Annotated in this window: 76 protein-coding genes and 1 pseudogene (1 of these 77 running past the window's edge); 69 read left to right on the top strand and 8 right to left on the bottom strand. The window is 34.4% G+C overall.

The window, feature by feature from the left end; all coding sequences use genetic code 11:
* The 35 genes and pseudogenes from IC621_RS02450 to IC621_RS02285 all read left to right on the top strand — a co-directional run.
* Positions 1-472 carry the 3' portion of a hypothetical protein gene (locus tag IC621_RS02450; RefSeq protein ID WP_191155375.1) on the top strand. It extends 143 nt beyond the left edge of the window, so the window shows 472 of its 615 coding nt (coding positions 144-615); its start codon lies off the left edge, out of view; its stop codon occupies positions 470-472.
* A gap of 111 nt (positions 473-583) precedes the next feature.
* On the top strand, positions 584-910 hold the full coding sequence (locus IC621_RS02445) for a hypothetical protein (protein ID WP_191155374.1): 327 nt from the start codon (positions 584-586) through the stop codon (positions 908-910).
* Between the two features lie 58 nt (positions 911-968).
* Entirely contained in the window at positions 969-1,916 is a 948-nt protein-coding gene (locus IC621_RS02440; protein WP_191155373.1) for a DNA cytosine methyltransferase, read from the top strand.
* 218 nt (positions 1,917-2,134) lie between these two features.
* On the top strand, positions 2,135-2,443 hold the full coding sequence (locus IC621_RS02435; protein ID WP_191155372.1) for a helix-turn-helix domain-containing protein: 309 nt from the start codon (positions 2,135-2,137) through the stop codon (positions 2,441-2,443).
* Between the two features lie 32 nt (positions 2,444-2,475).
* Positions 2,476-2,787, top strand: coding sequence for a hypothetical protein (locus tag IC621_RS02430; RefSeq protein ID WP_191155371.1), 312 nt, complete (start codon positions 2,476-2,478; stop codon positions 2,785-2,787).
* 272 nt (positions 2,788-3,059) lie between these two features.
* Positions 3,060-3,266 carry a hypothetical protein gene (locus tag IC621_RS02425; RefSeq protein WP_191155370.1) on the top strand — a complete coding sequence of 69 codons (207 nt, stop codon included), beginning with the start codon at positions 3,060-3,062 and terminating at the stop codon, positions 3,264-3,266.
* 114 nt (positions 3,267-3,380) lie between these two features.
* Positions 3,381-3,506, top strand: a complete 126-nt coding sequence (locus IC621_RS26810) for a hypothetical protein (RefSeq protein ID WP_263575977.1) — start codon at positions 3,381-3,383, stop codon at positions 3,504-3,506.
* Positions 3,506-3,709 (top strand): hypothetical protein, encoded by a 204-nt coding sequence (locus IC621_RS02420; protein ID WP_191155369.1) that lies wholly within the window; start codon positions 3,506-3,508, stop codon positions 3,707-3,709. The genes IC621_RS26810 and IC621_RS02420 overlap by 1 nt, the downstream gene beginning before the upstream one ends.
* The gene (locus tag IC621_RS02415) at positions 3,706-4,002 is read left to right on the top strand and encodes a hypothetical protein (RefSeq protein ID WP_191155368.1); all 297 of its coding nucleotides are present in this window, start codon (positions 3,706-3,708) and stop codon (positions 4,000-4,002) included. The genes IC621_RS02420 and IC621_RS02415 overlap by 4 nt, the downstream gene beginning before the upstream one ends.
* A 5-nt stretch (positions 4,003-4,007) precedes the next feature.
* The gene (locus tag IC621_RS02410; RefSeq protein WP_191155367.1) at positions 4,008-4,151 is read left to right on the top strand and encodes a hypothetical protein; all 144 of its coding nucleotides are present in this window, start codon (positions 4,008-4,010) and stop codon (positions 4,149-4,151) included.
* A gap of 128 nt (positions 4,152-4,279) precedes the next feature.
* Entirely contained in the window at positions 4,280-4,474 is a 195-nt protein-coding gene (locus IC621_RS02405) for a hypothetical protein (protein WP_191155365.1), read from the top strand.
* A gap of 529 nt (positions 4,475-5,003) precedes the next feature.
* Positions 5,004-5,345 (top strand): hypothetical protein, encoded by a 342-nt coding sequence (locus IC621_RS02400; RefSeq protein WP_191155363.1) that lies wholly within the window; start codon positions 5,004-5,006, stop codon positions 5,343-5,345.
* A gap of 62 nt (positions 5,346-5,407) precedes the next feature.
* The gene (locus tag IC621_RS02395; RefSeq protein ID WP_191155361.1) at positions 5,408-7,699 is read left to right on the top strand and encodes a ribonucleoside-diphosphate reductase subunit alpha; all 2,292 of its coding nucleotides are present in this window, start codon (positions 5,408-5,410) and stop codon (positions 7,697-7,699) included.
* Positions 7,690-8,154, top strand: coding sequence for a flavodoxin family protein (locus IC621_RS02390; protein ID WP_191155359.1), 465 nt, complete (start codon positions 7,690-7,692; stop codon positions 8,152-8,154). The genes IC621_RS02395 and IC621_RS02390 overlap by 10 nt, the downstream gene beginning before the upstream one ends.
* A complete protein-coding gene (locus tag IC621_RS02385) occupies positions 8,148-9,197 on the top strand; it encodes a ribonucleotide-diphosphate reductase subunit beta (RefSeq protein WP_191155358.1) in 1,050 nt (349 codons plus the stop codon). The genes IC621_RS02390 and IC621_RS02385 overlap by 7 nt, the downstream gene beginning before the upstream one ends.
* A 44-nt stretch (positions 9,198-9,241) precedes the next feature.
* Positions 9,242-9,484, top strand: a complete 243-nt coding sequence (locus IC621_RS02380; protein WP_191155356.1) for a TlpA family protein disulfide reductase — start codon at positions 9,242-9,244, stop codon at positions 9,482-9,484.
* A 67-nt stretch (positions 9,485-9,551) separates the two neighbouring features.
* Positions 9,552-10,169, top strand: coding sequence for a hypothetical protein (locus IC621_RS02375; RefSeq protein ID WP_191155354.1), 618 nt, complete (start codon positions 9,552-9,554; stop codon positions 10,167-10,169).
* 71 nt (positions 10,170-10,240) lie between these two features.
* Positions 10,241-10,528: a hypothetical protein gene (locus IC621_RS02370; protein ID WP_191155352.1), complete on the top strand. Its 288-nt coding sequence runs from the start codon at positions 10,241-10,243 to the stop codon at positions 10,526-10,528.
* A 75-nt stretch (positions 10,529-10,603) separates the two neighbouring features.
* Positions 10,604-10,774 (top strand): hypothetical protein, encoded by a 171-nt coding sequence (locus IC621_RS02365; protein ID WP_191155350.1) that lies wholly within the window; start codon positions 10,604-10,606, stop codon positions 10,772-10,774.
* A gap of 49 nt (positions 10,775-10,823) precedes the next feature.
* Entirely contained in the window at positions 10,824-11,513 is a 690-nt protein-coding gene (locus IC621_RS02360; protein WP_191155348.1) for a hypothetical protein, read from the top strand.
* Between the two features lies 1 nt (position 11,514).
* On the top strand, positions 11,515-11,760 hold the full coding sequence (locus IC621_RS02355; protein WP_191155346.1) for a hypothetical protein: 246 nt from the start codon (positions 11,515-11,517) through the stop codon (positions 11,758-11,760).
* A 65-nt stretch (positions 11,761-11,825) separates the two neighbouring features.
* Positions 11,826-12,635, top strand: a complete 810-nt coding sequence (locus tag IC621_RS02350; RefSeq protein WP_191155344.1) for an FAD-dependent thymidylate synthase — start codon at positions 11,826-11,828, stop codon at positions 12,633-12,635.
* Positions 12,636-12,787: 152 nt separating this feature from the next.
* A complete protein-coding gene (locus IC621_RS02345) occupies positions 12,788-12,967 on the top strand; it encodes a hypothetical protein (protein ID WP_191155334.1) in 180 nt (59 codons plus the stop codon).
* A 42-nt stretch (positions 12,968-13,009) separates the two neighbouring features.
* Complete coding sequence (locus tag IC621_RS02340; protein WP_191155332.1) at positions 13,010-13,198, top strand: hypothetical protein; 189 nt, start codon at positions 13,010-13,012, stop codon at positions 13,196-13,198.
* Positions 13,199-13,310: 112 nt separating this feature from the next.
* Positions 13,311-13,472, top strand: a complete 162-nt coding sequence (locus tag IC621_RS02335; protein ID WP_191155330.1) for a hypothetical protein — start codon at positions 13,311-13,313, stop codon at positions 13,470-13,472.
* Between the two features lie 63 nt (positions 13,473-13,535).
* The gene (locus tag IC621_RS02330; RefSeq protein WP_191155328.1) at positions 13,536-14,144 is read left to right on the top strand and encodes a hypothetical protein; all 609 of its coding nucleotides are present in this window, start codon (positions 13,536-13,538) and stop codon (positions 14,142-14,144) included.
* 252 nt (positions 14,145-14,396) lie between these two features.
* Positions 14,397-14,633: a hypothetical protein gene (locus tag IC621_RS02325; RefSeq protein ID WP_191155326.1), complete on the top strand. Its 237-nt coding sequence runs from the start codon at positions 14,397-14,399 to the stop codon at positions 14,631-14,633.
* A gap of 30 nt (positions 14,634-14,663) precedes the next feature.
* Positions 14,664-15,323 carry a hypothetical protein gene (locus IC621_RS02320; protein WP_191155324.1) on the top strand — a complete coding sequence of 220 codons (660 nt, stop codon included), beginning with the start codon at positions 14,664-14,666 and terminating at the stop codon, positions 15,321-15,323.
* Positions 15,324-15,357: 34 nt separating this feature from the next.
* Positions 15,358-15,675 carry a hypothetical protein gene (locus tag IC621_RS02315; protein ID WP_191155322.1) on the top strand — a complete coding sequence of 106 codons (318 nt, stop codon included), beginning with the start codon at positions 15,358-15,360 and terminating at the stop codon, positions 15,673-15,675.
* A gap of 5 nt (positions 15,676-15,680) precedes the next feature.
* A complete protein-coding gene (locus IC621_RS02310; RefSeq protein WP_191155320.1) occupies positions 15,681-16,088 on the top strand; it encodes a hypothetical protein in 408 nt (135 codons plus the stop codon).
* An 82-nt stretch (positions 16,089-16,170) separates the two neighbouring features.
* The gene (locus IC621_RS02305; protein WP_191155318.1) at positions 16,171-16,806 is read left to right on the top strand and encodes a RusA family crossover junction endodeoxyribonuclease; all 636 of its coding nucleotides are present in this window, start codon (positions 16,171-16,173) and stop codon (positions 16,804-16,806) included.
* Between the two features lie 194 nt (positions 16,807-17,000).
* Positions 17,001-17,429, top strand: a pseudogene (locus tag IC621_RS02300) (lysine 2,3-aminomutase); the annotation flags it as partial.
* Positions 17,416-17,691: a YokU family protein gene (locus IC621_RS02295; protein ID WP_191155316.1), complete on the top strand. Its 276-nt coding sequence runs from the start codon at positions 17,416-17,418 to the stop codon at positions 17,689-17,691. The pseudogene IC621_RS02300 and the gene IC621_RS02295, both read left to right, overlap by 14 nt.
* A gap of 164 nt (positions 17,692-17,855) precedes the next feature.
* Positions 17,856-18,071, top strand: coding sequence for a YozE family protein (locus tag IC621_RS02290; protein ID WP_191155314.1), 216 nt, complete (start codon positions 17,856-17,858; stop codon positions 18,069-18,071).
* Between the two features lie 277 nt (positions 18,072-18,348).
* Entirely contained in the window at positions 18,349-19,020 is a 672-nt protein-coding gene (locus tag IC621_RS02285) for a hypothetical protein (protein ID WP_191155312.1), read from the top strand.
* Here IC621_RS02285 and IC621_RS02280 read toward each other — a convergent pair.
* Positions 19,017-19,157 (bottom strand): hypothetical protein, encoded by a 141-nt coding sequence (locus IC621_RS02280; RefSeq protein ID WP_191155309.1) that lies wholly within the window; start codon positions 19,155-19,157, stop codon positions 19,017-19,019. The genes IC621_RS02285 and IC621_RS02280 overlap by 4 nt on opposite strands.
* Before the next feature lie 139 nt (positions 19,158-19,296).
* Here IC621_RS02280 and IC621_RS02275 point away from each other — a divergent pair, with 139 nt between their 5' ends.
* The 5 genes from IC621_RS02275 (at position 19,297) to IC621_RS02255 (ending at position 22,694) form a co-directional block, all read left to right on the top strand.
* Positions 19,297-19,479 (top strand): YozD family protein, encoded by a 183-nt coding sequence (locus tag IC621_RS02275; protein ID WP_191155307.1) that lies wholly within the window; start codon positions 19,297-19,299, stop codon positions 19,477-19,479.
* Positions 19,480-19,849: 370 nt separating this feature from the next.
* Entirely contained in the window at positions 19,850-20,647 is a 798-nt protein-coding gene (locus IC621_RS02270) for a protein kinase family protein (protein ID WP_191155305.1), read from the top strand.
* Between the two features lie 82 nt (positions 20,648-20,729).
* The gene (locus IC621_RS02265; protein WP_191155303.1) at positions 20,730-21,614 is read left to right on the top strand and encodes a sulfite exporter TauE/SafE family protein; all 885 of its coding nucleotides are present in this window, start codon (positions 20,730-20,732) and stop codon (positions 21,612-21,614) included.
* Between the two features lie 101 nt (positions 21,615-21,715).
* On the top strand, positions 21,716-22,333 hold the full coding sequence (locus IC621_RS02260; protein ID WP_191155301.1) for a phosphatase PAP2 family protein: 618 nt from the start codon (positions 21,716-21,718) through the stop codon (positions 22,331-22,333).
* Between the two features lie 52 nt (positions 22,334-22,385).
* Positions 22,386-22,694, top strand: coding sequence for a YodL domain-containing protein (locus IC621_RS02255; protein WP_191155299.1), 309 nt, complete (start codon positions 22,386-22,388; stop codon positions 22,692-22,694).
* A 136-nt stretch (positions 22,695-22,830) separates the two neighbouring features.
* Here the strand turns inward: IC621_RS02255 and IC621_RS02250 are convergent, their stop codons facing one another.
* Positions 22,831-22,974, bottom strand: coding sequence for a hypothetical protein (locus tag IC621_RS02250; RefSeq protein ID WP_191155298.1), 144 nt, complete (start codon positions 22,972-22,974; stop codon positions 22,831-22,833).
* Between the two features lie 529 nt (positions 22,975-23,503).
* Here IC621_RS02250 and deoD point away from each other — a divergent pair.
* The 3 genes from deoD (at position 23,504) to IC621_RS02235 (ending at position 26,009) form a co-directional block, all read left to right on the top strand.
* Positions 23,504-24,208: a purine-nucleoside phosphorylase gene (deoD, locus tag IC621_RS02245; protein WP_191155297.1), complete on the top strand. Its 705-nt coding sequence runs from the start codon at positions 23,504-23,506 to the stop codon at positions 24,206-24,208.
* 470 nt (positions 24,209-24,678) lie between these two features.
* Positions 24,679-25,503 (top strand): M15 family metallopeptidase, encoded by an 825-nt coding sequence (locus IC621_RS02240; RefSeq protein ID WP_191155296.1) that lies wholly within the window; start codon positions 24,679-24,681, stop codon positions 25,501-25,503.
* Positions 25,503-26,009, top strand: a complete 507-nt coding sequence (locus IC621_RS02235) for a mismatch-specific DNA-glycosylase (RefSeq protein WP_191155295.1) — start codon at positions 25,503-25,505, stop codon at positions 26,007-26,009. The genes IC621_RS02240 and IC621_RS02235 overlap by 1 nt, the downstream gene beginning before the upstream one ends.
* 377 nt (positions 26,010-26,386) lie before the next feature.
* On the opposite strand, the gene IC621_RS02230 is transcribed toward IC621_RS02235, so the two are convergent.
* The 3 genes from IC621_RS02230 to IC621_RS02220 form a co-directional block, all read right to left on the bottom strand.
* Positions 26,387-26,644 carry a hypothetical protein gene (locus tag IC621_RS02230; RefSeq protein ID WP_191155294.1) on the bottom strand — a complete coding sequence of 86 codons (258 nt, stop codon included), beginning with the start codon at positions 26,642-26,644 and terminating at the stop codon, positions 26,387-26,389.
* 96 nt (positions 26,645-26,740) lie between these two features.
* Positions 26,741-27,442 carry a class I SAM-dependent methyltransferase gene (locus IC621_RS02225; protein ID WP_191155293.1) on the bottom strand — a complete coding sequence of 234 codons (702 nt, stop codon included), beginning with the start codon at positions 27,440-27,442 and terminating at the stop codon, positions 26,741-26,743.
* 63 nt (positions 27,443-27,505) lie between these two features.
* Positions 27,506-27,778 carry a hypothetical protein gene (locus IC621_RS02220; RefSeq protein ID WP_191155292.1) on the bottom strand — a complete coding sequence of 91 codons (273 nt, stop codon included), beginning with the start codon at positions 27,776-27,778 and terminating at the stop codon, positions 27,506-27,508.
* Positions 27,779-28,300: 522 nt separating this feature from the next.
* Here IC621_RS02220 and IC621_RS02215 point away from each other — a divergent pair.
* The 6 genes from IC621_RS02215 (at position 28,301) to IC621_RS02190 (ending at position 32,891) form a co-directional block, all read left to right on the top strand.
* Positions 28,301-29,683 (top strand): S41 family peptidase, encoded by a 1,383-nt coding sequence (locus IC621_RS02215; RefSeq protein WP_191155291.1) that lies wholly within the window; start codon positions 28,301-28,303, stop codon positions 29,681-29,683.
* A 343-nt stretch (positions 29,684-30,026) separates the two neighbouring features.
* The gene (locus tag IC621_RS02210) at positions 30,027-30,626 is read left to right on the top strand and encodes an alpha/beta hydrolase (RefSeq protein ID WP_191155289.1); all 600 of its coding nucleotides are present in this window, start codon (positions 30,027-30,029) and stop codon (positions 30,624-30,626) included.
* A 253-nt stretch (positions 30,627-30,879) separates the two neighbouring features.
* On the top strand, positions 30,880-31,203 hold the full coding sequence (locus IC621_RS02205) for a winged helix-turn-helix transcriptional regulator (RefSeq protein ID WP_191155287.1): 324 nt from the start codon (positions 30,880-30,882) through the stop codon (positions 31,201-31,203).
* Entirely contained in the window at positions 31,196-31,936 is a 741-nt protein-coding gene (locus tag IC621_RS02200; RefSeq protein WP_191155285.1) for an SDR family oxidoreductase, read from the top strand. The genes IC621_RS02205 and IC621_RS02200 overlap by 8 nt, the downstream gene beginning before the upstream one ends.
* A 64-nt stretch (positions 31,937-32,000) precedes the next feature.
* On the top strand, positions 32,001-32,372 hold the full coding sequence (locus IC621_RS02195; protein WP_191155283.1) for a DUF2188 domain-containing protein: 372 nt from the start codon (positions 32,001-32,003) through the stop codon (positions 32,370-32,372).
* Between the two features lie 276 nt (positions 32,373-32,648).
* The gene (locus tag IC621_RS02190; protein ID WP_191155714.1) at positions 32,649-32,891 is read left to right on the top strand and encodes a hypothetical protein; all 243 of its coding nucleotides are present in this window, start codon (positions 32,649-32,651) and stop codon (positions 32,889-32,891) included.
* A 191-nt stretch (positions 32,892-33,082) separates the two neighbouring features.
* On the opposite strand, the gene IC621_RS02185 is transcribed toward IC621_RS02190, so the two are convergent.
* Complete coding sequence (locus IC621_RS02185; RefSeq protein WP_191155281.1) at positions 33,083-33,547, bottom strand: spore gernimation protein GerT; 465 nt, start codon at positions 33,545-33,547, stop codon at positions 33,083-33,085.
* Between the two features lie 252 nt (positions 33,548-33,799).
* Between IC621_RS02185 and rarD the strand changes: the two genes are divergently transcribed.
* From rarD to bshB2, 4 genes are all read left to right on the top strand, one after another.
* On the top strand, positions 33,800-34,735 hold the full coding sequence (gene rarD / locus IC621_RS02180) for an EamA family transporter RarD (RefSeq protein ID WP_191155279.1): 936 nt from the start codon (positions 33,800-33,802) through the stop codon (positions 34,733-34,735).
* 85 nt (positions 34,736-34,820) lie between these two features.
* Positions 34,821-35,087 (top strand): hypothetical protein, encoded by a 267-nt coding sequence (locus IC621_RS02175; RefSeq protein ID WP_191155277.1) that lies wholly within the window; start codon positions 34,821-34,823, stop codon positions 35,085-35,087.
* 17 nt (positions 35,088-35,104) lie between these two features.
* Positions 35,105-35,455, top strand: coding sequence for a YojF family protein (locus IC621_RS02170; RefSeq protein ID WP_191155275.1), 351 nt, complete (start codon positions 35,105-35,107; stop codon positions 35,453-35,455).
* 317 nt (positions 35,456-35,772) lie between these two features.
* Positions 35,773-36,438 carry a bacillithiol biosynthesis deacetylase BshB2 gene (gene bshB2 / locus IC621_RS02165; protein WP_191155273.1) on the top strand — a complete coding sequence of 222 codons (666 nt, stop codon included), beginning with the start codon at positions 35,773-35,775 and terminating at the stop codon, positions 36,436-36,438.
* 295 nt (positions 36,439-36,733) lie between these two features.
* On the opposite strand, the gene IC621_RS02160 is transcribed toward bshB2, so the two are convergent.
* Positions 36,734-38,098, bottom strand: coding sequence for an MATE family efflux transporter (locus tag IC621_RS02160; protein ID WP_191155271.1), 1,365 nt, complete (start codon positions 38,096-38,098; stop codon positions 36,734-36,736).
* A gap of 304 nt (positions 38,099-38,402) precedes the next feature.
* Between IC621_RS02160 and cdaS the strand changes: the two genes are divergently transcribed.
* The 4 genes from cdaS (at position 38,403) to IC621_RS02140 (ending at position 43,956) form a co-directional block, all read left to right on the top strand.
* Positions 38,403-39,026, top strand: coding sequence for a sporulation-specific diadenylate cyclase CdaS (cdaS, locus tag IC621_RS02155; RefSeq protein WP_191155269.1), 624 nt, complete (start codon positions 38,403-38,405; stop codon positions 39,024-39,026).
* 684 nt (positions 39,027-39,710) lie between these two features.
* Entirely contained in the window at positions 39,711-41,339 is a 1,629-nt protein-coding gene (locus IC621_RS02150) for a family 14 glycosylhydrolase (protein WP_191155267.1), read from the top strand.
* 890 nt (positions 41,340-42,229) lie between these two features.
* The gene (locus tag IC621_RS02145; protein WP_191155264.1) at positions 42,230-43,282 is read left to right on the top strand and encodes a C40 family peptidase; all 1,053 of its coding nucleotides are present in this window, start codon (positions 42,230-42,232) and stop codon (positions 43,280-43,282) included.
* Between the two features lie 71 nt (positions 43,283-43,353).
* Positions 43,354-43,956 (top strand): DUF3298 and DUF4163 domain-containing protein, encoded by a 603-nt coding sequence (locus IC621_RS02140; protein WP_191155262.1) that lies wholly within the window; start codon positions 43,354-43,356, stop codon positions 43,954-43,956.
* Positions 43,957-44,592: 636 nt separating this feature from the next.
* Here the strand turns inward: IC621_RS02140 and IC621_RS27130 are convergent.
* Positions 44,593-44,691, bottom strand: coding sequence for a hypothetical protein (locus tag IC621_RS27130; protein ID WP_396652963.1), 99 nt, complete (start codon positions 44,689-44,691; stop codon positions 44,593-44,595).
* Positions 44,692-45,120: 429 nt separating this feature from the next.
* On the opposite strand from IC621_RS27130, the gene IC621_RS02130 reads away from it, so the two are divergent.
* From IC621_RS02130 to IC621_RS02075, 12 genes are all read left to right on the top strand, one after another.
* The gene (locus tag IC621_RS02130) at positions 45,121-45,849 is read left to right on the top strand and encodes a hypothetical protein (protein ID WP_191155260.1); all 729 of its coding nucleotides are present in this window, start codon (positions 45,121-45,123) and stop codon (positions 45,847-45,849) included.
* Between the two features lie 90 nt (positions 45,850-45,939).
* The gene (locus IC621_RS02125; RefSeq protein WP_191155258.1) at positions 45,940-46,488 is read left to right on the top strand and encodes a tetratricopeptide repeat protein; all 549 of its coding nucleotides are present in this window, start codon (positions 45,940-45,942) and stop codon (positions 46,486-46,488) included.
* A 1,042-nt stretch (positions 46,489-47,530) separates the two neighbouring features.
* Positions 47,531-48,532 (top strand): ATP-binding cassette domain-containing protein, encoded by a 1,002-nt coding sequence (locus tag IC621_RS02120; protein ID WP_191155256.1) that lies wholly within the window; start codon positions 47,531-47,533, stop codon positions 48,530-48,532.
* A gap of 41 nt (positions 48,533-48,573) precedes the next feature.
* The gene (locus IC621_RS02115; protein ID WP_396652962.1) at positions 48,574-49,368 is read left to right on the top strand and encodes an ABC transporter permease; all 795 of its coding nucleotides are present in this window, start codon (positions 48,574-48,576) and stop codon (positions 49,366-49,368) included.
* A 349-nt stretch (positions 49,369-49,717) separates the two neighbouring features.
* Positions 49,718-50,506, top strand: coding sequence for an SRPBCC domain-containing protein (locus IC621_RS02110; RefSeq protein WP_191155252.1), 789 nt, complete (start codon positions 49,718-49,720; stop codon positions 50,504-50,506).
* 132 nt (positions 50,507-50,638) lie between these two features.
* Complete coding sequence (locus tag IC621_RS02105; RefSeq protein ID WP_191155250.1) at positions 50,639-51,076, top strand: SRPBCC family protein; 438 nt, start codon at positions 50,639-50,641, stop codon at positions 51,074-51,076.
* A 266-nt stretch (positions 51,077-51,342) separates the two neighbouring features.
* Complete coding sequence (locus tag IC621_RS02100; protein ID WP_191155712.1) at positions 51,343-51,675, top strand: PadR family transcriptional regulator; 333 nt, start codon at positions 51,343-51,345, stop codon at positions 51,673-51,675.
* The gene (locus tag IC621_RS02095; protein WP_191155248.1) at positions 51,662-52,285 is read left to right on the top strand and encodes a hypothetical protein; all 624 of its coding nucleotides are present in this window, start codon (positions 51,662-51,664) and stop codon (positions 52,283-52,285) included. The genes IC621_RS02100 and IC621_RS02095 overlap by 14 nt, the downstream gene beginning before the upstream one ends.
* 47 nt (positions 52,286-52,332) lie before the next feature.
* Positions 52,333-52,770 (top strand): hypothetical protein, encoded by a 438-nt coding sequence (locus IC621_RS02090; RefSeq protein ID WP_191155246.1) that lies wholly within the window; start codon positions 52,333-52,335, stop codon positions 52,768-52,770.
* Between the two features lie 83 nt (positions 52,771-52,853).
* Positions 52,854-53,432: a superoxide dismutase family protein gene (locus IC621_RS02085; protein WP_224752270.1), complete on the top strand. Its 579-nt coding sequence runs from the start codon at positions 52,854-52,856 to the stop codon at positions 53,430-53,432.
* 137 nt (positions 53,433-53,569) lie between these two features.
* Entirely contained in the window at positions 53,570-54,457 is an 888-nt protein-coding gene (locus IC621_RS02080) for an ATP-binding protein (protein WP_191155244.1), read from the top strand.
* Between the two features lie 10 nt (positions 54,458-54,467).
* On the top strand, positions 54,468-56,387 hold the full coding sequence (locus IC621_RS02075; RefSeq protein ID WP_191155242.1) for a vWA domain-containing protein: 1,920 nt from the start codon (positions 54,468-54,470) through the stop codon (positions 56,385-56,387).
* Positions 56,388-56,529 lie beyond the last annotated feature (142 nt).

Here is a 56,529-nt window from a genome sequence, read left to right as displayed (position 1 = left end):
AAACTGGAAAATGGATATTCATTTTGAAAATGATAAGACAGAAGGCTATACATATGGGAAATGGTTATTTTATCTATGGGAATATAATGGAGAAGAGCCGAATGATGAGTATGACTTTTTTAATTGTGCATACGATCAAAAATCACCAGATTATTATTATGAAATTAAGCTAACAAGAGATCAGCGACTTTGGGGATTTTGCCAATGCATTCCAGATATGGAACTCTATAATGAAAAACATGAATGTTGTGGAAATGGTTGTGATTGGACAGCACCCTCATTCATTCTTAGTAAGGTTGAAGAAAAATACGGTAAATTCAAAGGTAAAGAACGCGATATATGGGAATTAGAAGAAAAGTGGAGCGAATATCTTGAGTCTTATGATAATAAGGTTAAGGAAAGTAAATTGAAAAGTATTGATGAGCAGATTAAAAGACTAGAAGAAGAGAAGAATAAGTTCATTAACAAATAAATTATAAATAAAACAACTACATATAGTGTATAACTTAAATAAAAACCACTATATGTAGTATCTAAATTTAAATAAAATATGTGTTTTATTTAAATGAAAAGGAGAATGGAAATGGGATTTAAGTTACCTGAAAAATATAGGCAAAAACAACAAGAAATTTATGATTTAAAATATGTAATTTTTGGTGAAAAAGAAATTCATATCAGTGAATTAGAAGATAAGACAGTCACTCCTGAGATGCAAAGTCAAATGAGAATGAACTCATACGCTCAAGAAGATTTACCACCTAAACTTACAGATGAAGCATTATTAAAAATGACTAAGCGTTTTCTAGGTCAGTGTTCGCAGCCAAGATTTCCTTGTACGACATATAATGAGGCTTTAATACATACGATTGTTCCAGAATTAGTCAAGAGATTAGAAGAAAATTTTAAATGAAATCAAATTTTTATTTAAAGTTATATAGATAAAATAAACGTAATATAGGAGTGGTTCAATGAACGTATTGTCATTATTTGATGGAATCAGCTGCGGTCAAGTAGCACTGGAACGTACAGGAATAAAAGTAGATAACTATTTTGCTAGTGAGATTAATGAAGACTCAATGAAGGTAGCTAAACACAATTATCCTAATATAAAACATATTGGTGACGTAACTAAATTAAATGAAGAATTCCTTAAACAACTTCCAAAAATAGATTTACTTATTGGAGGAAGTCCATGTCAGGGTTTATCAAAAGCAAAGTCAGGTAGAAAAAACTTAGATGATCCACGTAGTAAATTATTTTATAAATATGTGGAAATTAGAGATTGGCTGCTTAAATACAATAATCCGAACTTAAAGTATTTATTAGAGAATGTTAAACCAGATAAAGAAACAAAGGAAATAATGAATGAAGAAATGGGTGTGCAACCCATCGAGATGAATAGTGTTTTAGTTTCAGCGCAAAGACGTATTCGGTTATACTGGACAAATATTGAAGGAATAATTCAACCCGATGATAAGCAGTTGAAAATTAAAGATATTATTTACGATAATACATATAAAATAAAAACAATGGATGATCAAAAGCTATTAGAGACAGTGAGATTCAGTAAGAATTATGTTAAATGGGATACTAGTTATAAAGGACATTACTCACAAGCAAACAGAGCTTACTTTATTGATGGAACTATGTGCACTGTACCTAAATCAAGAGCAAGTAGTAAATTAAACATATGGTTAGGAAATAATTCATACAGAAGAATTCATCCAATTGAAGCTGAAAGATTACAGACGTTACCTTATAACTACACAAAGATCGTTGAAACAAATAATGATGACGTGAGAGTAGGGTTAGTTGGCGATGGCTGGACTGTAGATGTAATTGCTCATATATTCAGTTTTATGAAAGAACAAATTATACATAGTGAATCAAATAAAGATATACATAAAGCATCATAATTTAGTAATACATAACTAAATAAATGAATCCATTTATTTAGAAAAGAGGTGAAAATAAGTGGAACTAATTTACGCTCATCCTTGGTGGACGACATTTTGGTTAATTATTATATTCGGATGCATTAGTGAAATTAAGATAGGCGGCAGGAAGTGAAAAGAAATCTGAATAATATTTACATTTTAATTAAAAATAAAAAACAAAATTGGAGGATTAATATATGAATTACATCACACAAGAAGAAGTAGATAATACGTTTTTAGGTCAAGTGGCAGAAAAGGAGCAGTTTATTGAGGAAAACAAAGAAGAATGGTTAAAAATAGGATCAGAACTTCAAAACAAGCGCTTAGAATTAGGAATTTCAGTTTCACAGTTAAGTAAATTATTAGGTACATCTGATACTAGAATTAGAAATTTTGAATCTGGTGAGCCTGTTATGATGTCTAATCACTTGATTAGCACTTATAAACTTGCCTTAGAATTAACTAAAATGAAACAAGAACAGAAATTAGCAAATTTCACATTATAATAAATTAAACAAAAATAAAAGGGGATGAAGGGATGAAATTTTCAATTGGTGAAAAGGTTGTGATTGGCAAAGATGTAATTGGGACTGTTGAACAAGTAGAAGAAAGAAAGTTTTATTATAAAGATGGAAGAGAAAGTTCAACATATAAGTATTTGGTTCAATATGAGGAACCGTGGAAGAAAGATTGGTATGCCGAAGACAAAATTGAACATTATCTTAACGATGAGATTTCAGTCAACAAGGTACTCATCAACGTAAACTTGTTGTGCAATTTGCCACTTGCTAAACAACTAAAATATGAAAATGATCAATTAGAAGAAACAAAGAAAAGAATACAAGGCTAAAGTTTTTAAATAGAAAGGTAGGACATTAGTGAAGAAGTATTTCGTAAGATGTTGCTCTCAGAACGATCAAAACATAACACTTAAGGTTAAAGCTGAGAGCGAGGATATAGTAAGAGAGATAGTATTTAATACATATAATGTGAAAAAGGTATTTAACATAAGCGAGGAAGCACCAAAGGTTAATTATGAACGGGGAAGGAAACATTCTTCTCCACATATTATTCAGCGCAAAGGTAAATATTTGACGGTATTTTGTTGAGGGAGGTGGGTAAATGGTCAAAACAGGTGCAACTGACGAAGGTAAACAATTAATTAGAGATTCTGCTGAAAAAGCAAAATTGAAATTGTATGAACTAGAAGAATACTTAGTAAACGAAGTTACATTTACTGATCCAGGGAAATATGGGAAAGTTGATGAGTATCTGACTAAAGTATCATTACTACTCAGAGAAATTGATGAAAATACATATTTAATATAAATAAATTAATCATAAAAACATGTTGACAAAAATAAATTTATCATTTATATTAAAGATAACAAATAAACGAGAGTGGTAAATGAATCCACTCTCTATAACTAGGAGATGATATAAGTGATGGAAATTGTCAAAATTATAATGTGTTTAATGATTGGTGGAACCGTAGGAGCATTTATCATGGCAATTATTGCAGGAGGTAATAAAAAAAGTTATCCTCCATTTGAGAAAAGGAGAAATTAGTGGAAAAGATATGTGATCTTTGTAAAAAATATTGCAACGAAAATGTTCATGGAATATACATCTACGATGCGAATCATAAAGACAGAATTGAACTAACAGGTCATGAGAGTTGTGTTGAGGGAGTTTATACAAAAGTTAAGTTGATTGAGAAAGCATTGCCACTTGATAAAGTAATTGAATATTTAGGGATAGAGGTGAAATGATGGAGCTTAAATTAGATGAAAGGTTTTCCATAAAGAGCGATAAGCTGAATTTCATATTGCAGAGATTTGATGACATAAAAGACAAATCAACTGGAGAGGTAATTAAGCAGGATTGGAAGGATATTGGTTATTATGGGGACTTATCACATGCAATTAAGCGTTATGCCTCAGAGAAGATTAAAGAGATTGATAGTGTGGAAGTAAATGAATTAAACAATAAGTTAGAAGAATTAAAGATACATATAGAAAAAGTTGTGAAGAAAGAGAATATTATTCTGAAGATAAAGGAGTGAAAAATATGTACGCTGATAATCAATTTTTAACTGCACTAGCAAATAAGCTAATGGAAATGTCAGAAAATTGCATTGATGTAGATACTCAATTGGAATTGAATGAGCTTATTGAAAAGACTGTCGAACAAATAAGTGTCCAGTCTAAATAAAAACAAATTTTATAATTTAACACCAAAAGATAATAAAGAATCTATGGAAGCAAGAGATAGAGCTTGGAAAGAAGATTAATATCGAATTTAGACATAAATAACGAAGTAAATTAAAGGAGGAATTACAAGTGAAAGCATTTGTAACTATTGAATTGGAGATTCCATTTTCGGACGAGGAGACAAAAGAAATGGACGAAGGTTTAAAAAAACAAGGTAAAACTTTTAAATATCACGTATCCGAACAGTTTGAATCTTTGCTTGTAAATGAAGCAGATATACCCACGGAAGCTATAAAAAATATTGAAATTAACAGAGTTGATTAGTGAGTATTTAGAAGAATTAGACAAAAATTGCGAAGTAAAGGAGAGGACTAAAATGCAAGAAGTAATACGCTGTGAAAAGTGTAATGAATATGTGGACTATAAAAGACATTGGGACTTAAAAAATAATTGCTGTGATAAATGCAATAAGGAAGTTAAATGAACAATTCGCTTAAATTTAGACGTAAGACACATTTATAAATATACAATAATACTTAAATTATACACTAAATATACATAATAAATGTATATTTATACGATAAATTTTCAATAAAAGATTACTTTTATATAGAATGCGAGGTGAATGATAAATGAATACAGAGAATTTCTCTTATCAAGATATTCAAAATGCTATTGAAGAATATATGGAATCTAAGTAAGCTATTCGAGTTTCATGGAGAATAAAAATAAATTAATAAATAAAAACTATTTACACAAATAAATTAATCATATATAATGGTAATACAACATATGAGAGGAAGTGAGATTAATAGATTCGCAGTAAGACAAATTAAATAAGGGAGTGGTTAGTTTGAAAGGAGATAGAGAGTTGAAAAAATTATACGCCCATCGTAAGTTTCTTGTGACCTTAGACAAAGTTGCAGATGATGGAGAAAGATTTGAAACAGAATATGGGCCTTTCGCTTGCTGTAAAGGTGAGAGAATCTTAGTTGATAATGCTGGAAAAGGTAATAAGTTTGCAGTTAATGAGAGATACTTCAATGAAAATTACATTGAAGTTGGGGAAGTTAAAGAAGATAAAACATATGATTATGAAAGTATGGGAAATGCATACGCTGCTATGGCAGATTTAAACCAAGATGAAGATAGTGATTACATAAAAGGTACGAAAGATATTCATTCGATTGAGTGATTAATGATATAAGTTTATAAGTAAATTAAATATAAATATATAGAGAAAAGAGTGATTGGTTAGTGACAATTATTACTAAAGATAAAGGAAGAAGAAAATTACCGTATGATCAAGAAAGATTAGAAAGATCAATTAACAATGTTATGGTTGATTTTCCTAAATTAGATTCTACAGAATACAAAAATCGTATCACTCGACTTGTTGCGAGTAGAGATGAATTTAGAGCAGCAGAAATTACAGATAAACTGGTTTTGAATGCTCTAGACAATATCACAAGAGAACAACCTGATTGGACTTATGTTGCTTCGAGGACTTTCTTAAATAAGTTATACAAAGAAGCTGCATACAATCGATCATATGATGCGAATGACAAATACGGAAGTTTTTATGGGCTGTTGAAAAAATTAGGTGAGATTGGTATTTATTCTGAAACTATCTTAAAAGAGTACACTAGGGAAGAAATTAAGGTAGCACAGTCATTCATCGATCCTGAAATGGATTATAAATTTAACTATATTGGGTTAAAAACATTATACGATAGATACTTAGCTAAAGACTACGATGAACGTACTTTCGAATTACCGCAGGAGAGATGGCTTATTATTGCCATGATCGAGATGGTTAAAGAGCCTAAGCATGTACGTATGCAATTAGTTAAAGAATCGTATTGGGCTTTATCCAATCTTTATATTACCGTTGCGACTCCAACGATGGCCAATGCTGGTAAGAATAATGGACAGTTATCAAGTTGCTTTATTGATACGGTTGATGATAGTTTACAGGGTATTTACGACAGCAATACAGATATTGCCAATCTATCTAGTCAAGGTGGGGGCATAGGTGCATATTTAGGTAAAATTCGTAGTAGAGGATCTGACATTCGGGGATACAAAGGAGTTTCATCAGGAGTAATTCCTTGGATGAGACAATTAAACAATACTGCTGTTTCAGTGGATCAACGTGGCATTAGACAAGGTTCAATCTGCGTAACACTTGATGCTTGGCACAAAGATATTTTCTTTTTCTTAGAAGCTAAGTTGAATAACGGTGATGAACGTATGAAGGCTCATGACTTATTCTTCAGTGTAAGTATTCCAGATTTATTCATGGAACAAGTTGAAAAACGTGGCGACTGGTATTTATTTGATCCGCATGAAGTTAAAAAAGTAATGGGGTGGTCGCTAGAAGACTCCTATGATGAGACAGAAGGTAGTGGTACTTTTAGGGATCGTTATGAGATGTGCGTACAGAATAACAGTTTGTCAAAAGATAAAGTTGCAGCAATTGATATTATGAAGGCAATGATGAAAGCAATGCTGGAAACAGGAACACCATTTTGCTTCTTTAGGGATGCGGTAAATCGTGACAATCCAAATAAACACGCTGGGATTATTTATTGTTCTAATCTTTGTCACGAAATTGCACAAAACACTTCTGCTACAACGGTTAGAGAGACTTATTCTACCGAAGATGGAACTATCATAGTAGAGAAAGTACCTGGTGACTTTGTAGTATGTAATCTTTCATCAATTCACTTAGGTAATGCCGTTACGGATGACGTATTGGAAAGATTGATTCCAATTCAAGTAAGAATGCTTGATAACGTAATTGACTTAAATAATATTCCTGTTTTACAAGCTGTTCTTTCTAATAAAAAATACAGAAATATTGGCTTAGGAACTTTCTCATGGGCGCATTTATTGGCATTAAAAGGTATCCTATGGGATTCACAAGAATCGGTTGATTATGCAGATAAATTGTATGAAAAAATTGCTTATCTTACAATTAAAGCATCTAACGAATTAGCAATCGAAAAAGGTTCTTACCCTGCATTCGAAGGTTCAGATTGGCATAATGCAAGTTACTTTAAACGTAGAAACTACGGTAATCAAGAAGATAGTGAACGATTTGTTTCTAATGAACAATGGAACGAATTAATTCAATCCGTTGAAGAAAATGGTATGCGTAATGGTAACTTGATCGCAATCGCCCCCAACGGTTCAACTAGCGTAATTGGAAATGGAAGTGCAACAATCGATCCAATTTTCCGTCAACTTTACTTCGAAGAAAAGAAAAGCTATAAGATTCCAGTTACTGCTCCAGATTTAAGTCCTAAGACAGTTTGGTTCTATAAGGGAGCATACGAAGTTGATCAGTTGTGGAGTATTAAACAAAATGCTGCAAGACAGAGACATATAGATCAATCTCAAAGTTTTAACCTGTATGTACATAATGATGTAAAAGCTAAGGATTTATTAAACTACCTTGTAACTGCTTGGAAGAGTAAATTTAAAACTATATATTATGTTCGTTCAACTTCTGGTAGTTACCATGAGTGTGAGTCTTGTCAGTAAATAAAGTTTTAATAGTCTATTATTCTCTAAGTGGAAATACTAAGGTAGTAGCAAATAAGATTCGTGAGTTTATAAATGACCAAGTACAGGAATGTGATGTTCTTGTACTTGGTAAGAACTCGGATTATACAAATCTTAATATTGAAAAGTATGATCTGGTCTTTATAGGAAGTCCTACATATGGAACAGGAAATACTCCTGAATATACGTTAGCTTTTCTTAGATATATTCTTAAGTACAATAATTTCATTCTTCCATCGTTTGCTGTATTTGGCACAGGTGACACTCAATGGGCAAACTACACTAGAGCAATTGATGAAATAAAGTATCACTTAGAGAAAAAAACGACTGTCATTGATATCTTAAGAGTAGAACAAAGACCAGTGAGTGTATATCAAATTAGTAAAATTAAAGACTTCGCAGATAACGTGATTAGGAGGACATACGATTGTTAAAGTTAGAAGATAAGTTAAAAGTACAGCCATTATTAGCACCTGAATTTCCAAACAAAGCAACATCAATCTTAAATGGGGATGTTAGTGGTATTTTAAGCTGGAATGACATTAGAAATGATGCAACATACGAACGTTACAAAGAATTATTAAGTCGTTTTTGGACACCATTTGAAATTAATATGTCGGATGACGCAAAACAATGGAAGCAATTTACGGAACAACAAAAAGAAACATTTCTAAAAATAAATGGACTTGTTGCTATTTTAGACTCTGTTCAACCGAGGTTCTTCTCATTGTTAATTAAATACATATCTGATACAGCAGTTCAGGCTAAACTTATCATAGCGATGCAGCAAGAGGTAATTCATAACCACTCTTACTCATATATTATGTCTTCTATTGAGCAATTAACAAGACAAAATTTAGCCTTTGAAATGGCTAGAACTGAAAAACCTATTTATGAAAGAAACAAACTAATCACTGAGGTATATGAGAACCTAGAAAAAAATCCTACAGTACAGTCATTTGTTGAAGCACTAGTTGCATCTATGGCTTTAGAAGGGATTAACTTCTATTCAGCATTTGCTTATTTTTACAACTTGGCTCGGAATCAGAAAATGCTCAAAACTTCTTCTATAATTTCATATATTAATATCGATGAGCTTGTTCATACGAAAGTAGTTGGAGATATTTTAAATGATTTAATTAACGATAACCCTCGCCTATTTGAGCATGTAGAGAAGTTTTCATATTACTTATTTAAACAGGCAGTAGAAAAAGAAATTGAGTGGTCAGAATATATTCTTAAAAATGAAGAAGATATTGATATGTATGAAATGAAAGAGTATATCAAATACCGTGCGAATAAATGTCTTTCCATTATCGGTATTAAGCCATTGTACGAAGATGTAGACGATAATCCTATGCCTTGGATTAGAAGTTTCTCAGAAGAAAATATTGATATGGGTAAATCAGACTTCTTTGAGCAGAAATCTAGGCAGTACACAAAAGTAAGTGATAGTAATGGATTTGACGACCTGTAACACAATCAATGAAAATAAATTTAATTATAAGGGAGATATAAAATATGAAAATTATTAAATTAGAACAACCTAACTGTCGTAACTGTGGATTTGTAGAAAATTTCTTAAATGACAACGAAGTAGAATATGAGTCAATTGATGTAATGCAAAATACAGATGTAGCTGTGAAGTATGGAATTATGTCTACTCCGGTAACAATTTTACTAGATGATGAAGGTAAGGAAGTAAAACGTAGTAATGGATATAATCCAGGAGAATTAGAGGAAATGGCTGAGTTATTAGGATGATTATAATATAGGGAGGTTGATTCCTCCCTTACAAATAAACTTTATATAAAGGAGATTTAAATTACATATGACATACAACAAAATGGACGAAATGATAATTGTATCACCACGATCAGCAACTTTCTCAAATGAAGAATTAACATTCCAAGGTGTAAACAGTGACAAAGAATCTACACAGAAAATTGTAGCTAATATGGCTTCTAGTTATTCAGTTATGCGTAGAGGAGATGCAGAAGAAAATCCTGAATATAAGCAACCAATCCCATATTGCGTCCTAAAACAAGGTAATGAAGTGTTTGGTTATAAACGTTTATCTGGTGGAGGAGAGAAACGTCTACATAATCAAATTTCTCTTGGTGTTGGTGGTCACGTTAATAATATTGAAGGATTAGATTTCTATGACATAATTTCTGAAAGCTTGAAACGTGAGCTAGATGAAGAATTATTTATTGATCAAGAAAAAATCTCATTAGATACGATTGGATTAATCAATGACGACTTAAATGAAGTAGGACGTGTACATATTGGAATGTTAGTTATTGCTGAATTAGAGGAAGGATTGACTGTTTCAGTAAAGGAAACTGATCAATTAGAAGGCATTTGGTTTACTGTAGATGAATTAAAGCAGTCAGAAGTATTTGATTCATTGGAAGCTTGGTCGCAATTTGTTGTAGATATTCTATAAAATTTTGTTTTTATCTTAAATTGAAATGTCGGTTAAGACGAATATTACGAAGTAAAAAAGGAGGAATAATGATGGAATTGAAAATGTTTGCGTTTGGTGAGGAAGAGGGTTGTGTTTATTATATCTGTTCGACAAGCAAAGAAGAAGCAATCAATCTTTATAAATCTACATTCGGTGAAGATGTATGGACTCAATCAATTGAAGCTTATGAGAATGAAGAAGATTTTGCAAGAGAAATGTCCCAAGATGAAATCTTTAATTATTATCATGATGGAGTGAATAAAGAGACTGATACTATCGGAAATCATATTAATAAATATTGCTTAAAGCCAGACATATTCGCTTGCAGTGAATTTTAATTAGTACACAGTTCGCTAAAATTGTTCATTACTTAAAATAAGAATTTTATTTTAAATTGAAAGGAGGTGATTGAGTTGAAGCCTATCAGATATTATCCAGGTGGATTAGTCAATACTGAAGGATTGGAAATCTTAAGTAAAAACGAAAAAGTTCTAAACAGAGAAGAAACTAAAGAAATTCTCAAGTCTATCGAATTATCAAATTATGTAATTGGAATTGATTTAGCTAAGAAAGAAGATAAGTAAATTAATAAAAAATTATAGGGTAGCGACCAATCGCTAAAGGAGTATTTAAATGAACACTATGAAACTTGATACGTATCAAAATATTATTCAAATTGATGAGAAACTTGACAAATTAATTAAAGATGCAGATGTAAAAGCAGGGAGAACATTAATCGATTCTTTAGAAAGAAATATTGGATTGATTTACTTTGATGGCATAGCAGATAAAATTGAAGGAAAATTAATTAAACAGTTATTGCTTTCAAAATACGATATTTATAAGCCATTGATGAGATCATCTTTGAATAAATTAGAATTAAGACAATATCATGATTACACTATTATCTTTGAAAAATTACAAAGAATGATTTCAAAGATAGACAATGATTTAAAAAATACGATTAAAATTCCTTTAGGATTACCTCAGTATAAAAATCAATTCGCTGAAAGTAAGTTTAAATTAAGAGGTTGTGAAATGGGAATAGCAATCGTTTCTACCTCTAAAACAAATGCACAATCTATGCAGATTAAGTTATTTGGTGATTTAGAAGGTACTAAAATTACAGCTAATATGGATATAGTGCATCCTAACAAATCATTTAGAGCGTGTAATCCAGACCTTTTTAGAGGAACTAGAGGAAATGTCTTATATATAGATTATAAACTTGGGTTAAAATTCTACATAGAAAACTTAAAATCGATAGAACACTTCGACCGTGTTGAATTAATAGAAGAAACTGATTTAAAAAGGAGAGATTAATATGCTCAAAGTGGAAAAACAATTAGACGGAAATATCACAATTACAACTAGTCCTGAAGTAACGCTAACATTACACAGTATCCTTGAGTTCTTCACTCGTGCAGAAGGAATTGTAGATAATGTTATAGATGAAGAGATTGATATGGCGAATTTCCTTGCAGAAGAGTTAAACTACTATATTACACATGGCGTTAGCGAACAAGCTGAATCAGAAGTTATTGACTATATAAACGATTCTTACAAATAAATTATACATAATGAGAAGGTGTTAACTAACCTTCTCTTTAAAATTGAAATTTAGGGAGAGATTATATGATTACAATGAACGAACAAGGAAACTTAGTATATCATGGAGACACATTTCAAATTGTACTACAACGTTATTCTGATCCAGAGAGATTAAATGCCGCACGTAATGCTGCAATTTACTTAGGTAAAAAGGATAGAGGCAATGTCCGTAGGCCTTTATCAATTATTCGTCAAGGTCATGTTCCAGAGGTATTTCGTGGAGAATTTGCAGAATTTGAATTTGTTGATGTTTCAAAAGAAGTTTACGATCACATTATAACGTACACTACGCGAAATATGCGAGTTGCAGGTGGAAATAGAGCATTAACCAGTGATGATTTTGCTATGCCCGATGATAAGATGAAAAATCCCGACCTAGTGCATGAAATGATTCAGCAATCATTAGATAATTATCAAAAATTATTAGAGATAGGAGAAACACCTCAAGTATCACGCTCAGCTATGCCTGTTAATGCTAAAATAAATCCATTTGTATATCAGTTTAACTTTGTAACGCTAATGCAGTCATTATTTAAACAACGTATTTGGGAGAAAGGTGCACAAGGAAACACTGTTAAAGTCGTACAAGGGATGTGGGAATTAGTTAATCAAGTAGATCCTGATTTATGGCAAACTGCATATGAATGGTTCGGTCAACCTGCTACAGATTGGACAGAGGTAAGACGTAAGATTAAAAAGAAATGTGTAGATGTTACTACTATCTTAGAAATGTTGGAGGAAGATTTGATGAGTGTTGGTGAAAATATCGACTCAGGAACTCCATTTGAAGATTGGCTAGTAAGTAAATTCGGTGAACAGAAGTCAATGTGGTGAAAATAAAAATAAATTAATCATAAAAAGGTATTTACATAAATAAATTAATTATATATAATAAGAGTAGAAATTGAGAAACACATAAGAAACTTAATTTTCTACTCTTTTCTTTATAAGTAAATTTATTATTTATAACAAAGGTGGTGAACAAAATGAGATCACAAGATGGTCGTATATCCGGCAGTGGAGTGCTTTTAGCATTTAGTGAAAATGAAGAATCATGGAGGGACTACAAGGAATACAATGTTCGTTTTCCTCAACATGAAGAAGATAAAGTTTACCCTGTTACTACATATAAAATTGGATCGAATGGTGAATTAGTTAGAGTTTAATATTTATAGATTTATAAACTACATAATTGGGAGATGATTAGAATGGTAGATAATAATATTCAATTAGACGGGAATAAATTTCTAAATCGTATTAACGCCAGAATTAACGCATTACAAAATTTAATCAGCATGGATATTGCTGAAGCACCAGAATTAAATATTAAGTTAAAAGAATTAATGAGTGTTAGAGAGGAATTATTATCTGGAGAGTTTAATATTCAAATTTGGTAAAAGATTGTGAAATTTTACATGCTAAAAACATTGATATATAAGAGTTTTGAAAATTAATTCACAAACTCTTTTAGCATAAAAGATACATTTTATTTAGTTGGGGGGGATGACTTTGTTAGAGATTCCAAGTCTATTGGTTGAATTTTTTAAAAACATGCTATTTGACTTTGGTTATTTTTCTTCATTTATGCTTAACGGAGGTTGGGCTGGGATTTTCGGAACTGTATGTATTATATACTTACTTAGGATTTTTATTAAAGATTTAAAAGAATAATCATAAAGCGAATATGAAAAATAAATTCTGTATTTTATAGTGAAAAGAAAGGGAGAGGTAAAAATGAATTATGAAGATGCTTTAGAGGTCGAGAATATACTGAATAATTTATCAGAGAGTAAAGAAACAAAACAAGAGGTAGCTAGGTTAAAAGAATTGCTAGGATATATAATTCAGAATGAAAAAGATATAAATTTCAAAAAACAGAAACATATTTCGACTACTTGGAATAACTTTACTCCAATCAAGGAAATATCAAAGGTCATAAACGTACTCTGTAACTGTAATAGATACTACGACGATGCAAATGAGGAGGTTAGAATATACCAAAGAGAAACGCAAGATATATTACATGCCTTAGAATTAACAGAACTAGAAGATGAGGAAATGATTGATCTTATGGAAGAATTAAAAACAATAAGGGTCTTTAGAAGGAGAGTGAAAAACTTTATAGAGGCAATAGAACCCTTGCATGAGTTTGTTTCTAATAACCCAGATGTTGTAAATGGGTTTAAAAACGTCCACTCGAAAATGGATAGTATTAGAATTAGACAAGGGAAAAAGAGATATTCTGTCAGAGAAAAAACGTCTTTAAGTAGCGCATTTGAGAAAACAGACGGATTTAACCATATTTTAGAGGAACTTCTAAAAAGAGAAAATTCAACTCTGTGAAAAAAGTCCATGTCTATTTAAAATATCTGTAAAGGTGGTATTTAAAATAAAAAGTCTAAATTTATCAAATCTTGATAGAGCACTTGAAACTTATTATAAGTCGGATTCCGAGATAGCGATTAAGTTCAATATCAAAGGGGAACATCCGTTTGAGTTAATACTCAATCAAGAGCAGTTTATAAATCTAAAGGAAGCCGTAAGTGGTCAAATCATTGAATACCTATAACGTAAATTTAATATGGAGGTAAACAGATGTATAAGGTTCGTGAATGGTATGATTCTGGATTCAAAATATACTCATGCAATAATGAAGTCTCATTAAAGGAGACTATGAAAAAATATCGAAACTCCCACTTAGATATATACATAAATGGAAAATATATATTAGAAGTAAGAACGTTGTTACCTAAAAGATTAATAGATAAATTAGATTTTGATTATATTAGCAAACAAAAGTGTCCTGTGCTTATAGAGGGCACACCTGTTTAAAAAAATAACTAGAAAGAAGGAACGTAGTCAATGAAGAAACTATCTCTAAAAAATTTAAATCAGGAATACAATTTTGTGAAAGGATTTAGCCATGAGTTGTACTATAACGAAAAAGTTAATAATTTAATTATTTTCAACCCTTTAGCTGAGAAGATTACTTCTGAAGAAGTCTATAACGGTACATCCGAGAATGCCTATCTTCATTTAATAAGTGAATTAAATAATAAGAATGGACTGGTTATCTCATGGTCTAAAGTTGAAGGCACGACAAGTGACTATACAATTTATCACGACTTGTCACCAAACGAATTATTAAAAATTAGCACTGATAAAATTTTTAAGGAGTTAAAAAACTCAATAAAAAGTGAAAGATTACCTTCTTCCAAATATACTCAAGTAATAGAAGGAGAAGAAAAGAAGATTGAACTTCCTGAAATAGAAGATGAATTAGCTACATATTTTCACACTATGACAAGCGGCGAGTTTAGAATGCTTACTATGAGATCCATTGAATTTGATATTGTTGAAATAGACTACTGTATTAAATTAAAAACAGGGTCGCTCAAAGGTAAGATGTTTATACCGCGAGAGGTTATTTACGGAAAGTTTGATGAGTTAGGAGAGATTGTAATAAAACAATTGAGCAAGGAGTTTAAAGACATTATTAATCCTGGTGATCTATTACAATAAAACGTTGAATTTATAGAAAAGGAGACTGATGTTTTTGGAACAAAAACTATTAAGCGAAATGAAAAGTTTAGTTTTTGATTATGCGGATGATGAAGTTTCTAAGGTTGAATTTGTTTACATTATGCTGGAACATATTAGCTCTTTGCAAATTGAAATTGAGTCGAAAGAAAAAATAAAATCTACTTTAAAAGAATCCAATGTATTGATGAGAGAACGACCTATTGTAGCTGGTGAAGATGCTGAACGTTTTCTTGAGAGAGTAAAGGAAAATGATGAAAAATTGAAGAAACGTAATGAACATTTAAGGAAATCAATTGAAACATATAAGAAGATTGAAAGAAAAGGAGATTGATAAATATGCACGTTTGTATGAGTTGCTATGAAAAATATGAAGGTAGATTTTTAGATATTGCTAACCGTTATGGTGAAACTTTTTGTCCTAAGTATGAATGCCACGGGAATGTAATTGAATTAGATGAACTGATAGCTCCTGTTATCATTATGTTGAATCAAAAGGGTTATTTAACTAAATTTTGCTGTTCGGGTCATTGGTATGAACTAGTATCCACGCCATACATATACTTTCACGAAGGTTTTATTCCTGGAACTGTTCCAGAAAGTTTTAAGATTGATGATCACAATAGCGATACAATTAGAGCCACGTATGAGGAAAATGATCAAGAAAGTAAATATGATTGGGTGATTAGAGTGAATAAGGAATTATATGAGTGGGTTGAAGGATTGCCTGAGTTAGAGTGGTTGTAAAAATAAATTATACATATCTAAATGAAATAAAATTTTAATTGAAATTATATAAGTAAATTAAATATATAATTGAGGTGATTACTTGCAAATAGAAATGACATTACCGCTCCCCACAAGTATTAATAAATTGTATATCAATCAGTTTGGTTGGAATCCAAAAACAAAAACTCGTATGCCAACAGGTAAGCGCATCATGAGTAAAGATGGAGTAAAGGTTAAGAATGAAATTCAAAATGAAGCAATTAAACAATTAACTAATCAAGAGTGGGATTATGAGTGGACTAAGGAAAATTACATATATCAAGACTGCTATATTTATATGAACAGACTTGGTAGGGACGATAATAACCTGTTCAAATTGCTTAATGACAGTTTAGAGAAAATTGTATATGACAATGACTCAAGAGTATTAACTAGAACACAGCGTATTTTAATAGATAGTGAGAACCCTAGAATTATATTACATATTAGTCAAACACCGCATAGAGGAATATTCGATGATGAAAATAAAATATACATATTCGAAGAAAATTGTAAAACTTGCAAGAGGTATCTAAGAAACTGTTCTATTTTGAAGAAAGCAAAAGAGGGAAGAGTGCAAAGTGAAATTAATGAAGTCGATGGGGAGTTTGTTTGTAGTAAATATAGTGAGATAAAAGTAAAAAGTAATAGGACAAAATCCAACTCGCATAATCCTTTATTAAAGGATGGTGAGTGAGTATTGTCATCTAAGAAGTTAAAGGAAAAAGTTGTACCATATTGTGAAGAATTTTCATTTACTAATGAGCCTAATTTTGAAAAAATGGCTAAGGCTTTTATAGATTTGTATTATCTGTTAAAAAGACAAGGTGAAATTTAAACCAGTATTTATTACTGGTTTTTCTTATAGATGTTCTACTTACAATAAAAAATGCTGTTCCTGCTTTTGTAGTGGATGCGCCGGGTGGAGGAGGGAAAATAGCCCTTCAACCAAACTATTTAATCTCACAAAGTCCTGAAAAGGTAGTCTTGAGAAACTTTGAAGGTGTCATCACATCTTATCCTGAACCGGAAAATTATGTGGCGGGAAAAGCGGATGATTATTTTAACGAAATTTATGAGGATGCAGACGGTAAAGCATCAACTATCGGGATTTCTGGTCTGTATACAGACAGCCACTTCAATTTAGTCCCTGAGGGAATTTCTCGTATTAGCAAGAGAAAAAATTACGAGGTAGATCCTGCCCATACCTCTCTTAAAGATAAACGAGAGAAGCGCGATGAGCTGAAAGAAAAGAAATATCAGGCACAGACAGCCAAGTACAACCAAACAAAAGAGGGTGTAAAAGATGAAACTGTGTGAATGGTGTGAATCAGAGAACATTCAAGAGATAACTAACACCGTATACTGGGAGCTGCCTGATGGATCGAGAGCTATTCAGATAGATGATGCACCTGCCATTGAATGTTTGGAATGCGGAATTGAATACCAGGAAGAAAAGATAATCGAGAAAATCGAAAATCAATTGTTGCTTGTTAATACAAAGAAACTTGCTCAAACTCTAACTTATGAGAGCCTGCTTAAGACAGAAAGAATATTAAAAAGAAACTATTTTGACTTTTAAATTCTTATTAGAAGGAAAGTGAGTTAACTTTCTCTACCATCTCCGGATACCCTTCGTTGTCACCGAAGGGTGAGTGACTTGCCCTTTTCTAAGTTAAAAGGTTTGCATTGCTCCTCCTGCAAGTTATAATTAATAATAATTTTTCGATTGTAGGGGGAAAGAGCTTGAAATCTTTTTACCATTATTTAATGAAATACCGGCATCCTAAACCAAAAGATAACATTAGTCAGTTTGCTAATGATGCGTATGATGACCTTAGCTTTCCCAAGGGATCGACAAACTACGATGAACTAAGTGATTACTTGGAGCTTAATGGCCACTATTTAAACAATATGGTTATATTTGATGAAGCATGGGATTTGTATATAAGTGAAAGATGAGGGAAATGCTGTTCTTTGTATAGAGCAGCTTTTTTTTCTCTATTCTAACAGTTGTTGCTTTTGAAGTATTTATGACAATCGTTGAATATCGATTTCACTTATTACCTTTTGAGAAAAAACTAGGTTTGGCTGCTATAAAATTAACGAATACTGCCTCAGCTATGAAATTGAAGCTTGTTTTTTCGACTTTTACCAAATTTAAAAGCCCACGCTCCTTCTAAAAGATTGCATATACTATCATAAATAATGATGACCGTGTTATAGGGGGAAGAAGGGAATGGACAAAAAAATACCAAAATATCGTGTAGGTGATGTAGTCGTCATTATGCTGTATGGAACAGTCGGAACAGTTACAAAATTTCATAAATTAGATGATTTTTATCTTTATGAGGTGAATCATGGAGATGTTTTGTATTATGAAAATTCGTTAGAATTATTTGACGAATATGAAGGGGAATTAATTGAAACGGAAAGATTAGAAATCGATTATCGATTTTTTATAGGAGATCTTGTCGAAGTAACAGGGTATGAAGGGGATCTGTTCAAAGTTGTGGGTTTTCGAACAGAAATATGGCGATACGAAGATGATAGCTGGGAGGATGTCATATATGAACTAACCCGGATAAGTGATGGGGAATGGTTGGAAGCGGATGAAGAAGAACTGCAAATTGTCTTGCATCAGGGGGATATTGAAAAATTTATGCACCATATTCTCATGTTATTCTATTTTACTCATGGACAATCACATTTAGATCAATGGCTTCAAAAAGAGCTTCCCTCATTAAAGGATCAGATAAAAGCTGTACCTGCTCCTCAAACTAAGTCCGATATGATTGACGAATTGTTGGATATTTATAATGATTACCACATTCTATATGACATGTTTCAGGATGAGGAGTATAAAGATATGATGAACCTCATTTTACAAAATCTTGAAAGATATTCTTAACGAAAAAGAGATAGTATAGTAAAGAAAAAATATGGGAAGCAAAATAAAACGATAAAGAGAAACAATCCATTTAAGATTTTATCAAACAGTTGATCAAAACGATCTCCATCAATAAACGATAGAAAAGACTTCATCATATATTAACCCCTCCAATTTATTAGCTTGTCCTAAAACCATTTATATGTCCGTAAAGCTTAAATATGCATGATGAGATTTTAGAGCTTAGACATATTTTTTTATTTACACACATAATTAATAGAACAAGGGGGCGATGTTGTGCGAGAAATTGAAGTCGTCATTGATACAGAGGAAATAGCTGAATATTTTTTCAAAGCGTTAACTAAAAGAGGGTACATACCGTCCGAAGCTGAATTAGAAAATCTTGCAGATATTACATTTGACTACCTGTTGGAAAAATGTATTATTGATGAAGAAGTTGATTGTGATGAATTTGAATAAATGATAAAGAGTGTCCGGTGGACACTCTTTATTTGATAAATGGCAAATATCTTATCTCTTCTGTTAAAATAGGTTTAGTAGAAAGGTTTGAGTTTGTCGATAATGAGGAAAGAAAGCTCATAAGAACACCACCATTTTGGCTAAAACTAATGATGTATGAAATGAAGGTTTTATTCTTTAAAAAAATGCAAAGCGAGTGATCTAGTATGTTAAAGAAACTACTGAAAAAAGTATTAAATCAAAAATCCCATCGTCGATATTCAAGCAGCAGCGGCTATAAAAAATCACATTATGGGAAACACCCATCAAAATATGGGCATAAATATTATAAAAAAAAGCATAGGTCGAGCGGTTCTTACAGCAGCTGAAAATGCTTTTTAAAAAGTATTTCCAATCCCCCCTTGAACAAGGATTTATGCTGCATAACACATATGTAATAAAGCGTCTTGTGGGGGAAGGGGCTTACGGTTTTTCTTATCTTGCCGAGCATATAAATAATGGACATGAAGTCCTAATTAAACAACAAAGGTTATCTAAAGGGAAGAAGGGAAAACGATCTTTTCTATTGGAAGCCGAAATCTTACAAAAGCTTAATAATCATCCAAATGTGCCAAGTTTTTATGAACTGTTTGAAACAGATAACATGATTTATTTAGTGATGGAATTTATTAAAGGAAAAACTTTTGAAGAAGTAATTTTTGATGATCTTATTGTGTTTAATGAAGAAAAAAGCTTTAAGCAGATTAACGATATTCTAAATGTTCTTCAGTTGATTCATGAAAAAAATATCGTCCATCGTGATTTGAGGATTCCGAATATTTTATTAGATGGCGATCGCATTACAATCATAGATTTTGGTCTGGCAGCTAATTTAGAAATTCCAGAGAATGAAAAATTTTTCGTTTCTAAAAGAAAAAAATTATTTCGAGAAAGAAGCTTTCAAAGTGATTTCTATGGATTGGGGCATTTTCTTTTATTCCTGCTATATTCCGGCTACGTTCCATCCTCTTCAGCAAAAGAAAAGTCATGGAATGAAGAGCTTTCATTAATGCCAGAAGCCCAAAAAATCATTGGGAAAATGCTGCAGCTGGAACCTCCGTATAGAAATTGTAAAGAATTGAAGGATGATATTGAAATGTATTTAAATAGCATAGAAGTTAACAAATAAGACATATAAAAATGAAGAAGGAAGCGGAGTACCCGTTTCTTTTTTTGTTATAATAAAAGCGTGATGTGATTGTTAGAAAAAGGTGTTGATTGCTATTTTCATCATTTTTATTATAATTGGCCTATGTATTGGGGTACTATCAGGTTTTTTTGGTGTAGGTGGCGGATTTGTTTTAACACCACTGTTATTATTGCTGCATTATGATCCTATTTCAGCTATTACAATTAGTTTATTGTATACAATCGGGACATCACTATCAGGTGTTTTTGTACATATTCAGTTGAAAAATATAATTTGGAAAGATGCATTCATTATGGGGCTCTCAGGGATAGTTATGACACAAGCAGCTCATCCATTTGTCTTATATATAGAAAAAATAGATGTCGATACATGGTTAATTCCATTAGTTTATATCCTCTTGCTTGCATACTTTGCCTATAAGATGATAAGGGAACATCATAGAGAAAGCTTTACAAACCATTTGCAAGTAAAAAGCAGGATATTATATGTTCTTTTCCTAATTGTCATTGGTATGACAGGTGGCTTTATGTCAACTATGCTGGGGGTAGGCGGTGGATTTATTATTGTTCCTTTACTCATTAGCTTTCTCCATTATCCTGCAAACCAAGCGGTTGGGACAAGCTTATTTGCAGTTTTATTTATTGTCATCATCGGGTTTTTAACTTATATTGTTCAATCTCCAATAGATTTAATGACAGGAGCTTTATTAATTGCAGGCGGTTTGATTGGAGCACAAGCTGGAGCAAAAAGCTTATCTTACTTCAGGCAGGCAGAAGTTCAGAAAAGATTGGGATTATTGTACATCGTTACACTTATGAGCTTGCTCTTAAAATTGATGGATTACCAGCTTGCTGGTCTTATTCTTTTATGTTTATTTGTCCTTTATTTATTATCTCTTTTAAGTATTAGAGCAGTGTCTAGAACAAGACAATCTGTCAAACAATAAAAGTGGCAGCTTCCATTTTATAAAAAAGGCTGTACTTGTAATAGTAGATTCTCACAATAATTATTTATCGGACATCAGTTTAGTTTTTTAGGGTGGTAAGTATGTATATTTTCATTTTTTTGATCCTCATTTTTTTAATGATTGCTTATGGGTATGACCATTCAATGGTTATGAAATGGGATGATCAAATTATTTTATTTTTTGAAGAAGTTCGCACCCCGTTTCTTACTAACTTCTTTACAATCATGACGGAAATCGGATCTATAAAATTCACGCTGCCATTTCTACTATTAATCATCTTGTTTTTTATGTGGAAACGGTATTTTTTTGAATCTCTATTTTTAATCCTCGGATATGTAGGTGTTAGACAATTCAACTTCCTTCTGAAGGAACTTTATGAGCGTGACCGTCCAGATTTTGATTCACTCATTGGGGCAGCACATTATAGTTTTCCCAGCGGGCATGCTATGAATTCTGCTGCGATTTTTACATTAATCACTTTTTTTGTTTTTCAAAAGTGGAGCGTTTCAAAACCAGTTATTATTTCCTCTTCCATTTTAATAGCACTTTTTATATTATCAATCGGGCTAAGCAGAGTTTATTTAGGCGTTCATTATTTAACTGATATTACAGCCGGTTTTTGCAGCGGAATTGTTTGGTTTTTTATGATTAAGTTTGTTTATCTTTGGTTTTATAAGAACTTTCGACAAAACTACTGAAAGGATTTCTTCCTCCACCAGCTAATATTATAAGCAAAGGGAGGGAAATAAATTGGCATTGAGGCTGTTTTCACGGAGAAAAGTTTCGTATGACATAACCATTTTCCAAACTCCAAAACATGGAGACCACAAAGGATACAGGCAAGTATATCGCCTTGAAGTTTTTGGCTGCAGTCACAACGAGGTTCTTGATAGAGTGTTTTCCAAATTTAATGTACCGGATACAGTTCCAAAGGATTTTACTGCAAGATATATAAGCACTGGGGATATTTTAATGATAGATCAAGGCAAGAAAGGAAAGTATTATTACAAACTTTTTCCAGGAGGATGGGAACAAATCAATCGAATATTTGTCAGGTAAATAGGTATTAAATCAGTGGGATTAAGAAAATCCCACTGAGATATATTTGTTATTAGGCAAGCGGTAAGTCACCGGTTGCTAAGTGTTCTACTTTATATCCCAACTTTGACTTAATTGCTAAAATGTATCCTCCACGTTATAGATGGTTTCCTGGACCATTTTTTCTTTTTGTAGAGGAGTATTCTTTACCATGTGCATTTTCCTTCGCTTCAATTGCTTCTGGCGGGACATGATTATTCTTTTTTTGGCCTTGTATTCGGTTTCGCTGTTTTTTACCCATTTCACAGAACTCCTTTTATTATTATTTATTGGAAAATACGAATAAATGTTAACTATATCTAGCTTCAGTGTAATCCACAGATTGTTCAACCCTACATGTTCTTTCGTTTTCAGCGTTTTAATTAGAGGTGTTGTTGGTCAGTTGCAGAGCCTACGCCTGAGGTCACGAGCATTGTTAACAGTTAAAGAGCAAACCTTTTTGCTGGATTGCTCGAATACTTGTCGCCGATAGGCAGGCTTGCGCTTTTCGTTCTATGATTTCTTCATTTTCATCTTTTTCGAAGTGTTCGGCTGATTATTTCTAGATCGTGACGATGGGTTTGTTTCATTTGCATGCTCGACAGCTTGTTCTAATTTCTTTTTCATGTAAATTCCTCCTTGTCTCAGATCATACATTTATTAGTTTGTACAAATAAAAAGGAAGTTTGATATGAAAATCAATCCAATCCCAATTATCTTGGTATGATTTCTTTTTAAGTTCAACGTATGGTATATTGGACATGCTTAACTTTTTTTAGGAGGACCAATAAATGAGTGTACATATTGGAGCAAATCAAAACGAGATTGCAGAAACAATTTTACTTCCAGGTGATCCATTAAGAGCTAAATATATTGCCGAAACGTTTTTAGAAAACATATTCTGCTACAATGAAGTCCGTGGAATGCTAGGGTTTACTGGAACCTATAAAGGGAAAAAAATTTCCGTACAAGGGACAGGAATGGGCGTTCCTTCCATTTCTATATATGTGAATGAACTGATTCAAAGCTACAATGTCCAAAACTTAATCCGTGTCGGTACTTGCGGAGCTATACAAAAAGATGTGAAGGTTCGGGATGTCATCCTTGCCATGACTTCTTCAACTGACTCTCAAATGAATCGGATCGCTTTTGGAGGAATCGATTTTGCGCCGACAGCAAGCTTTCATTTGTTGAAAAAAGCTTATGACGCTGGAACAGCAAGGGGATTAAACTTAAAAGCAGGCAACGTATTTACAGCAGATCAATTCTACAATGATCATGGACAACTTGAAAAGCTTGCAAAATATGGAGTATTAGCTGTCGAAATGGAAACAACTGCACTCTATACACTAGCATCGAAATTTGACCGAAAGGCTCTATCCGTTTTAACAGTAAGTGACCACATTATAACTGGTGAAGAAACTACTTCTGAAGAACGACAAACAACATTTAATGATATGATTGAAGTCGCCTTAGAAGCAGCAATTACAGAGTAATTCCAAAAATCAAATGATGCTTATTCTTTGTCGTTAAACGGTACAATTAGTGCTGTTAGGATACAATTATCGAGATATCGGAGCAATTATTGCGGTAACGGTGCAAGTATCACGATGACGGTGCAATTATCCGGATAAAGGTGCAAAAATTATGATAATGGTGCAAATAATCAGTTAACGGTGCAAATAATTGGATACCGGTACAATTATCCCGATAATCAGAACTTAAGTAGTTTCACCCAAAACACTTATTATCAGAAGCGGACTGGCTTAAATAAGTTTTACTTGACCCATAAAGTGGGAAATTAGTTCATTAAGTGCCTTGCTCTATGATCATGATGTGATATGAATGCCAGGCATTTTACATTAGATCATGTTTATTTAGCTCAAAAATTTCCAAAAATAGTTTTTGAGTAAAAAAATATGAATGGTAAAATGGTGTCGAATGAAGAAATTAAGGTGGTATTAGTATGTGGTACAAAAAATTAGCGGCTGGCTCTGTTTCGTTTTTACTCCTTGCAGGCTGCTCAAATTTAGACTTTTCAAAAGGTTTTTTTCAAGAGGATGTCAAGACTGAATCTGTTCAGCCAGAGGTATCTTCTCAGTCAAAAGAATCTAATAAAAAGAATCAAGAAGAAGTTGATAAAGATTTTCTTCTGAAATCCAGTTTTTTTAATGAAGTGAAACAGGTAAATGGAAAAGCAACTATACAAAATCCAGATAATTCCTTAGTTTTAGTTAATAAAGAATTTGCGCTTCCAGAGAATTATACACCTGAAGATCTAGTCTTCCCTGATGTTCCTTTTTCATTCGGTGATGCAGAAATACCTCAAAGATATTTAAGAGAGGAAGCTGCAATTGCATTAAAGCAATTATTTAATCAAGCCAAAAAAGAACAGATTGAGCTATTTGCTGTTTCTGGATTTCGTTCATATGAGAGACAGCAAGGGATTTTTAACGTTGAAAAAGACACAAAAGGGGAGGAAGAAGCTAAACAAGCAGTGGCGATTCCTGGCCAGAGTGAACATCAGACCGGACTTGCTATGGATATATCTTCAAGAAGTGTGAATTTAGAAATCACTGAGGCTTTTGGTGAAACAAAAGAAGGCAAGTGGGTAAGTGAAAACGCCCATAAATTTGGGTTCATTATTCGCTATCAGCAAGGAAAAGAAGACATTACCGGCTACCAATATGAACCGTGGCATTTAAGGTATGTTGGAAAAGAAGCTGCAAAAGTGATGTTTGAACATGATTTAACTTTAGAAGAGTATTTTGAAAGAGTAAAAAAGATCTAATGCAAAATGATTTAGACATACTAGGTTATCACCTGGACATCCTATTTATTGGCTTTAATCCTAGCATTGTGTCTGGTGAAACGGGACATCATTATGCAAATAAAAGCAACCGTTTTTGGAAGCTTCTTTATATGGCAAATTTAACGGATCGCATTTACCTTCCTGAAGAAGATAGATCTCTATTAAAGGAAGGATATGGTTTTACCAATATTGTTAGTAGACCGACAAAAGAGGCGGCCCATATAACTCCTGAAGAATACCAAGAAGGAAGAATCCTGTTACGTGAAAAGCTAGAAGAATATAGGCCTATGGTTGCTTTCTTTGTCGGAAAAGGTGTATACGAACAATATAGTAAGACGAGGAAAGTAGCCTGGGGTAAACAGGAAACTCCTGTTAGTAAGAATATGATTGAGTTTGTTGCTCCTTCCTCTAGTGGATTGGTAAGAATGAAAATAGAAGAAATCGTTGACATTTATAAGCAAGTTCATTTATATATAAATAAATGATAGAAGGATTGTCGGTTAAAAAGCTAATAAAACTGAACAATCCTTTTTGATATAACAGATTTTTTAAAAGCTGTTTTGTTCCCGCTCTTAACGGGCTGTAATCCCTCACCTCAAATTTAGTGATGCAATGAAGACAGCTTGTCCACAGGCGACCGGAAAAGAGGAACAAAAACTTAAAAGCGCCACGTCCGTGGCACCGTCTTGTGTGACCCGCATCCTGCGGGCATCAACTAACCAAAAGTAAAACACCAACTGATGGAAGTATAGAGCTAAGGCTCAGTTTAGCTAACGAATATATTTTCAAAGTAAACATAAGAGCTGCCTTTTTGATAGCCCTTATGTTTATAAAAATTAATAATAAAGCAAATAAAAAAATATTACCAAAAAAGCCCGCCAATGACTAATCCTGTAATAAAACCTAAGCCAATTCCATATGGGTAGTAATAACCGGGATAGTATCCTCCGCCCCAAAATCCTAATCCGTAACCTCCGCCTCGAGGCCCCATTGGCTGGATATAGACTTTTCTCCGTGTTACATTTACAATTCTACCAACATGTGTACGACCAGCTCGATCTGTTATTCGTGCAACTTTACCTCTGTGCTGACAACATAAACGGTAATAATCCTGACTCAAAAAGTTCCCTCCCTTGGTCTTCTTCCCAATTAATTTATGAGAGGCCAAGGAGAAAAGATTGTACGCTTATCCAATAAAGAGGAAATATAGGCCAAACTATTTTATACATGATAATACCCGAAAAGTTAAACGATCCTTATATTTTTCGTTGAATAATGTATGCCGTTCCATCAGGGAATAATATTCTTCCGGAATCGGTTCTGTAATCCTAATTTCTGAAGTTTGCGCATGATTATGTTTTGAGAATTGATTTGGGGTAAGTGCTTTTATTTTTTTAAAACCTTGCTGTTTAAGCTGCTTAACCCAATCATCTTCAAATTGAATTTTTGAGAACCCGTAAAATGATATTAATTCATTCTCTTCCTCATTAGTCAAACTATTTTCGATCGTTAACTCAGTGGCAACCAAATATCCATTGGGTTTTAATACTCGGAAAATTTCGTATAAAGACTGCTCGATATTAGTAAAGCTCAATACCGATTCACTTATAATATAATCAAATGAGTCATTTGAAAAAGGTAAATCCTCCAGATCTTCTAAAAGAATCGTAACATCTTTTAAACGATCACAACGGGCTTTTGCTTTTTCAACCATCTTGTGATTTGAATCTATTCCAATAATAGGACATTCAAAGCTGCTTAAATAATCAATAGTTTGCCCAGTCCCACAACCAACGTCCAGTATTTGAACGTTTTTATTTAAAGGTAACTTTGAAAGTATCTCTTTTGTCAATGCCAGCCCGCCTGGATGTGCCCCTCCAACCCCAAACAAAGAAAGCATTTCAATATATTTTCCCATCAGGTTCCGCTCCTCATGTTGTTTTATCCTGCTCGGTAGAAAACCGTTAAAGGGCAATTGATGCTAATAACATTTAAGCAATGTATATTTATTGAATAACTCATTTAATTTTAATTTCATTAATTGGTAAAGTTCAGCTTTATATACAACCTTTAGAGATTGTTTAACATTGCAGGTTTTTAGAAAGCATTCGATTTGGCTGTTTACATAATCTAATATTTGATTTTCATAAAACAATTTTTTATCTTTAATCTTTTGGTCAATTTCAGCTATTAGTGAAAAGGAGAAGTGAATAAGCTGATAGTCATCGGGTTGAATAAAATGAAGAATGTTCATCTAACCGCTCCTCGAAAAAATATTTACATTGTTGTAATAAAATTTACAAAATTTCAAATTTAAAATCCATTGAATTTTGTCGAATAAAATTTTTTATAAAAAAATAGTACCTTTTATGGTATGCAGAGGATTGAAAATTTGTAATAGGTCATGTTGAGTGATTTTACACATATCTTGGACTAATAAAGAACCGAAATATAATTAGGAGATGAATGAGAAGAATGTATGATGAAGGTTATTTTAGTAAGATTCTTCAAAGGAAATTGATCAGTCAGATATTACTTTATCTGACTCGTAAAGGGAGCAAAAATTTACCTAAGTCTTTAGTGAAACCAAAGTAGTGTGGTTTTAAAGCTCTGTATGGTCACCATTTTAAAGTTGGAGGTTAGAGGTTGGATCCAATCTGTCTCCTATTCGGGGAATTTTTCTGCAGCTTATTTCATTGAGTATAGAAGTTTCACTTTATGGTTGACTCCACAAGTTCAGTTCGCCATAATGATTACATGATAAGGTGGTGTATCTATGCTAGGAAAATTAAAAATTCCAATAATCATCCTGCTGACGGCTGTCATAAGTTCTGCATTAACGCTAACATTAATTGAACCGAAAAGTATGACTACTGCAAGTAGTGATGAAAAGTTCGAAAAGTTGTTTTCTACATATGAAACAATAAAAAAAGAATACTATCAAGACACAAATGATACAAAACTTGTGGATGGGGCGATTAATGGGATGGTTGAATCCCTTGACGATCCTTATTCAGACTATATGAATCAAAAGGAAGCAAAAAGCTTTGACGATAATATTTCCTCTTCCTTTGAAGGCATAGGTGCTGAGGTTCAGGAAATTGACGGAAAAATTATGATTGTTTCACCAATAAAAGGATCCCCAGCTGAAAAAGCAGGTTTAAAGCCTCGGGATAAAATTTTAAAAGTAGATAATAAAAGTATCGAAGGAATGTCTGTTAATGAAGCAGTGATGTTGATTCGCGGTGAAAAAGGATCAACAGTTGATCTCGTGGTTGAAAGAGACGGCTCCGGACAAATGGATTTCACTATAACAAGAGACACAATACCATTAGAAACGGTTTATTTTGAAGTGGAAGATAACGTTGGAAAAATTCAAATAACGAAATTTTCCGAGTCAACTGCTGAAGAATTAAAAAAAGCTGTTGAAGAACTAGAAAGTAAGAATGTAAAGGGATTAGTATTAGATTTACGCCAAAACCCGGGTGGATTAATGGACCAGGCAATATTAATGAGTGATATGTTTGTACCAAAAGGAAAAACAATCATGCAGGTTGAAAATAAAGATGGTTCAAAAGAGGTCTATAAGGCTGAGAACGATCCAATAACAGACCTACCTTCAGTTGTTGTAGTAGATAAAGGAACAGCAAGTGCTGCTGAAATAATGGCTGCTGCTCTATATCAATCAGCAAGAATTCCAGTTGTTGGTGAAAAAACCTTTGGAAAGGGAACAATCCAGACAGCTCAAACCTTTAATGACAGTTCTTCTGTGAAATTTACAATAGCAAAATGGTTAACACCAAACGGAGAATGGATTCACGAAAAAGGGTTTAAACCACAAGTAAAGGCTTCATTGCCTGAATTTGCTAGTTTACCATACTTGGACCCTAAAAAAGGGATGAAACCAGGAGATTCAGGAGAAGAAGTCAAAACAGCTCAGAAAATGCTTAATGCTCTGGGATACAAAGAGATGAAAGAGGAAGGGTTCTTTGACGAATCGACTAAAAGTCAAGTAAAAGCATTTCAAGCGGATCATAAACTATCTGCTTCCGGGGAGTTGAATGAAGAAACAATTATCAAACTAATGGAAGCTTTACAAAAAATGATTGCCGAAAATGACGTGCAGATAGAGAAAGCTATTGAAGTCTTAAAAAAATAAATAAGTTATTAAAAATGAAACCCTGCTGCTGCAGGGTTTTATTTCCTTATAAATTATTATGTGAAGAACAGTACGGATTTGACAGAAGCAAACAATCTTAAATTTATAAACTAAAGTGTTCCATTTGTGATTGGTTCTTGGAAGAGGTTGAAATTACCTTATTATGTAGTAAGTTGCAACATTTCTAATAACGCGTTAAAATACTAATGTAATATATCTTGAAATCAAGATAATAGAATAGAGAGAAAAAACAAGCTATATTCACTATTTAGCAGCACTTGCTTGAGATATGACTGAAAATATTGAATTTTAAACCCAAACCATTTGAATAGGAGCGAAAATCATGAAGCATATTTTTCAAAAAGGAATGAGCAAGCGTACTCTCTTACTATTGCATGGCACAGGAGGGACTGAAGAAGATTTACTGCCTCTTGCAAATCTTCTTGATAATAAAGCAAACATATTAAGCGTACGGGGGAATGTCCTGGAAAATGGAATGCCCAGATTTTTCAAAAGATTAGCTGAAGGGGTTTTTGACGAGGAAGATCTTATTTTCCGAACGAAGGAGTTAAATGATTTCATATCATACGCAGAAAAAGAATATGAAATATCACGCGCGGACATGACGGCTGTTGGCTATTCTAACGGAGCAAATATTGCAGGTAGTTTATTATTCCATTTTGAACAACCATTTAAGGCAGCTATTCTTCATCAACCAATGGTTCCAAAAAGAGGGATCCGGTTGCCTAAGCTAACTGGATTACCTGTCTTTATTGGAGCAGGAACAAATGATCCAATCTGTTCACCAAGTGAATCAGAAGAATTAGCAAAGCTTCTTCAATCAGCTAATGCCAATGTTACATTACATTGGGCAGATCATGGGCACCAATTAACTCATTCTGAAGTTGAAGCAGCCGCTCAATGGTACAAAAAAATCATATGAAACTCTTATATAGCGAATTTCACTATAGAAATGTCGGATTATTTTCGGCATTTTTTCTTTTTTACCTCTGTAGTCGTTTACCTGTGCAATCCTAAATTTACTAAAGCATCAGCAGTTTTTCCACATGTCATCTCCAAGTTGTCATGGTTGTCAGTATTCGTATATAATAAACAAAAAGTGAGAAACTAACTTTAAGTAAGTAATCCAACTTTGCCTATATTAAAACTTGTGATAGCAGGAATGGGGTGGGGATATGACAAAGCCAGTTTGTCCAAATATTGAATTTGCGTTCCAATTACTCGGGAAACGCTGGAATGGAATTTTGATTTATGTCCTTCTTGAGGGACCAAAGAGATTTAATGAATTAACATCCATTATCCCGAGCATAAGCCAAAAGATGCTGGCGGAACGGTTAAAGGAATTGGAATTATATGGAGTGGTCGAGAGGCATGTTCTTCCAGAAATACCTGTTAAAGTCGTTTATCAGTTAACGGAAAAAGGTATGGGTATTGAGAACGTATTGAAGGAAGCTAAAAATTGGGCAGAACAATATGGTAAAGGAGATTGCAATGACTAAAACAGCTATTGTTACAGGAGGAGCAAACGGGATCGGTAAAGAGATTGTAAAGCTTTATGCTAAAAAAGGTTACAAGGTAGTGTTTGGTGATATCGATACAAGGGAAGGTCTAATGCTTGAGGAAGAAATGACGAATGTGAATCAATCGGTTCATTTTGTAAAGTGCGATGTTCAAAGGGAAGATGAAATCATTCATCTTATAAAGACTGCCAAAGACCGATTTGGTTCGGTCGATGTGTTAATTAACAATGCAGGTGTTTCAAAGTGGAAATCAGTATACGAGCTTACAGTCGAAGATTGGGATGACATTATTCATACAAATTTAAGAAGTGTGTTTATATGTTCAAAAGAAGCTGCGAAGCTGATGAGAGACAACCCACAAGGCGGATCGATTGTTAATATAGCATCAACAAGGGCAATCATGTCTGAACCAAATTCAGAAGCTTATGCCGCGGCTAAGGGTGGAATAACAGCACTTACTCATGCTTTAGCTGCTTCTTTGAGTCGTGATAAGATTACAGTAAATTCCGTCTCACCAGGTTGGATAGAAACCGATAATTATTCAGAGCTGCGAGCAATTGACCATAAACAGCATTTCTCACAAAGAGTTGGTAAACCAATTGATATTGCCAATGCTTGTTTTTATCTAACAAATCCTGAAAATGATTTTATCAATGGAGTTAATCTTGTAATTGACGGCGGAATGACAAGAAAAATGATCTATGAGGCGTAATTCACAGTTTATAAGGAGGATATGTGGGGAAAATGGTTGGTAAACGAAAAAGGAGATGAATCAAATGAGTTGGACAAAAAATGATTATCCAAGTTCGTTTAAAAATTTACCATCAAAAACAAAAAATAAGGCAATTGACATTGGGAACAGTTTACTAGACGAGGGTTATGAAGAAGATCGCGCCATTCCAATCGCGATTTCTCAAGCAGAAAAATGGGCAGATAATCAAAGTGGTTCTACTAAAGAAGAATATGTGGTTTTCTATAAAGAAGACAAATGGGTGTTGAAAAAACAAGGGAATAAACGCCCAACTAATACCTTTACCACAAAAGAAGCAGCAATGGATAAAGGAAGAGAATTTATGAAAAATCGGAATATTACGCTAATTGTAGAAAAACAAGATGGGTCAATTCAACAAAGGATTAATGATAATTAAAATGGTAAGTTCAATGTGTCTTGGACAAGCATCGCTAACAACGAGACGGATTCCAGAAAGATGTTCTTCCTTATCTTTGAAGATTTAGTAGATGGGGCAGTTGCTTTGAGCCGGACAACGAGAACTTAGTTAAATTCAATTTATAGTTTCCCTAACTTAAACACATATCTAATGAGAAAGCTCAGAAACCTCCCTTTTCGCCCACGCTTTTTTTTCCTAATTGAATACCCTTTTAGTGTAGGCAAATAAAAGGGAGGAATTGTTTTGCACCCTCAAATGATACAAGTTGGCTATCGAAACAAGCCAGGTTATGGATATAGACAACCGTTTTTTTTCGGGGCTCCATTTATTGGAGGTTTATTAGGTGGTTTCCTTGGAGGCGCCCTTATTAGTTATGCTAGACCTCGGCCATATCCTTTTTATGGAGGATACGGTGGGTACCCTGGATATGGCGGGTATGGAGGCGCTCCATACGGGGGCGGCTACCCTGGCTATGGGTACGGGGGTTATCCCTACTAAACGAAAAAACTACCTGCAGGGTAGTTTTTTTGTTATAAGCTGAAGGTAAAGTATGTGAGTTAATGTTATCAATCCCAAGTTGCCAACGGCTAAAAAGAATATGTAAATCCGTTAAAAAGTTTAAAAAACAATCTTTCTAACGGTTCTTATATTGTTCGCCATGAAACAGGACACCTTACCGCTTTACTTTTTTATTCATCATTAATGACAACTTCAGAAATATAATGGTCTTCATTTTTTATAAGCTTAATCTCAAGGAGGGAGTCTTTATAGTGAGTTTTTGTTCCTTTGCGCTTAACCAGCGAAGGGAGACTGACTTTTTCTGTCTCTCCTTCTTCAGGATAATTGTGAATGATTAATTGGTGGCTTGTGTGCTGAATTTTTAGTCCCGCTAATTTTTCTCGCTCTAGTGGGATTTTTACATATATATATTCACTTGTTTCAAAGCATTCGATTTGGTATTTTTTCGATTGTCTGTCATTTTTGCTGTTAGGCTGTATTTCGCCTTGAAAAGGAAATTGGAACGGGTATTGGTTGCCAAAAACATTTTTCATAACGTCTTGAACATATTCTTCAACTTGATTGGGTTCTAGATCTTTAAACTGGTCAGGGATCTTCATTTTATGAAAGGGAAAACCTTTATTCCAAGGAAACACCTTTTAAATTCACTTCCTTTTTCATGAAGGAAAGATGTTGCGGAAATTTACCAAGGCATGTAAGTTGTTTTACAATATCATAGTCCTTCATATTAAATAGCGGTATATTGGTTTGGATGAATTAGATTTTTTCCGCACTATTATTATATGAGATTGTAAAAGAGATGTTATCAAGACCTTTTTGTTGTTGATTTTGTGTGGGACCGATTATAATGGAAATTAGGTTCTTTTAAGGAAAGGTGAAGTTTAAGGATGAACAATGGAAAGGTGGATAGATCAGGGGTTTTATTTACAGCCTGTTCTTATACGTTGTGGGGAATACTGCCCTTATATTGGAAATTACTTGAGTATGTTCAAGCAGAAGAAATTCTTGCTCATAGGGTCATTTGGTCGTTTGCCTTTATGGCTGGTATTCTATCGGTACAAAAACAATGGCCGCAATTTCAACAAGTATTTAAACAAATGAGCATAAAACCAAAGATAATTTTTTTACTGGTCATTTCTTCGTTACTAATCAGTATAAATTGGTACGTATATATATGGGCAGTAAACAATGATCATATGATTGACGCGAGCTTAGGATATTATATTAACCCATTAGTAAGTGTCATATTAGGTGTAATATTTTTAAAAGAGAGACTTAATTGGCTGCAAATAACCTCCTTTGTGTTAGCTGGAGTCGGAGTGCTCATTTCAACAATTCATTATGGGAAATTTCCATGGGTGGCTGTTATTTTAGCGTTAAGCTTTGGTTTATATGGATTGACTAAAAAAGTTACAAAGTTAAATTCTTCAATTGGTTTAACATATGAAACCTTAGTTGTTACACCAATTGCCGGAATTTATTTAATTTCCATTTTTGAAAACAAGAGTTCCGCCATATTATCTTTTGATTTCATAACAATTGTGCTGTTAATGGGAGCGGGAATTGTGACGGCAATCCCCCTTTTATTATTTGCAATGGGTGCACAGCGGATCCCGCTATATATGGTAGGAGTTTTACAATACATAGCTCCAACCATCACATTAATTATCGGAGTCCTTTTATACAATGAACCTTTCACTATAATTGAAATCTTGACATTTGCTTTCATTTGGAGTGCTCTTTTCCTATTTACTATAGCAAACACTAAATTAATCAAACGTCAATCTGTTAAAATTCATAAGAAAAAATCGTTTCAATTATAATTCCTTCCTCGATTTATGCAAGCAAAGTTCTTTTGCTTTTTCGGTGATAAAGATAAAATAAAAGGGAGATAAGAAAGGGTATATTATGAATATTTCTGAGCTGCTTGCCTCTTATCGCTCGTTATGGATAAATAGGAAGCTTCCTGTAGAAGATGGGGAAGAAAAAACTCTTCTTCAAGCTATAAAAAAAGACTTAAAGGATGAATTGACCCATCCAAGGCTTCGAAAAAATTCTGCAGATAAATTTCTTGCAGCGACAAAAAGAATTATGAATTCTTCTTTGGAGGACAATGTTAAATTGCATTTAATTAAACTTCATCTTTTAGTTCTGGACGAAGTAAAGGACAAATGACAATTGGAGGATATAAAGTGAAACCTATCGAAATAGAAAGTGTGCAAGAAGAGCTCAATAAAAAGCTCCAGAAAAAAGTGTATGTACATTTAGAAACAACTACCGGAGCCTATTCTGCCCATTTTAATGAAAATAATATGACGGTTGTTGCATTTATTCGAAATGTAGAAGTATCCTTTAGCCAGGCGAAAATTAAAGGAGAGGGACCATACAGGGTCGGATTAAAATTGGAGCATGGCTGGGTTTATGCGGAAGGGTTGACAGATTGGACGGTTACTGATCAAAATCAACTATTGTTAGCGGGACATGATAAAGACGGTAAGTTAGCGATTGCTTTGCAAATCAGTGAAGTACCATTTAGCAATTAAAAGACTGACTCTTTTCTAAAAGATTGCTGCTTCTGAAGGATAATGAATTGTATTTCTCGTCTTTTCAGAAAGCTTAAGATGATTAAAGTGTTAACGTATTAAAGTTAGCTATCGATGCTCCAGCGCAGGCGGACAGGACGTCCTAGTGCCGGCAGGCATAAGGCCGTAACGCCTTTGCAGGCAGGTGCCATCGGCTCTTAGGTCTCAGGGCCAATCATCTCAGGGAAAGACAAAAGTTCTTGGAATAAATAGCAATGATTAATCGCAAATAAAGTTTACGAATATATCCCATTGAATAGAGTAGGAGTGCAAAAATCATGAGTGAACGATTACTAGTAGTTTTACCTCATCCAGATGACGAATCATTTGGAGTTGCTGGATTGATTGCCTTATATCGAAAACAAAATATTCCAGTTACATATGCATGCGGGACATTGGGGGAAATGGGCAGGAATATGGGAAATCCGTTATTTGCTAACCGTGAAACACTTCCATTACTGCGCAAGCAGGAATTGATAGATGCTTGTAAAGAAATGGACATACAAGATTTGAGGATGCTTGGCCTTCGGGATAAAACGTTAGAATTTGAAGATGAAGAAGAGTTTGCTGACATGATTGAAGATATCATTCAAGAAGTAAAGCCGTCGCTTGTAGTCACTTTTTACCCTGGTCATGGAGTCCATCCTGACCATGATGCTACTGGTGCTGCTACAATACGTGCATTAAAGCGGATACCGAAAGATAAACGACCACTGACATACTGCAAAGCTATTACACGCCACTCTGAAGAAGAGCTTGGAAAACCAGATGTCTCGATTGATATTACAGAGGTTGCTGACATCAAGATGAGTGCCCTTAAGGCACATCGAACCCAGACAGAGGGTATGTTAAAACAAATGGAAATTAAGCTGCAAAATAATGAACCAGATGTGATGAATTGGTTTGAAACAGAAACCTTTTGGACTTATCAATGGGATGACTGAGAAAGTCGAAGCTCGTTTTGAAGAAATCAGCGAAAGAGCTGATTTCTTTATCATACCAACCCCTTACTTTCGTGCATTTGATGATATAAAAAAGTGCTGTTTATCTATTCATGAGCAGCACTTTTTTTGGTATTAGAAGGTTTAAGCTTATTAAATGATTATTTTTATTAATACGTAATGTCGTTGTCCAGATCTGATCGAAGTCATCTAACCTGATAAATTGGCAAAAGTAAAACCTTTCTGAGCGTTTGTTTTTACTAGTCACAGCAGGACCAGCTCCTTACGTCTTTCCTTTTTAACTGGCTTTTAATCTTAATGATTTATATTTTTGTTGAATAAAGTATAGCCTTGCTGATAAGCAGATTGCGCCTGCTGCAAGCCCTGAAATTAATCCAATCCAGTAACCGAATGCACCAAAAGAAGTATAATTTCCAAGTATATACCCTAAAGGAAGTCCAATAATCCAGTAGGAAACTAAAGCTATGATTAAAGTAACATTCACATCTTTATATCCTCTTAGTGCCCCCTGAATAGGAGCAGCAATTGCATCTGACAGCTGAAAGAAAATCGCATAAATTAAAAACTGCTGAGTCAAAAGGAGTACATCTGGATTATTTGTGTAGATACCAGCGATTTGCGGTCTCAGCAGTAAAATGACAAATCCTGAAAAAAGTGACAAAAGAACACCGAAAGCAATTCCCATGTAACTGTAATGCCTTGCATCTTTGTACCGTCCTGCTCCAATTTCAAAACCGACTACAATCGTTAATGCCATGGAAATACTTAATGGAATCATATATAAGAAAGATGCGAAATTCAAGGCAGCCTGATGTGAAGCAATCGTTATTGTATCAAAGGTACTCATCAATATTGTTACGGCTGCAAAAATACTAGTTTCAAAAAAGATCGCAAAACCAATTGGTACACCAATTTTTAATATTTCTTTCCACGCAGCAAAGGAGACATTGTAAATGCTTTGAAAGATTTTGAACTGATTAAATGGAGCTTTTTTGTGAACAATAAACATAGAAATGATAAAGATGCTCCAATAGGTAATGGCTGAAGCTACTCCAGCTCCAATACCGCCAAGTTTAGGAAAACCAAAAGCTCCAAATATAAATAAATAATTAAACACGAAATTAATCGGTAAAGAAAGCAGGGTAATAAACATAGATACTCTGGTTAAACCTAATGCGTCAATAAAACAGCGCAAAACCGTATAGGCAAATAAGGGAAAGATCCCAAATGACAGGGCAACTAAATAGTTTTTGGCGATGATTCTAACTGATGTTTCTAAATTAAGATTATCTAAGATGAAATCTAAAGATAAATAGCCTGCGAGGATAATCACTGTTGATATAACTACAGACAAATACAGCCCTTGGATGACAGAAAAGGAAACTTTAGCTTGCTGCTTAGCTCCAATTAATTGAGCAACAATTGGAGTTATTGCTAATAAAATTCCGCTTAGTCCTGTATTTATAGGGACCCATAAGCTGGAACCTATCGCAACCCCTGCTAGATCAGAAGGACTCAATTTTCCAGACATCATAGTATCTAAGAAATTCATCGCAAAAAGACCCAGTTGGGTCACTAATATCGGTAATAAAATGATGACAAACTGTTTGTATTTTTCTTTAAAATTGTAAGTTTCTCTCATGTTAAAGTCCTCGTTTTCTTTAGGATAACGAAAGAAATTATAACATGGAAGCAATTAAAAGTTGTTATTTTTGCTTGTCTTCTTTTTTATTTGAATTTTCTCTAAACATTTGGGTGTAGAAAAAACCTAAAGTAATCACTCCAAAAAACGTAAACAAATATTGAAAAAACTTGTATGTAATCATATGTAATCAACCTCCCTGTTTATAAAATTTCCAATTTATGAAAGACTCATTCATTTTTATTTTATATGAATGAACAGTCAATTTAACAAGACAATAATAGTATTATAAGGGGGGATGAGCATGTTAGCTGACGAAAATGAAATTTTAAAAACGGTTAGAGGTCAAATAAAAAGCCACCTTCAAAAGATTATAGATGAGTCATCAAAAATGGTCCATTCTCTAGAAAATAAATCAGATTGCTTACTTTGTGATTTAGACCACATTAAAGACTTATTTATAGAAATCCAATCCTCAGCTTCCTCTTTTTATTTAGAAGCTTATTTGTCGCCTTATACAACCAAGTATGTTGAACTATCAAAAGCAATTCACCATTTGTCTGAAAGAAGACACGGGGCATTAATTGTAGTAGAAAGAAATATGCCCGCTGAGCCCCTATTGAATCAAGGAGTATTGGTCCACGCTCATCTTTCCGCTTCTTTAATCGAAAGTATTTTTTATCCAGGCAACCCATTACATGATGGGGCATTACTTGTACGCGGAAACATAATTGAATCCGCATCAAATGTCCTCCCTCTTTCCCCAAGAGATATCGGTACCAAAAAAGTTGGCACTAGACATCTAGCTGCTTTAGGACTGACAGAATTGACGGATGCTCTTGTATTGGTAGTATCTGAAGAAACAGGGAAAATGTCATTTGCTAAAGATGGAACTTTATACCCCATCAGCACAGAAAAGCATATCTAAAACGAAAATTTCGTATTACGAAGTAGAAACTGAGGGATAGGTGGCATTAGCATTGTTAGCTTCTTTGAAGGAAATGAAGGTTTTTTCTGGATATCGTGCTAGTATTTGCTGCGATGTTTGGAATGATAATTGTTTTATTAATATTTAATGATAGACAATTGCAAAATAAAGAAAAAAAAGATTATATTGTTCCTACACAGCTAACATAGTATATAGGTCATTTTAATTTGGTAGAGAGTTTTTTCACTGGGTAAAAATAATTAAAATATTATAAAAGTTTGCAATAGATTTTTTGCGGTGATATATTTTATAGTGAAAAGTGTGCAAACGTTTGCGGAGTTGATTTTTTGAATACAAGTGAAAAATCTATGTTACACTATCAATCTTTTTAAAAAGTAGAGTATTGATATTTTAATGTGCAAACGTTTGCTCAAAAAAGTTGAAATGGTACCTAGATTTAGGATTACTACTTTTCTCTGATTGATTGATGCTTGCAAGTAATTGAAATTAAAAAAATACAAAGGAGGTAGCTATTGAATAGATCAATCACTTTTCAAAATGAATACTGGTATGCTTTTTTAGACTCGCGAAGTTCTATATAGAAAAATTTCAGGGAACTAGTTGTAATTCTAAGAAAAATACATTTTGAAAACATGATAGAAAATGGAAGGAGTATTCACTTTTATGAGAAAGCTGTCCTATAGTTTGATTGCTTATATGTTATGTGTTGTCGCTTTATTCTCAAGTTTTTCGACTGCTCAAGCCGAAGTAAAGCCAAATTATAAATCATATGTTATGGCACCACTAGGGGAAATAACAGATTGGGAGGAATTTAAAAAGCAATTGATTCAATTGAAAGAAAGTGGTGTGTACGCTTTAACAACAGATGTATGGTGGGGGAAAGTCGAAGGCACTGGAGATAATCAATTTGACTGGTCTTACTATGAAAAGTATGCGGACGTAGTGGAGTCATCTGGGTTAAAATGGGTCCCTATTATTTCCACTCACCAATGCGGTGGCAACGTAGGGGATGATTGTAATTATCCTATTCCGGCATGGTTATGGGAGAAAGACTCCATAGAAAATATGGCGTTCAAAAGCGAAAGTGGTTATTTGAATAAAGAGGCACTTGCTCCCTGGTGGGGGGGAATAGAAAACCAATATAATGAATTATATAAGTCGTTTGCAGAAAATTTTGCTGACGAAAAAGAGCTTATAGTTAAAATATACTTAAGTGGAGGTCCCGCAGGTGAATTAAGATACCCGTCTTATCAGTTTGCAGATGGTTGGGAATATCCTCAAAGAGGAAAGCTTCAAGCCTATTCAGAAGGTGCTAAAAAAGATTTCGGACTTTTTATACAAGAAAAGTATCCTACCATTCAAGAACTAAATGCTGCGTGGGGTACGGAACTCGGAAGCTGGAGCGAAATTCAGCCGCCAAACAATGGAGAGAAGTTCTTCAGAAGCGGTGAGGCTTACAATACACAATATGGAAAGGACTTCATGGAATGGTACCAGAGTACCCTTGAAGACCATATAGAAAAGATCGCCAACGTTGCTCATATGCAATTTGATAACACCTTTAATGTACCGATCGGGGCAAAAATAGCAGGTGTTCATTGGAAAATGAATGATCCAGAAATGCCTCATTCCGCTGAATACAGCGCGGGGTACTATAAGTATTCTCAATTGCTCGATCAGTTTAAACAATCTAATTTGGCTATCACATTTACTTGTTTAGAAATGGGAGACCATGATGCATATAATCCACCATACTATAGTGCTCCTAGAACGTTAGTTACTCAAATTGCCAACTTAGCGAATGTACGTGGTATATCATTGAATGGTGAAAATGCACTGCCTCTTATTAATAACGAATGGGGATTTGATAACTCCGCAGAAGCTGTTTTCAACTACAATTTTGACGGATTTACCTTGCTAAGAATGAATCATTTATTCGATAGTGAGGGAAATCAGACAAATGAGTTTAACATGATGGCAGATAAATTAGGAGTTACACCCATTCCTGTAACATTTACAGTTAAAGATGTTCCTGCAGCAAACGGTCAGGAAGTTTATTTGATTGGAGATAGGGGAGAAATTGGTAGATGGAACACTGCTGAGCATAAATATAAACTCACACAAAATTCAGATGACACCTGGACCGGTACGTTTAATTTAGCCGCTGATCGATCATACGAATTCAAGTTTTTCTTGAAAGATGAAGACGGTAAAATTACGTGGCAGAATCTTGAAACTAACAGATACCATACTCCATCGATCGGTACCGGGGAGTACAGTGCATCTTGGTAAAAGAAAGGAATAGACTTAAAAAAATTACAAAATAAGTTAATTCTAACCAATGAGTTGATTTAATCCTTTTTAGTAGAATTTCCTCAATAAGAAAAGTGTTCTTTATGTGTAACACTTTTCTTATTTAGGGGTTCTTTTTTATTAAAAAAGAATATTTAAAGCAATATAAAAAATGGAAAGTTTATTTTAAAACTTACCCAAAAGAATATGTATCATCCTTTTACTTCTGGTTCAACTTGCTAACTTTTATTGAACAACACAGATAGAATTGACCAAACGTTTTTATAAAAAGCGCCCTAATGAAATATTTTAAGAGCCTGTTTTGATCAAACTTTTTTTCAAAAACAGTCTCTTTTATATTTGGGAAATCAACGTATAAGACGTACTTTTGATCAAATGATCAAATTTTTTTAGAATCCAACAAAAATCGCCAAGTTCGTGGCAACCTCTATGCGACCACATCCTTCAGGCTTCATCTAACCATCAGTGGGGATGTAGAAAGTTGAAGGAAGTTCCCCACTGTTAGCAAATTCACTTTATTTTTCTCTGCATTTTTTACAAACTGTTAACTTTCTGCCTTTATTGTCGATATTTGAATAAAGAAGTTTAATTCTTTTCGTCAAACAAAGCGGACAAGTTCCTCTTCCTCTCGCTGGGAGTTTGGCCAGCGTTTTGCCTCTGTTTCTTTTTGCCATAATTGTTCACCTTCAATTTTATTTTCTACAAGTTATGCAAAAAGTAAGTGTTTGTTTATTTATTTTTTCAACAAATTTCTGGTGAAATGTGGAGAAATTAAAATAATTTGTAACATTATCAGAAAAAATGTAGTTTTTCAGTTTAGTATCTATTAAAATATGAAATAGAAAGGGTAGGAGGTAAAGTGAACAACAATGAAAAAATTATTTGGTTTGACAGCATCAGCTGTAGTCGGTTCCACAATGCTGGCAAATGCTGCATCTGCTGAAAGTGTAACTGTTAAAAAAGGCGATACCTTATGGGATATTTCGATTGCAAGCAAGACGACAGTCAAAGCGTTAAAAGAAGCAAATCAGCTGAAATCTAACCTCATTAGAGTAGGACAAGTTCTCCAGCTTCCTGGAAATAATTCGAAAAAACCTTCAAATCAAGGAACAAATAACACAGACAATAATAATCAATCGGTCGTTACATATTCAGTTACCTCTGGTGACACGCTTTCAGAAATTGCATTATTGCATGATACAACTGTAAAAAAATTGAAATCGTTGAATAATCTTTCTTCTGATCTGATCTACGTTGGGCAAAAGCTAAAGGTAAACGGCAAGGCAGAAAATACAAATAATGTGGATTCTAAGCCTTCTCAATCAATCTCAGGCAGCCAGAAGCCATCACAATCTTCATCTACATATAAAGTTAAATTAGGCGATTCTTTATGGGAAATTGCCAACCAACATAATCTTACAGTAGCAGAATTGAAGTCTATGAACCAATTAAAATCTGATGTCATCTATCCTGGTCAAACATTGAAAGTAACAGGCGGAAGTACAAAACAACCGGTTGAACAAGAACCAAGTAATTCAAATTCAAATGTAAGCAATAAAGTGGATAAAATGATAAATGAGGCTAAAAAGCATATGGGTGTCCCATATCGCTGGGGAGGCAACACTCCATCAGGGTTTGATTGCAGCGGCTATATCTATTATACAGTAAATAAAGTAGCGTCAGTTTCACGATTAAGCACTGCAGGATATTGGAATATGATGACATCTGTCAAGCAGCCAGCAGTAGGTGACTTCGTTTATTTTTCAACTTATAAACCGGGTCCTTCACATATGGGAATTTATTTAGGGAATGATGAGTTTATTCATGCTAGTTCCAGTGGCGTAACCATTTCAAATTTGAATAATTCCTATTGGAAAGAGCGTTATTTGGGCGCTAAACGATTTAATAAAGTAATGAATTAAGAAGCGAACTCTCGCTTCTTTTTTTCGTTCAAAAGTAATAAGTTAGGTAGAGAAAAGGTGGAGGTGGTACCATGATTAATTTTCCATTACTTATCTATACCCAACAAATAAAGAGCCGCAATCTTCTTATTTATTATCCATACGTTTCTGGCCAACAATCAGGACCAATTCAGAGAATAAACAGCAGAATTCAACAAGAGGTTCAGAAGCAAATTTCAAGTCAAAACTATGACGGCGGAATTAAAACTGAAATGACCGGTTTCTTTGAAATAAAAACAAATGAACGAAATGTATTGAGTCTTACTCTTGAAAATTATGCTTTTTCAGGAGGTGCTCACGGACTGACCATCTTAAAGGGCTTAACTTTTGATGCAAATACAGGGAAGTCTTATCGGCTGAAAGATCTATTTAAGGACGGAAGCGACTATGTAAAAAGGTTATCCGACATTATCAGCAAACAGATTATTGAGCGGGATATTTTTGTTTTGGATCCCCCTTTTAAGGGAATTGCGCCGAATCAGGACTTTTATATTGCAGATAAAAGCCTTATAATTTTTTTTCAGCTTTATGAGCTGACTGCTTATGTATATGGATTTCCATATTTTCCTATTTCTGTATATGAAATTCAAGAAATAGTAAAAGAGGATGGTCCCTTAGGCATCATGATAGGGTAAGGCAGAATGGTTTTCCTTAGTGGCGGTTGAAAGGAACGAGAAAAGCGGCAACCCAAATCGTTATGTAATCAGGAAAAACCATTTGAGAACTCTTAAACAATTTAAGGTTTTCAACGCGAGCAGCTTGTAGTCACTTATAGAAAAACATATGATTTTAATATAGTTTGGACTTGATAGGATCTTAATAAGGAAACCTTCTATTATTGTTAAAAAAATCCATCACAATGACGACTAAATAGTAAAATGGGGATAAAAAGATTAAATCCCTATTTTTTAAGTATTTATCATAGTTATTTTTAGTTTCACTACTACCTGGATTCCCATTTGACAAAAGCTTTCTATTTATCTTGATACCAAAAAAAATAATAATCTGTCATGATAGATGCATGCCCCATTTGCCGCAGCATTGCAGAGATATTCCCTCAGTGATAAGTTCCATGATTAACAACATGTATCACGATTTCAGATAAACGGGTATCCCGGATACCAGCATATAGAGGTTATCCAGATCAATAACTTTCTCTAAATCACCCTGATTTCCTTATATCGCTTGCTTAATTGAATAAACATTTCCTCTAATTCCTTTATACTTTTCTTTGAGCTTCATCACCTAATAGCCATGACCGTTCCATGGATTCACTCATACTCATTCCTGAAAGAATACCTAACCCAGCAGTGATCAACAACGTATAATTCCGCTAGTACCTTTGATACAGAGGGAAAGATGCTGGTGATTTCTGGATGATAGATATCTTGAGGGAGTTCATTTAAACGATTGAATATTCTTGGTTAGACCATGCGTGATAATCATACATTTTTATTGGATTTGTCATTTTCATCATCTCCTAAACTCTTTATATTAATTTTTATGAGTTTATTCTTGATAAAGAAGTATGACAACAGAATGTCATACTTCAGAATAATGTTCTAACATTTTTTTAAGCTTTGTTTTCATGATATATAATTGGTATGTTTCATTCTAAGAAAAAATTAGAAAATCAAAGGTTCCGCAATGTTCGTTTGTTTTTAGAGGACTATTTTACTACTCCTTTTTTGAAAAAGCTTTGTTATCCTATGATTATGGCAATGTTTGCTATGAAACTTGGAAATACAGATGTTACATCTTTAAAGATAGCATGGAGGACAAAGAGGATGTTTTTAAATTTGAAGTTAATTATAGCTGCCGTCGTTGCTGCATTAATGATCGGTCCTTTTGCAGGGACAGTTCATGCGCAATCACTTGGAACATATGGAGATTATTCCCGTATGTTCGAGCGGAGTGCTGGTCAATTTTGGTCAGGAGAATGGCGCAACCAATGGGCATGGGAACCTCAGGGGAGAGGGGTGTCACACATAAGCTGGGGAGAACCAGATAACTGGCCCCCGGTAAATTATGAGAAGTTCGAGATAAGTGATGATGGAAAGTGGGTTTTGCTAGATGGGTTTGGTAATAATGAGGGCTTCCTTAAGCAGCGAGTGACTAAAGAAAAAATCGGTGATGTCAGCTGCAAGAAAATGACGTCCCTCCCAAAAGTTGAGGGAGGTAAACAGCATTACGTGAAGTGGAATATACAGTCTGAACCATACTGTCTTGAAGCGTGGGGTCAAATTATCGTCCCAGGTGGTACAGATGTAGATTTTTACCACAAGCAGGTCTGGTTCGGACCGTCCGGGCCTTGGTGTGATAACAAGTACTACCAGGACAAGACTTGTATTAAGCAATATGAGGTTTGGAAAGACAACAATGATAATGGAAAGGTTGGAGGTCCAATGGAGCTAAGAATTGAGCGAGACAACATTTTTGCTAAGGGCATGGGACCAGCCTTTATCACCCACAACTATTATCCCAACAATGGCTGGCATGCCGAACTCAGGTATTCTTGGACTTGGTAAAACAAGATAGTATTCTACTACATTAGTTAAATTTAAATTTGTCATACAGCCTGTTCTCAAATTTATACTATCAACTTGGAGGAGAATAATATGTGTCAAAATGAAACAGAAAACCAATCCACAGCGAACTCTGAAGAAGAAAGCCAACCGTCAGAGCAAAATGCTCAAATTATTGATTTCAAAGAAAAAAGAGAAAATAAGATAGACGAAGGGGTTAGATGGTTACGGGCAGCCATTCGGGCTGGAGATATAGGAGCAATGAATGAGTTAGCCCATATTTTGTTAACAGGGGAAGTAGTAAAGCAAGATCTAGTTGAAGGAGAGAAGTGGCTAAGAAAATCTGTCGAAGCGGGAGATAGGTGGGCCATGATGGAGCTTGGCTACCGCTTACTTGTTGGGGAAGGACTTAATCAAGATGCAGTTGAAGGAGAAAAATGGCTGAGAAATTCTGCTGAATTACAATATCCTATCGCAATGAGGATACTTGGTTATCGATTACTAAAGGGACAGGGATTAGAACAAAGGATTGAAGAAGGAGAAAAGTGGTTAAAAAAAGCAGCCGAAGCTGGAGAAAGCATTGCTATGAGAGAATGGGGAAAATATTTAATCAATGGAGTGGGTAAAAAAGTAAAGAAATAAATCTTGGCGACGGTAATGAATGACTAAGGGGGGAGGAAATAATTTTGTGCTGTACGAAGTACGGGTCGGAGTTCGATCCAACTAATACAGAGCATTTTTATTGCTCTCGCCTGAAACTGAAAGGATATCCAACCTGAGACAAAAGGGAATGAAATTCACTTCATTCTTCCTTGAATTCATGTATCGATCTAATATTAGTTCCTATCAAGTAATGACATTCCGAAAAGACGCTATTCTTTCTTAAAGATGATTGAAAGGATAGTGTTTTTTTAAGCTTAAAGTGTTTAAGTTCAATGAAAAAAATATGGGGTAAAAGTTAGCTGTTATTTACATCACTATCCTCCTTGAACTAGAGGTCAAAGACCGTTCTACCAGAAATGATAAAAATAATTTTGCAGTGGTTTGCGGTCGAAAAAACTGGTAAAAATGTTTCAGTAAATAGGTAGTTTATCATTTATCCATTAAATTCCCATGAAATAACATTGGTGGTCGGCTTGATTATTCTAGGATTCTCTTAATTATGTTGTAGAAAATAGATTTTGTGGAGAAAATGGAGATGAAGGCCTTTTTGATTAGTTGACTTAAAGTCCAGTTTATAACTCATATTCATGAAGTACTCCAATTGGAAGGGGATATTAGGAATGAAAAAAATGCAATTGAAAAAGGGTAATTGATACAAAAGGTTAGAACGGATATAAAAATAATTGATTTATGACAATAGCCATTCGCAACAGAGTGTATATTCAATTAATAAAAAAAGGCAAAAAAAGCAATTGAGAAGAAATCCTTACCACTTTTTAAAGGTATAATATCTTCAGCCATGTTGTCGCAGTTAAACGTATATCAGAGTGATCGGCAAGAGTATTACACAACCATGGGAAGGAAGGTAAACAAACCCACTCAGTAATACTTTCTATCATTCTGAGTAATCTGAAGGAATTTCTAAGGAAGGAAATTTTCATGCGACTAGTCTTATTTAAAAGACTATCTATGTTTATATTTTTACTTTAGACCTAATTCAAATCCCGGAAAGGAGAAAACAATGAACAAAATAAATAATATCCAAAACCAATCCGAGCTGGCGATTGAAGCCTCCGGTCTTGTGAAGGTATTCGGTGAAAACCGGGCAGTAGACGGTGTGGATCTAAAAGTACGTAAAGGTACTGTATATGGGGTTTTAGGTCCAAACGGTGCAGGCAAGACGACAACACTTCGTATGCTGACTACCCTGCTGCAACCGGATGGCGGAACAGCAAGAATACTCGGACATGACCTTGTTCAAGAGGCTGATGCAGTAAGAAGTCGCGTAAGCTTAACGGGGCAGTTTGCCTCGGTGGACGATGATTTGACCGGTATAGAAAATCTCATTTTGATTGCCAGGCTCATGGGTTATTCTCGGAAACAGGCCAAGGCGAGAGCAGATGAACTCCTCCATGCCTTTGGCTTGGAGGAGGCGTCCAAGCGTCAAGTAAAAAAATACTCTGGTGGTATGCGGCGCCGTATTGATATTGCTGCCAGCATTGTTATTTCACCGGATTTGTTGTTTCTAGATGAACCGACTACAGGGCTTGACCCTCGCAGCAGAAATCAGGTTTGGGATACCGTTAGAGCTTTGGTCAATAACGGAACAACTGTTTTACTGACGACTCAGTATCTTGATGAGGCTGACCAACTTGCTGACCGAATTGCAGTGATTGATCACGGCAAGATTATCGCTGAGGGGACTAGTGGTGAACTCAAAGCATCCGTCGGCTCAGGCGCTCTGCACGTTCGGTTGCTCGATCCGCATACTCGGCCTTTAGCAAAACAGTTACTTGAGGATAAACTCGGTACTTCCATCCAGCTTCCATCTGATCCAGCGGTACTTTCTGCTAGGGTTTCTGACGCTGAGCGTGCCTCTTATTCACTCGGGGAACTAGCTCGTGCTGGTATTATTGTCACAGATTTTTCTCTTGGTCAGCCGAGCCTTGACGAAGTTTTCCTCACTTTGACTGGTCGACCAGCTGACCATGAAACTACTAAAACCGGGGAGGGAGGGCAATGAACATTCCGAAACAGAAGACCAACAATAATGTTGATGAAGCAATGCGTAAAGCCCTTTTAGTTTACGAGCGCCCGCCGCGTCCAAGCCCATTGTCGGCGTCACTAACATTTGGATGGCGGGCATTGCTAAAGATCAAGCATGTTCCTGAACAGTTGTTCGACATCACTGCGTTTCCTATTATTTTTTTATTGATGTTTACCTACCTTTTCGGCGGGGCATTAGCTAGATCTACTGGAGATTACTTGCAGTTCCTTCTGCCGGGAATCTTGGTTCAAACTGTCACGATGATCACTATGTATACTGGAATTGACCTAAACAAAGACATTTCTAAAGGAATCTTTGACCGTTTTCGGACATTGCCAATTTGGCGGCCAGCTGCACTAGTTGGAGCACTTCTCGTTGATGCTGTCCGCTACACAATGGCATCCACGATCATGATTGTACTCGGAATGGCGCTTGGTTTTCGGCCTGAGGGTGGGACGCTTGGAGTTTTGCTTGCGGTGGTGTTACTATTGGTGTTCTGTTTTAGTTTATCTTGGATTTGGACCACATTAGGGTTGTTGATGAGATCAGAGAAGTCGGTTATGGGATTTACCATGATGGTGCTCTTTCCCTTGACCTTTGCTAGTAATGTTTTCGTTGATCCTGAAACAATGCCATCGTGGCTTCAGGCGTTTGTTGAAGTAAATCCAATAACTATTCTAGTGACAGCAGTCCGAAGCTCGATGCAGGGGACGGTCACTTTTGAACAGATAAGCTTAGTTCTCATCGTATCCGTTGTGCTCACAGTTATTTTTGCGCCATTAACGATGTATTTTTATCGTAATAAAAAGTGATTATAAAGCTTTTATCAGGTATCGGGTCGATATGGAGTGGCTGCAAGTCTCAAAATAACTATGATATACCTATCCATTCATTTAATAGGACTACACATAACAATCTGTGTTTTAAAAAATTCTTTTTAATCAGGTTTTTGCTTACCATCCCTTATTATCATCGTATAGTAAGGGATGGTTTTTTTATTCACAATGTGAAGAATGTTGTGTTGGTGCCGTTCACTTCAAGAATAGCTTCAATTTTTGAGATATTGACGTGATTCCGATTACATGTTACTATATTGTCACATGTTATATGTGACCTTATGATCACATATGGTGCATATTACCCTAAAGAAAGGATCGTGTTATGGAAGACGAACTTTCCATATTGTTCAAAGCGTTAGGTCACCCTATTCGAAGACAAATTCTTGATATCCTTAAACAATCGCCAAAAACTACTGGTGAACTTAACAATTATTTTCCTGAAGTCACAAGGTATGCAATTATGAAACATTTGTCTACCTTACAAGAAGGGAATTTAGTTGTGGTACGTCGCAAAGGAAAATACAGAATTAATTTTTTAAATGTGGTCCCTTTACAGGAAATGCACAACAGATGGGTAGGAAAATATATGCAATCAACAGCCGCATCTTTGCTAAATTTACGGTCGGCAGTTGAACAAACAGGAGGAGATGGAGACATGTCAACAACAGAACAAGGACGGGTATTCCGAATTGAACAAGAAGTATTAATAGAAGCACCTCGCGAGCGTGTATTCAAAGCTTTGACAGAAAAGGTGGAAGATTGGTGGGAATTTCGGTTAGCTCCAAAGGGGATACCTTCAAGGCTTACGCTTGATCCTGTTCCGGGTGGATATTTTATCGAAAAATGGGGTGAACAAGAAGGAGCAGTGTGGGGAAATGTTTACTTTGTGAATGCGCCTGAAGAAATCCGTCTGCATGGGCATCTAGGTATGCAGGGAGCAGTCAATAGTTCTTATACGTATCGCTTAATTGAGAAAGATGGGGCAACTTCTCTACAGCTTTCCCATACAGCTTCCGGAGTTATTGAGGATGGCTGGGAAAATGAGCATACAGAGGGATGGAAACACCTTCTTAGTAACTTGCTAAAAAAATATGTGGAAGAAGATAAATAATGACACAGAGTTACTGGAAAACGGTGAAGGGTTATTCATGCAACTTAACCGGAATTTTGTAGGAGATGTCAAAGGTTTCAATATATGATTGTTTAAACATTGGTTAAAAAAATTGGAGGTTCATAAAAAACAATGGTAGACGTTTTTACAGAAGTAAAAATTCGATGTTCTCTTGACAAAGTTTCTGAGTATGCCGCTAATCCTGATAATGCGCCGAAATGGTATGTAAATATTCGTTCAGCAGAATGGCAAACGAATAAGCCGTTGACAACTGGTTCTCGTATCGCATTCAAAGCACAATTCCTAGGACGACAACTTGAATATGTTTACGAAATTGGAGAACTAATCCCAAGTCAAAAACTTGTCATGAGAACCGCAGATGGACCAATTCCAATGGAGACAACCTACACATGGAAAGCTATTGACAACAATATTACATTAATGACATTACGGAACAAAGGGAATCCGACAGGTTTTTCAAAGCTTTTTACTCCGTTTATGTCCTTCATGATGAAAAGAGCTAACAAAAAAGACTTGAAAAAAATTAAGGACATACTTGAACAGATATAAAGCTTCTCTGTGTCAACCTTAACGACTTTTTCTAAAAAGGTGAACTGAGTGGGTTATCTTGATATCAAACTTTTTCAGGGTGGGGTAATTGATATAAAATAGCTAAATCTTAATAAATCATGTAAAAAAGTCCGAATCCCTCATTCGGACTTTTTTACAATTTTCACCTCTAAAACTATTCAAAGCGATTGCACATTTCTTTCTTTCCTTTTTCGTAAAGGGAATGCTATACTATATATACCTTTTAATTCTAGGTAGGTGAAATGATGTTTGATCGAGAGCTGGTAAAAGGAAGCACTTCTTTAATTGTATTACAAGTCCTTTCAAAGAAAGATATGTATGGTTATGAAATTGTCAAAGAGATGGAAAAGTCGACAGATCAACAACTCTTATTAAAAGAAGGTACATTATATCCTGCGCTTCACAAGTTAGAAAATCAAGGATACATTTCTTCCTATTGGATGGATATGGAGAAAGGTCCAGCAAGAAAATATTACAAAGTAACAAATGATGGAAAGTTATTACTGCAGAAAAAAACTAGTGAATGGACGAAATTTGTGAGCATGATAAACAAGGTGATTAACAATGAAAATGGATGAACTCCTGCTTGAAAAGTGGTTGATTGACCTAGAAAAAGAATTAAATTATAAAAAAATCAAACATATAAATGAAATTATAACTGATTATCGTGAACATATTTTAATAAAGCATCTAGAAACAAAGGAACCAATTGAACGAATTTTAACTAGTATTGGAAGCGTTGATGAAATTGTTAATCTTTATAAAAAGAAACAAATCGTGCCGGAAAAAATTAGGAGTTGGTTTGTATTCGTTAACGGCTGTTTTTTTGCGGCAGGAGCATTCTTAACTTTTTGCAGACATAGTGGTTATTTCGTTTCTATTTGGGAGGCACTAGCAGCAGTTAACTGGTTTATATTATTTGGCTATGCCGGGTTTTGGCTGTTTGTTGGATATCAATTAGGTAAAGAATTTGGTGTTAAAGGAACTCTAGAACTGCCAAAAACAATTTTGTTCACTACAATTCCAAATGTTGTTCTTATGGCTTGCGTATTATCAAACATCATTCCGAAGCCATGGTTTGAATCAATGCTTTCCCCAGGATTTATGATTGCTTGTGTGATTATAACATTGCTTTTTTATCCTTTGGCAATGCTCGGGGTTAAGCTGGGAATGCGTTTTTCACTATAAAAATTTTTTTGTATATATACATAGAATTACTATGTAGGAGGAATTAGATGCTATCTATTTATTTACCACAAAACGGAGACATTCTTAGGCAAGGACTAAAGTTTTTTCTGTTAAACACTTTATATATATTTCTTTCAGCAGCAATCCTAGTTGTTTTTTTGTTTGTGTTAATCAATATTTCTCCAATGGTTCCAGGCTTAATTATAGTAGCTTATTTAGTATTTGTAGCATTTTTTTATTTTAATTATTGGATAAAGTTTATTAGTAAATTTACAAAATATCACTTAAAATATAAGCCACTTTATGGATTTCTGATAAGTCTTTTCGGTATTCTCCCTAATCTTATTTATTATGTGATTTTGGCATTATTAGTTGAAAGCGATCCAAATAGCTGCGGTGGAGGCGAATTTTTTGCATTCATCATTTTATTTTTAACTTCGATTACTATGCCTTTTGTTGGCTTGATAAGTTCTTTTAAAAAATGAACAGATAATTTTGAGAAGAGACAGAATATCTCCCAGTTAATTCGGAAAAAATGATTGGTAAAACAGCCGGGAGGTAACTTCATTTGAATGGTAAAAAGATGATCATCCCAGTACTCTCCCTACTTCTTTTCATAGCAGGATGTAACGTAGATGAAGAGGAAAGTGCTTCAAGCGGGGAAAAGGATAGTATTGCTGCAGTCGAGCAAACAGTCGACACTTTAGAGGTTAAAATGATGAATGAAAATGGGAGAATCGTTGGGAAAGCGATTATGAATGAAATAAACGAAGGTGTTTTAATTGAAATACAATTGCAAAATGTATCGCCAGGTAAAAAAGCTATTCATATTCATGAGAATGCAAGCTGTGTGAAGCCTAGCTTTGAATCAGCTGGAGCTCATTTTAACCCATACAATAAAGAGCATGGATTTAAAAACCCTCATGGCCCGCACGCAGGGGATTTGCCGAACATAGAAATAGGGGCAGATGGGAAAATAGATGTTGTTTTAACAGCTGATCAAGTAACACTGCAAATCGGAAAAGAGAATTCGTTATTAGATATGAATGGAAGTGCCCTAATCGTCCATGAAAATTCTGACGATTACAGCACAGATCCATCTGGAAATTCAGGAGAACGATTGATTTGCGGTGAAATTAGTGGATAAAATACAAATAAGGTACCAGGTACTCGGAGTGCCTGCTACCTTATTTTTTAACTTATTCATTGAGGAAAAAAAGACTTTCTAGTATACTACTTAAATGGAAAATTAATTGAAACATGTTCCTAGAAAGGATTATATAAATGTCATATTCTCTAGAGCAATTGCAATTGCCAAGTGAAATTTTACAGCAGATCGAAAAACGAAAAAAAACATATAACGAGGAAGAAACCCTGTTAATAGGTAAAGGCGGGTTTACTCCTTCAGAATTGAGTGTTTTAACAGATGCGATTATAGCACTATCTCTTGGAAAAAATGTATTATTAAAAGGTCCAACCGGATCTGGAAAAACAAAGCTTGCTGAAACATTATCACAGGTTTTTGTCCAGCCCATGCATAGTATCAATTGTTCTGTTGACCTGGATGCAGAGGCTTTAATTGGCTACAAAACGATCCATTCAAATGAAAGCAGGACTTCAATTGAGTTTGTTTCAGGTCCTGTAATTAAAGCGATGGAAAAAGGCCATTTGCTATATATTGATGAAATCAACATGGCTAAACCAGAAACACTCCCAATCTTAAATGGTGTCTTAGATTATCGAAAAATGATAACAAATCCATTTACGGGTGAGGTCGTTCGTGCAATAGAAGGATTTGGAGTAATTGCAGCAATAAATGAAGGCTATGTAGGAACTGTTCCTTTAAATGAAGCATTGAAAAATCGTTTCGTTGTGATTGAAGTTCCGTATATTCAAGGAGGTCAATTAAAAACGGTTTTATCTGAGCAATCTAAATTACAAAATGAAAAGCTATTAAATCAGTTTGTTACCCTTTCATCAGACCTTATTACACAAGTGCAAAATGGACAAGTTTCTGAAGAAGCTGCATCTATCCGCGCCTTATTAGATACATGTGATTTAGCTCAATATTTACCTCCTTTAAGAGCTATTGAACGAGGAATAATTGATAAACTAGAAGATGATAGGGAAAAAGCAGCCGTTCGAAATATAGCCGAAACACTATTTGAGTGAGGGGCAATAAATGAAATTTATTAAATTTAACGATAGTCAGATTGACTCTTTTTTATTTATGGAATTGTCTGATCTTGTTAAAACGTTAACTAAAAGTGAGTCTGTCGAGGTTGAATATAGTGTTCATTCCTACTACAATCCATTAGACCGAAAAATATATCTCAGCCATTTTTGGGATCACAGAACACCAGAAAATACAGAAGATGGTCTGAAAAGCGATGTGTTTTTAAGATCAATTGGCAGTTACTATAATAGTGATTTTAATACGATTCAATCCTACTTATCAAAGGTCAGAAGCCTTAAAGTAAATAGCTTTGCCAAACAGCTTTTCATGCTAGTTGAAGATATAAGATTAGAAGAAGTATGCAAAAAGGAAAGACCTGGTACAAAACGTATTTTTGATAATCGGCGTCAAATGCTGCGCAAACACTTTCGTACTCAATTAACGATCAATTTAGAGAGAAGTATTCATACCGATGCATTATTTTGTGCATTGTTTCTAAAATTAACAACTCAGTCTCCGCTCGAGGAAATCCCTGATATTTCAAATTCAATTAATTTAACATATTCTTTTCTGGAGAATCAGCTTATTAAAGTGTTTGATTCTAACTCAACAGATGAAAATGTGAAGATTACCTTAGAAATAGCAGAAGTAATGGATGAAGTACTAGAAAAGGATATGTTAAACACTTATTTTTTTCTCCCAGATATTGATTATCATTTGATTGAAGAAGGATTAACTTTTGATGATCTTAAGCGGACATCTAAACTGGATCATGATGATACCCTTGCTGACCAAAAAAAAGGCGATGAGGATATTAATGAAGAAAAAATGCCGACATGGCATCGTGAAACGAATGCCCCTTCAAAAAGTTTCCTCCAATTTGATCTTGAACATGGTGCAAAAACGGACCTATTAGGAGAGGGGGTCCGTGAGGGTGATGATGGAGATCAAGCTTTAGGGGTTGTTCAAGGGTCTTCAAAGCAATCTTCTAATCATGATTTCTCTAAAATGGAAGCAATGGAGTCAATTGAGTCTGAAGCTAAAGAGGGAGGCAGTGAACAATTTGGTAAAGAAAATCGTTTTGCCTACCCAGTTTTTAAAAAACCACAACCGCCAGCAAAAGGTGAGATAGAACAATATTCCCAACATAGAAAGGAAATCGCAGTTTATCAAAAAAAATTAAAGCAAATGATCCAAAAAACATTGGAGCATAAAAAAAACCTTCCTAGAACAGATTTGCATGTGGGCAGACTAAACAAGAAATTGCTTCGGGTTTTAACAGATGATAATCCAAGATTATTTTATAAAAAGCAATCTCCTTCAAGTCAGATAGATGCTGTCTTTACTTTGCTCGTTGATTGTTCAGCCTCCATGTTTGATAAAATGGAGCAAACCAAGCTTGGAATCACACTTTTTCATGAGGCATTAAAATCTGTCCAGGTTGTTCATCAGGTCATCGGTTTTTGGGAGGATACAAATGGTGCAACCGAAACAAAACAACCGAATTATTTTTATCCTGTCGTACCTTTTACAACATCTTTAATCCGGTCATCTGGACCTGAAATTATGCAGCTTCTACCTGAAGAAGATAATCGGGATGGATATGCAATCCGCCATATGACAAAACAATTGAGGGAGCGCAGCGAAAAGCAAAAGTTTTTGCTCGTTTTCTCAGACGGTGAACCTGCAGCTATGAATTATGAACAAAATGGAATTGTGGATACACATGAAGCAGTTGTATCAGCAAGAAAGCAAGGAATTGAAGTAATAAATATTTTTCTTGCAAATGAAAATATAGATGAATGTCAAGTGAAAACGATTCAAAATATTTATGGTAAGTATAGTATTCTAGTCGAAAGAATTGAAGAATTACCTGAAGTCCTTTTTCCTTTATTAAAAAAATTATTACAAAAAAGCATTTATTAAGGAGCCGCCTAAAATTTTATAGGGCTCTTTTTTTTGTTTCAAAAAGTGTAATTTAGTTAATGTATTAAAGTAAGTTTCGTTGTCTAGCTCCGGCCCGCCTAGCTTGACTTAAGCACAAGCCAATCCTCCAAGGGAAAAACAG

Origin of the sequence: Metabacillus arenae (assembly GCF_014773385.1) — a bacterium.
GTDB classification, from domain to species: Bacteria; Bacillota; Bacilli; order Bacillales; family Bacillaceae; genus Metabacillus_D; species Metabacillus_D arenae.
This window is presented reverse-complemented; position numbering and strand designations above follow the sequence as displayed.

Bases quoted from the DNA above. Each gene is read 5' to 3' on its own strand.
- IC621_RS02445 (WP_191155374.1), top strand. From the start codon at position 584: ATGGGATTTAAGTTACCTGAAAAATATAGGCAAAAACAACAAGAAATT.
- IC621_RS02440 (WP_191155373.1), top strand. From the start codon at position 969: ATGAACGTATTGTCATTATTTGATGGAATCAGCTGCGGTCAAGTAGCA.
- IC621_RS02435 (WP_191155372.1), top strand. From the start codon at position 2,135: ATGAATTACATCACACAAGAAGAAGTAGATAATACGTTTTTAGGTCAA.
- IC621_RS02430 (WP_191155371.1), top strand. From the start codon at position 2,476: ATGAAATTTTCAATTGGTGAAAAGGTTGTGATTGGCAAAGATGTAATT.
- IC621_RS02425 (WP_191155370.1), top strand. From the start codon at position 3,060: ATGGTCAAAACAGGTGCAACTGACGAAGGTAAACAATTAATTAGAGAT.
- IC621_RS02415 (WP_191155368.1), top strand. From the start codon at position 3,706: ATGATGGAGCTTAAATTAGATGAAAGGTTTTCCATAAAGAGCGATAAG.
- IC621_RS02410 (WP_191155367.1), top strand. From the start codon at position 4,008: ATGTACGCTGATAATCAATTTTTAACTGCACTAGCAAATAAGCTAATG.
- IC621_RS02380 (WP_191155356.1), top strand. From the start codon at position 9,242: ATGAAAATTATTAAATTAGAACAACCTAACTGTCGTAACTGTGGATTT.
- IC621_RS02375 (WP_191155354.1), top strand. From the start codon at position 9,552: ATGACATACAACAAAATGGACGAAATGATAATTGTATCACCACGATCA.
- IC621_RS02370 (WP_191155352.1), top strand. From the start codon at position 10,241: ATGGAATTGAAAATGTTTGCGTTTGGTGAGGAAGAGGGTTGTGTTTAT.
- IC621_RS02360 (WP_191155348.1), top strand. From the start codon at position 10,824: ATGAACACTATGAAACTTGATACGTATCAAAATATTATTCAAATTGAT.
- IC621_RS02355 (WP_191155346.1), top strand. From the start codon at position 11,515: ATGCTCAAAGTGGAAAAACAATTAGACGGAAATATCACAATTACAACT.
- IC621_RS02350 (WP_191155344.1), top strand. From the start codon at position 11,826: ATGATTACAATGAACGAACAAGGAAACTTAGTATATCATGGAGACACA.
- IC621_RS02345 (WP_191155334.1), top strand. From the start codon at position 12,788: ATGAGATCACAAGATGGTCGTATATCCGGCAGTGGAGTGCTTTTAGCA.
- IC621_RS02340 (WP_191155332.1), top strand. From the start codon at position 13,010: ATGGTAGATAATAATATTCAATTAGACGGGAATAAATTTCTAAATCGT.
- IC621_RS02330 (WP_191155328.1), top strand. From the start codon at position 13,536: ATGAATTATGAAGATGCTTTAGAGGTCGAGAATATACTGAATAATTTA.
- IC621_RS02325 (WP_191155326.1), top strand. From the start codon at position 14,397: ATGTATAAGGTTCGTGAATGGTATGATTCTGGATTCAAAATATACTCA.
- IC621_RS02320 (WP_191155324.1), top strand. From the start codon at position 14,664: ATGAAGAAACTATCTCTAAAAAATTTAAATCAGGAATACAATTTTGTG.
- IC621_RS02310 (WP_191155320.1), top strand. From the start codon at position 15,681: ATGCACGTTTGTATGAGTTGCTATGAAAAATATGAAGGTAGATTTTTA.
- IC621_RS02295 (WP_191155316.1), top strand. From the start codon at position 17,416: ATGAAACTGTGTGAATGGTGTGAATCAGAGAACATTCAAGAGATAACT.
- IC621_RS02285 (WP_191155312.1), top strand. From the start codon at position 18,349: ATGGACAAAAAAATACCAAAATATCGTGTAGGTGATGTAGTCGTCATT.
- IC621_RS02280 (WP_191155309.1), bottom strand. From the start codon at position 19,157: ATGATGAAGTCTTTTCTATCGTTTATTGATGGAGATCGTTTTGATCAA.
- IC621_RS02270 (WP_191155305.1), top strand. From the start codon at position 19,850: ATGCTTTTTAAAAAGTATTTCCAATCCCCCCTTGAACAAGGATTTATG.
- IC621_RS02260 (WP_191155301.1), top strand. From the start codon at position 21,716: ATGTATATTTTCATTTTTTTGATCCTCATTTTTTTAATGATTGCTTAT.
- IC621_RS02250 (WP_191155298.1), bottom strand. From the start codon at position 22,974: ATGGGTAAAAAACAGCGAAACCGAATACAAGGCCAAAAAAAGAATAAT.
- deoD (WP_191155297.1), top strand. From the start codon at position 23,504: ATGAGTGTACATATTGGAGCAAATCAAAACGAGATTGCAGAAACAATT.
- IC621_RS02240 (WP_191155296.1), top strand. From the start codon at position 24,679: ATGTGGTACAAAAAATTAGCGGCTGGCTCTGTTTCGTTTTTACTCCTT.
- IC621_RS02235 (WP_191155295.1), top strand. From the start codon at position 25,503: ATGCAAAATGATTTAGACATACTAGGTTATCACCTGGACATCCTATTT.
- IC621_RS02225 (WP_191155293.1), bottom strand. From the start codon at position 27,442: ATGGGAAAATATATTGAAATGCTTTCTTTGTTTGGGGTTGGAGGGGCA.
- IC621_RS02220 (WP_191155292.1), bottom strand. From the start codon at position 27,778: ATGAACATTCTTCATTTTATTCAACCCGATGACTATCAGCTTATTCAC.
- IC621_RS02215 (WP_191155291.1), top strand. From the start codon at position 28,301: ATGCTAGGAAAATTAAAAATTCCAATAATCATCCTGCTGACGGCTGTC.
- IC621_RS02210 (WP_191155289.1), top strand. From the start codon at position 30,027: ATGAAGCATATTTTTCAAAAAGGAATGAGCAAGCGTACTCTCTTACTA.
- IC621_RS02205 (WP_191155287.1), top strand. From the start codon at position 30,880: ATGACAAAGCCAGTTTGTCCAAATATTGAATTTGCGTTCCAATTACTC.
- IC621_RS02200 (WP_191155285.1), top strand. From the start codon at position 31,196: ATGACTAAAACAGCTATTGTTACAGGAGGAGCAAACGGGATCGGTAAA.
- IC621_RS02195 (WP_191155283.1), top strand. From the start codon at position 32,001: ATGAGTTGGACAAAAAATGATTATCCAAGTTCGTTTAAAAATTTACCA.
- IC621_RS02190 (WP_191155714.1), top strand. From the start codon at position 32,649: ATGATACAAGTTGGCTATCGAAACAAGCCAGGTTATGGATATAGACAA.
- rarD (WP_191155279.1), top strand. From the start codon at position 33,800: ATGAACAATGGAAAGGTGGATAGATCAGGGGTTTTATTTACAGCCTGT.
- IC621_RS02175 (WP_191155277.1), top strand. From the start codon at position 34,821: ATGAATATTTCTGAGCTGCTTGCCTCTTATCGCTCGTTATGGATAAAT.
- bshB2 (WP_191155273.1), top strand. From the start codon at position 35,773: ATGAGTGAACGATTACTAGTAGTTTTACCTCATCCAGATGACGAATCA.
- IC621_RS02160 (WP_191155271.1), bottom strand. From the start codon at position 38,098: ATGAGAGAAACTTACAATTTTAAAGAAAAATACAAACAGTTTGTCATC.
- cdaS (WP_191155269.1), top strand. From the start codon at position 38,403: ATGTTAGCTGACGAAAATGAAATTTTAAAAACGGTTAGAGGTCAAATA.
- IC621_RS02150 (WP_191155267.1), top strand. From the start codon at position 39,711: ATGAGAAAGCTGTCCTATAGTTTGATTGCTTATATGTTATGTGTTGTC.
- IC621_RS02145 (WP_191155264.1), top strand. From the start codon at position 42,230: ATGAAAAAATTATTTGGTTTGACAGCATCAGCTGTAGTCGGTTCCACA.
- IC621_RS02140 (WP_191155262.1), top strand. From the start codon at position 43,354: ATGATTAATTTTCCATTACTTATCTATACCCAACAAATAAAGAGCCGC.
- IC621_RS02125 (WP_191155258.1), top strand. From the start codon at position 45,940: ATGTGTCAAAATGAAACAGAAAACCAATCCACAGCGAACTCTGAAGAA.
- IC621_RS02120 (WP_191155256.1), top strand. From the start codon at position 47,531: ATGAACAAAATAAATAATATCCAAAACCAATCCGAGCTGGCGATTGAA.
- IC621_RS02115 (WP_396652962.1), top strand. From the start codon at position 48,574: ATGCGTAAAGCCCTTTTAGTTTACGAGCGCCCGCCGCGTCCAAGCCCA.
- IC621_RS02110 (WP_191155252.1), top strand. From the start codon at position 49,718: ATGGAAGACGAACTTTCCATATTGTTCAAAGCGTTAGGTCACCCTATT.
- IC621_RS02105 (WP_191155250.1), top strand. From the start codon at position 50,639: ATGGTAGACGTTTTTACAGAAGTAAAAATTCGATGTTCTCTTGACAAA.
- IC621_RS02100 (WP_191155712.1), top strand. From the start codon at position 51,343: ATGTTTGATCGAGAGCTGGTAAAAGGAAGCACTTCTTTAATTGTATTA.
- IC621_RS02095 (WP_191155248.1), top strand. From the start codon at position 51,662: ATGAAAATGGATGAACTCCTGCTTGAAAAGTGGTTGATTGACCTAGAA.
- IC621_RS02090 (WP_191155246.1), top strand. From the start codon at position 52,333: ATGCTATCTATTTATTTACCACAAAACGGAGACATTCTTAGGCAAGGA.
- IC621_RS02080 (WP_191155244.1), top strand. From the start codon at position 53,570: ATGTCATATTCTCTAGAGCAATTGCAATTGCCAAGTGAAATTTTACAG.
- IC621_RS02075 (WP_191155242.1), top strand. From the start codon at position 54,468: ATGAAATTTATTAAATTTAACGATAGTCAGATTGACTCTTTTTTATTT.